The following is a 47598-nucleotide window of genomic DNA, read 5'->3' on the forward strand; positions in this document are numbered from 1 at the left end:
AGCACCGCCAGCGCCTGTTCGTGGTCCAGTTCCCCGGGAAAGGCCACATCGGCGCTGGTGGTATAGCAGTGGCGGCAGCGCAGGTTGCAGCGGCGCGTCAGGTTCCAGATCACCACCGGGCGCATGGGGCCCGACCGGCGGCGCACGGGCGTGGGCGCCACCAGTTCGCGCATGTACTGCGTCAGACGGAACATCGTTCAGCCCCCTTCGGCAAGGCGCATCCCGGTCTTTTTCAGGATGCGCGTGGAATAGAGGATGTCATGGCCCCGGCAGGCATCGCCCAACAGCGTCAGGATCGCGGCGCGCTTGTCCTCGACCTCTGCCCGGCTGGCGCCGTGGATCATGGCGAACAGGTTGTAAGGCCAGGCGGGCGGGCGGCGCGGGCGCAGATAGCAATGGCTGACGAAGGGCAGCGCGCCGACCTGCGGGCCGACCATCCCCGTGCGGTCGTCGGCCACGTCCCAGACGCTCATCCCGTTCGCCACCATCCCGAGCGCATAGTGGTTGGGCGCCAGCGCGATGCGGCGGATCACGCCCGCCGCCTGCATCCGCGCCATCCGTTCCATCACCTCCGCCTCGGTCAGGTCGAGCCAGCGTCCGACCACCGCAAAGGGCCGCGCCGTCAGCGGCAGCCCGCCCGCGGTGGCCTGAAGGATGCGCCGGTCGGTGGCGTCGATGGTCATGCCTCTACCCGGAAGCCGATGAAGAATTCCCGTTCCTTGGGGAAAAGATGGACGGTCAGGCCCGTCTCTTCCTCGATCCGCGCGGCGGTTCTTGCGATGTCGGCGGGCCGTTCGCAGGCCAGCACGAACCACATGTTCAGCCGGTGGTCGCGTTCATAATTGTGCGCGACCTGGGGATGGGCATTGACCAAAGTCACGGTGGCCTCCAGCCGGTCGGGCGGCACTTCCATCGCGCAGAGGCAGAAGGCCCCGCCAAGGGCGGCGGCGTCGATGAAGGGGCCGAAACGGGTGATGGCGCCGATTTCGCGCAGGCGGGCGATGCGGGCGATGATGTCGTCCTCGGTCATCGCCAGTTCGGCGGCAAGCGCGGCAAAGGGCGCGGGGGTGATGGCGATGCCGTCCTGAAGCCGGTTGATGATCGTCCGGTCGGCGGCGTCCAGCGCATCGGGGGCAAGGATCTGTCGCATCAGGCGGCCCTTTCGATCTGCGCACCCGACTGCTTGAAACAGCGGGTGGAAAAGAGAACCCGGTGGGGCACCCCACGCAGCACCGGCAGGCGGGTGGCCCCGGCCAGCACGGCCAGCGCCGCGTCCCGGTCGCGGGCGTGGATCATGGAATAAAGCCGCCAGGGCCAGACCCCCGGCACGGGGCGGCGTTCATAGGCGAGCGTGACGCCGGGCAGCGCGGCCAGCGCCCGGCCGGCGGGTTCGATCCGGTCGGCGGGCGGATCCCAGACCACCATCGCATTGGCGGTGAAGCCGAGCGCGCGGTGCCGCACGATCACCCCCAACCGGGTGATGACCCCCGCCGCCGCCAGCGCGCCGATACGGTCGCGCAGCGCCGGTTCTTCCCGCCCCAGCCGGGCGGCCAGCGCGGCAAACGGCGCGGGCGTCAGGTCGAGCCCCTGCGACAGCGCATGCAGCAGCGCCCGGTCGCCCGGATCGGGCGTCACCGCCACCGGGGCGCGGGGGGCGGGCATCGCCTGCGCCCCGCCGGTCAGGCGAAAGCCTAGGTCGATGTTGAACGCGCGCACCAGCCACAGATCCAGCACCGTCAGCCCGCTCGCCGTGCGGATGCGGTCCAGTGCTGCGGCCAGTTCTGCGGTATCGGCGGCGGTGGCGACGAACCACAGGTTCCAGTCGGTCTCGCGCAGGTAGGAATGGTTCACCCCCGGTTCCGCCCCCACGATCGCCGCGACCTCTGCCACCCGCGCCTCGGGCACCGCCATCGCTGCGAGGGTGGAGGCCCCGGCGGTATTGGGCTGCACCGTCGCCCCCACCCGCGCGACCTTGCCCGCCGCGTGCAGGCGGGCCAGCCGGTCGATCACCGCGCCCTCGGCCAGCCCGAGGGCCGCGCCCAGAACGGCGAAGGGGCGTTCGACCAGCGGGAAATCGCGCTGGAAATCGTCCAGCAGCCGCAGGTCGATGGGGTCGAGCGTCTCCATGACCTAAAGCCCCGTCCGGTGCGCGCGCGCGGTGAAGAAGATGCCGGATGGCGCGGCGGCCTCGATTTCCGCCACCTTTTCGCGGGTGCGGGTGTCGTAGATCAGCACCCGGTTGTCGTCGCGGCTGGATATCCAGACCTCTGCCCCGCGGGGGGCGAATTCCATGTGCAGCACCGCCTTGCCCGGGGTCAGGGTGGCGACGACCTGATGGCTGCGGCTGTCGACCACCTGCACGGTGTCGTTCAGCGGCGTGGCGAAGTTGACCCAGACATAGGGGCTGGCGGGTTGGGCGATGATGAACACCGGCTGGCCGTGCACGGGGGTGGCGGCCACCTGTTCGCGGCTGGCGCTGTCCACCCACAGCACCTCGTGCCGCCCCACGGCGGGCAGGGCGAACTGGCCCTGGGTGAAGGCCCAGCCTTGCAGGTGGGGCATCTTGTAGACGGGCATGTCCTCGCCCGTCCTGCCGTAGTCGGTCAGGAACTTCTGCGGCGGTGCCCCGGGCGACCAGAGGTCATAGGCGGCCACGCCCTTTTCGCCGAACAGCCCCACCAGATAGGTATGCGCATCCTCGGCCAGCACCGCGTCGAAGGGGTTCGCGCCGGCGTTGCCGATCATCGTCACCACCGGGTCCGCCCCGGCGAAATCGCCCAGGAACACCTCGCCCGTGTCCCAGACCGCCCAGGCGAAACGGCGGCCGGGCAGGTCGACAAGGCCGATGGTCTTGCCCGCCGCCGGAATGTCGGCCAGCAGCGCCAGCGTGTCGGCGTCGAACACCTTGACCCCGCCGGGTTCGTAGTTCGACACCGCGACAAGGCGCCCGTCATCCGAAATCGCCCCGCCGATGGAATTGCCCGCCTGCACCGTGCGCGCGACGATGGCGCGGGTGGTCAGGTCCACCTTGGTCAGCCCGCCATCGCGGCCGAACACATAGGCGAAGCGTTCGTCCGGCGAATAGGTCAGCGTGGCATGCGACAGATCCCCCAGCCCCTCGATCCGCGCCAGCGCCGCGCGGTCGGAACGGTCCACCAGCAGCAGGCTGCCGCTGGCGCGTTCGACGACAAGGCCCAGATCGCCGGTCGCCACCACCTCTTGCGCCGGGGCGGCCAGCGGCAGGGTGGTCAGCAGCAGGGCGGCAAGCAACCGTTTCATCGGGTTTCCCTTTCCTTCAGCCACAGCGCGATCCAATGCGCCTCTTCCTCGGTCAGCATGGGGCGCCAGGGCGGCATGGCGGTGCCGGGGATGCCGTCGAGGATGATCAGCGCCAGTCCCTCGGGGTCGGCATGGTCCAGCGCCTCGGGCGTCAGCGGGCGGCCGAGGCCGCCCCGCATCGTCAGCCCGTGGCAGGACCCGCAGTCCTGCACCACCATATGTTCCAGCGCGGCGGCCCGTTCCGGCGCGATTTCCGCCCCCGCAGGGGCCAGCATCGCCAGCAGGGCCAGCAGGCTACGCATGGGCCGCCATCCCCCGGGGGGCCGCCGCCGCCGGATCGTATAGCCCCGCCACCCGGCCGATGATGAACAGCACCGGCGCCTCGGGTGCGGTCAGCACCATGTCGGCGCCGATGCGCGCCAGCGTCGAAGGCACCCGCATCTCGCGCGGGGTGGTGGCAGAGGCGACGGCCAGCACCGGCAGGTCGGCGGGCAGGCCATGCGCCATCAGTTCGGCGGCGATCCCGGCGATGGTCGCGGCGCCCATATAGACCACCAGCGTCGTCTGTTCGCAGGCGAGCGAGGCCCAGTCCAGATCCAGCGCCGCGTCCCTCGCCCGGTGGCCGGTGACATAGCGCACGCCGGTGGCCAGCCCCCGGTGGGTCAGCGGCACGCCCGCCGAACAGGCCGCCCCCTGCGCCGAGGTGATGCCGGGCACATAGTTGCAGGCGAGCCCCGCGGCGCGCAGGGCCGCCGCCTCTTCGCTGCCGCGGCCGAAGATCAGCGGGTCGCCCCCCTTCAGCCGCGCCACCGCCAGCCCCTGCCGGGCCAGCGACACCAGCAGCAGGTTGATGTCCTCCTGCGGGATCTTGTGGAATTTCGGCAGTTTGCCCACGTCGATGCGGGGCGTCGCCTCGGGCACAAGGGCCATGATCTCGGGGCTGACCAGCCGGTCGTGGACCACCACATCCGCCGCCCGGATCAGGCGCAGCGCGCGCAGGGTCAGAAGGTCGGGGTCGCCGGGGCCGGCCCCGATCAGGTGCACGATGCCGCCGGGGGTGATGTGGTCCAGGTCTTTCATGGCTGTCGTTCCCGACTGGCTGGGGGAAGGGGCGGGCAGGCGAGCCCGCCCGGGGGCCCCGCGACAGGCGCCGCGGGGCCGGGGAAGGATCAGTAGATGTCCTTTTGCGTGTTCATCACGTTGAACTTGCCCGTGGGCGTGATCAGCCGGGGGTCCTTGATGACGTGTTTCAGTTCCAGCGTCTTGTCGTCGACGATGACGATGGCGCTTTCCTTGTCCTTGGCGTTCCAGACGCTGAACCAGACCTCGGTGCCCTGCTTGTTGAACTCGGGCTGCACCACGCGCGGCTGACCTTCGGCGATGCCGGCCCATTCGCCGATCGGCAGGGTGGCGAATTCCGGGTCCGCGTCGGGGTCGCCGCCCATGCCGGCGATGTCGAACACCGCCACGCTGGCAGAGATTTCGGCATCCGGGTTCAGCGTCGCATCGACATAGAGGTTCTGCGAGTTCGGGTGCGTCTTGATGAACAGCGACCCGCCGCCGAGGGCATAGAAGCTGTCCACGATCTTCCACGCATGATCCGGGTGGCCCTCGGGGTCGGTGCCGATCAGCGCCACCGATTCATCGCCAAGGTGCGAGGTCGCCCAGACCGGCCCGTAGACCGGGTGGGTGAAGTTCGCGCCCCGGCCCGGGTGCGGCGTCTGCCCGCCGGTGTCGATCAGCGCCGTCAGCTTGGACTCCTTGGTGTCCACCACCGCGATCTTGTTGCGCGCGTTCGCGGCCACAAGGAAATAGCGGTGCGTGCTGTCGAGGCCGCCGTCATGCAGGAAGCGTTCGGATTCGATTTCCGTCGTCTTGAGGTTCTTCAGGTCGGAATAGTCGACCATCAGGATCTTGCCGGTTTCCTTCACGTTGACGATGAATTCCGGCTTGTAGTGCGACGACAGGATCGAGGCGACGCGCGGTTCCGGGTGGTAGGTCTGTTCGTCGTAGACCATGCCCCGGGTGGACACGATCTTGAGCGGTTCGAGCGTGTCGCCGTCCATGATCACGTATTGCGGCGGCCAGTAGGCGCCGGCGATGGCGTATTTGTCCTCGAACCCCTCGAATTTGGAGGTCTCGACCGACCGCGCCTCGATCCCGATCTTGATCGAGGCGACGGTTTCGGGGTTTTCCATCCACAGGTCGATCATGTTCACAAGGCCGTCGCGGCCGATCACCAGCAGATAGCGGCCGGAGGCCGAAATGCGGCTGATATGCACCGCATAGCCGGTGTCGATCACCGCGCGGATTTCATAGGTGCCGCCGTCGATCAGGGCGATCTGGCCCGCGTCGCGCAGCGTGACCGACATCAGGTTGTCGATGTCGATATCGTTCATCTTCTGCGTCGGACGATCCTCGGGCGGGATCACGACGGTCCAGCTGGCCTGCATTTCCGGCATGCCCCATTCGGGCGGCTGCGGCGGGTCGAGCAGGACATAGCGGGCCATCAGGTCCACGTCCTCTTCGGTCAGTTCGCCCGAGGTGCCCCAGTTCGGCATCCCGGCGGGCGAACCGTAGGTGATGAAGCTTTGCACATAGTCGAAGCCCGCCTCGCGCATGAGGTCGGGGGTCAGCGCCTTGCCGGTCGCGCCCTTGCGCAGCACGCCGTGGCAACCGGCGCAACGCTGGAAATAGATCTCCGTGCCGCGCTGGAACTCTTCCTGCGTCATCACCGGGTCGCCGGGTTTGCGGCCCGGGATCTCGACCTGGATCTCTGCCAGCGTGGTCATCGACGGCTCGTAGGCCGCGGCGGGGCCGTCGGCGTGATCCTTGGGCTTGTCTTGTGCGTAAAGCGGCGCGGCCATCAGCCCTAAGGCGAGTGCGGCGCTGCCCCACAGAAGCGTCCTGGCTCTGTCGGCTCGGCGGGTCATGGAGGTTCTCCGTTCAGCGGGTGAGGCTGGGTGCACGTTTCCGTGAGCGGGCGGGAAAGAGCTTTGACTTTCGTTAAGGTGGTCATCCTGCCGCAGGCGCAGGGTGGCGCCACCATGCGTCGCCTCTTGCTTTTCCTCGCCCTGCTGATCGCGTTCTGTGCCGCGGGCCTGCCCCTGCGGGCGGCCGATGCCCCCACGCCCGAACAGGCCGCGCGCCTGACCGGCACGGAGGGGCCGGCGCAGTTGCGCCGCATCCCCCAGGGCGTGCCGGGGTGGGCGGTGCTGGCGGACGGGCGCGTCGCCGGCCATATCGGGTCCACCTGGGAAATCGCGGGGTCGGTGGGCTATTCGGGGCATCCGCTGGATGTGCTGGTGGCGCTGTCGCCGCAGGGCGTCATCGCCGGGGCCGAACTGGTGCGGCACAGCGAACCCGTGCTGACACTGGGGATTTCGGATGCCGATATCGCCGCCTATGTCGCGGGCTTCGCCGGGATGGATCTGACCGGCCCGCCCGGCGAGGGGCCCCCGGGGCCGGATGTGATCAGCCGCGCGACCGTATCCACCGGCGTGATCCGCGACGGCATCCTGCGCACGGCCCGCACGCTGGCCATCGGGCGCGGGCTGGTGCCGGGCGGGGCCATCGACCGGCTGACCTTTGCCCCCGCCGACTGGGCGGGGCTGGTCGGTGCCGGTGCGCTGGCCGAACTGCGGGTGACGATGGCGGATGCGGCGGTGGCGCTGGCCGGGGCCAAGGTGCCGGTGGACCCCGGGCCGGGGGATTTCCTGCACCTCTGGGCCGGGGTGATCGACCCGCCCGCCATCGGCCAGAACCTTCTGGGCCAGCAGGAATTCACCCGTGCCCTTGGCGCGCTGGCCCCGGGCGAGGCGGCGCTGGTGGTGATTTCCGCCGGGTTGCAGTCGCATCGCGGGACCGACTGGCGAAAGACCGGCCGGTTCGCGCGGCTGGCGGTGGTGCAGGGCGACACGCGCTGGCAGCCGGGGGCGGACAGCTATCGCATGATCCGCCGCCTCGCCCCCGCCGACGCGCCCGCGGTCAAGGAAATCAGCCTGTTCGCCCTGCCCCCCGCCATCGACCCCACGCAGCCCTTCACGCTGGAAATCCGCGCCGCCCGGCCCGCCGCGACGGGGGGCGAGGTGGCGATGGTGATGGCCCTGCCGGTCGCGCTGCCGGCCGCCTATGTGCTGCAACCCGAACACCCCGCGCCGTTGTGGCGCAGCGTGTGGCGGGAAAAGCGGCTGCATGCGGTGGCGACGGGCGCGATGCTGGCGGTGCTGACGCTGATCCTGTTCGCGCAGGAATGGATCACCCGCCGCCCCCGCCTGTGGCGGCGCGGGCGGATCGCGTTTCTTGGGGCCAGTTTCCTGATCCTCGGCATGGGTCTGAACGGGCAGTTGTCGGTGGTGCAGGTGGCGGCCTTCGTCCATTCGCTGCTGACGGGCTTTCGCTGGGAGGTGTTCCTGATCGAGCCCGTGGTCTTTCTGCTGTGGTCCTTCGTCGCGCTCGGCCTGCTGTTCTGGGGGCGGGGGGTCTATTGCGGCTGGCTCTGCCCCTTCGGGGCGTTGCAGGAACTGCTGAACAACGCCGCCCAACGGATGGGCATCCGCCAGATCGCGGTGCCGCAGGCGGTGCATGAACGGCTGTGGGTGATCAAGTACACGCTGTTCGTCGCCATCATCGCGCTGTCCTTCCATTCGATGCGCGATGCGCTGCTGCTGGCAGAGGCGGAGCCGTTCAAGACCGCGATTTCCATGCGCTTCGTCCGCGCCTGGCCGTTTTTGCTGTTCGTGGCGGCGATCCTTGGCGCGGGGCTGTTCGTGGAACGGTTCTATTGCCGCTACCTCTGCCCCCTCGGTGCGGGACTGGCGATCCCGGCCAAGCTGAAGATCTTCGACTGGCTCAAGCGCCGCCCCCAATGCGGGCGCGAATGCCGGCTGTGCGAGACGAAATGCACCGTCGGCGCCATCGACGCCATCGGGCGGATCAACCCCAACGAATGCGTGCTGTGCATGCGCTGTCAGGTGATCATGAACGATGCCGCGCAATGCCCGATCCTGAAACGCCGCGCGCGTAGCGAGGGGGCCACGCCATGAACCGCCGCCGTTTCCTGACCATCACCGCCGCCGCCCTTGCCGCCCCCCGCGGGGCCATGGCGGCCCGGTGGCAGGGCCGCGCCTTCGGCACCGCCGTCGCCTTGCGGCTGGATGGCGCGGACCCGTCGCGCGCGGCGCTGACCTTTGCGCGCGTGGCGGCGGAACTGGCGCGGGTCGAGGGGCTGTTCAGCCTGCACCGCGAGTCGGCCCTGACGCGGCTGAACCGCGACGGGCGGCTGGCCGGGCCGCCGGATGCGCTGCGGGACATTCTGTCGCTGGCGGTGCGGGTGCATGCGGCCACCGGGGGCGCGTTCGACCCGACGGTGCAGCCGCTGTGGCTGGCCACCGCCATGGGCGGGGATACCGGGGCCGCCCGGGCCGCCGTGGGACTGGACAGGGTGCAGGCGGACGACGCGGAAATCCGGCTGGGCCGGGGCCAGCAACTGACATTCAACGGCATTGCGCAGGGCTGGGCGGCGGACCGGATCGCGGCGCTGCTGGCGGCCGAAGGCTATGGCAACGCGCTGATCGACTTGGGCGAAATCGCCACCACCGGCCCCCGGGCGGACGGGCGGCCGTGGCGGGCGGGGATCGCGGGGCCGGACGGAGAGGCGCTCGGAAAGGCCCTGCTGGCGGGGCGGGCGCTTGCCACCTCATCCCCCCGCGGCACGCTGATCGGGGCGGGGGCGCCGCATATCCTTGGCCCGCAGGGGCAGGCGGTGCGGTGGCGCACGGCCAGCGTCAGCGCCGACCGCGCCGCGCTGGCCGATGCGCTGTCCACCGCCTTTTGCCTGATGGACCGGACCGCGATCGACGCGGCGCTGGCGGCCTTTCCCGGTGCGGCGCTGGCGGCGCTGGCCTGAATTTACCCGCCGGGTCGTTGACTTTTGTTAAGGCCCACCCGACCGTGACCGCCCAAAAGGAGAGGGACTGAAACAGCTTTGGGAAGGACCCCTCGCCATGCGCGAAGTCATGACCAAGAGCATGGCCCGGAATATCTTCTACGGCGGGTCACTGTTCTTCATCCTCATCTTCGTGGGTCTGACGGCCCATTCGCATTTCTACATCACCCGCACCTCGACCGATGTGGCGACGCTGACCGAAAGCGTGGCGAAGGGCAAAGGGCTGTGGGAAAAGCACGCCTGCATCAACTGCCATACGCTGTTGGGCGAGGGTGCCTATTTCGCGCCCGAACTGGCCAACGTGATGACCCGCTGGGGGGTGGACCCGGGCGACCACGAGGGCGCCTTCGACTCGCTCAAGGCCTGGATGGACGCCATGCCGACGGGCATCGAGGGCCGCCGCCAGATGCCGAACTTCGGGCTGACCGATGCGGAGTACCGCGAACTTGCCGATTTCCTGCTGTGGACGAACACGATCCGCGCGCAGGACTGGCCGCCGAACGACGCCGGCTGAGGAGATAACCCCATGAAATACCAATCGCAGAAAATCGCGCTGGCCTATTTCATCGTCGCCATGGCGCTGTTCGCGGTGCAGGTGACGATGGGCCTGTTGCTGGGCTGGATCTATGTCGCGCCCAACTTCCTGTCGGAAATCCTGCCGTTCAACGTGGGCCGGATGCTGCATACCAACAGCCTGATCGTCTGGCTTCTGCTGGGCTTCTTCGGCGCCGCCTATTACCTGATCCCCGAGGAATCGGAACGCGAGATCCATTCGACGAAACTCGCCTGGCTGCAACTGGCGATCTTCGTCATCGGCACCGCCGGGGTGGTGGTGACGTATCTCTTCAACCTCTTTCAGGGCAACTTCCTGCTGGGGGCCGAGGGGCGCGAGTTCATCGAACAGCCCAAATGGGTCAAGGTCGGCATCGTCGTGGCCGCGCTGATCTTCCTTTACAACATCAGCATGACCGTTCTGGCGGGCAAGAAGACGGCGATCACCAACATCCTGCTGTTGGGCCTGTGGGGGTTGGCGCTGCTGTTCCTCTTTGCCTTCTACAACCCGGAAAACCTGGCGCTCGACAAGATGTACTGGTGGTACATCGTCCATCTGTGGGTCGAGGGCACGTGGGAACTGGTCATGGCCTCGATCCTCGCCTTCCTGATGCTCAAGCTGACGGGGGTGGACCGCGAGGTGGTGGAAAAATGGCTCTATGTCATCGCCGCGCTGGCGCTGTTTTCCGGCATCCTGGGCACCGGGCACCATTACTTCTGGATCGGCACCCCGGGGTACTGGCAGTGGATCGGGTCCATCTTCTCGTCCTTCGAGGTGGCGCCGTTCTTCGCCATGATGGCCTTCGCCTTCGTCATGGTCTGGAAGGGCCGCCGCGACCACCCGAACAAGGCCGCGCTGTTGTGGAGCCTCGGCTGCGCGGTGCTGGCGTTCTTTGGCGCGGGGGTCTGGGGGTTCCTGCACACGCTGCACGGGGTGAACTACTATACCCACGGCACGCAGATCACCGCCGCGCACGGGCACCTCGCCTTCTACGGCGCCTATGTCTGTCTCAACCTGGCGATCATCACCTATGCGCTGCCGCATCTTCTGGGCCGCGATCCCTATAACCAGGTGCTCAACATGGGCTCGTTCTGGCTGATGTCGGGCGGCGTGGTGTTCATGACCTTCACGCTGACCTTCGCGGGCACGGTGCAGACGCACCTGCAACGGGTGAACGGCGAATACTTCATGGGCGTGCAGGACCAGCTGTGGATCTTCTACGCCATGCGCTTCGGGGCGGGCGTGGCGGTGGTGCTGGGGGCGGTGCTGTTCATCTATGCCGTCCTCGTGCCGCGGCGCGAGATCGTGACCCCCGGCCCGCTGGAACAGGGCCGTATCGAGCGCGATCCCGACCACATGGCGGCGGAGTGATGATGATGGACGGAACCCGGATGGGGGCGGCGGACGCCCCCTTCTACCTGCCCCAGGGCGACGAGGTCGCGGTGTTCGAGGCCGCCGCCGCCCGCCGCCTGCCGGTGCTGCTGAAGGGCCCCACCGGCTGCGGCAAGACCCGCTTCGTCGCCCATATGGCGGCGCGGCTGGGGCGGCCGCTTTACACCGTCGCCTGCCATGACGATCTGGCGGCGGCGGACCTGATCGGCCGCTGGCTGCTGAAGGGGGGCGAAACGGTCTGGGTCGACGGCCCGCTGACCCGCGCGGTGCGCGAAGGCGCGATCTGTTATCTGGACGAGGTGGTCGAGGCCCGCAAGGACGTGACCGTCGTCCTGCACCCCCTGACCGACGACCGGCGCATCCTGCCCATCGACCGCACCGGCGAGGAACTGGAGGCGCATCCAGACTTCCTTCTGGTCGCCTCCTACAACCCGGGCTACCAGAACATCCTCAAGACGCTGAAACCCTCTACCCGGCAGCGGTTCGTGGGGCTGGAATTCGGCTTCCCGCGGCCCGAACACGAAATCCCCGTGGTCGCGCGCGAAAGCGGGCTGGCAGAGGACCGCGTGGCGCCGCTGGTGCGGCTGGCGGGCAAGCTGCGCGCGATGAAGGGGCAGGATCTGGAAGAGGGCGTCTCGACCCGCCTCGTCGTCTATTGCGCGGCGCTGATCGCGGGCGGCATGCCCGTGGAACGCGCCATCCGCGCGGCGATGATCGAGCCGCTGACCGACGATGCGGATGTGAAGGCCGGGCTCCGCGATCTTGTGACCGCCGTTTTCGGGTGAGGCCGGCCATGTCACGGATCGCATTCGAGCCATGGGAACCCGAAGAAACCATCGGGAAACTGTGGCACGCCTATGCCAGCCGTCTGGACGCTGATCCCGTCCACGATGGAGCCCGTGTTCACCTGTCGCAGGTGGGCGGACGGCTGGCAGTCCTGTTCCGGGGTCTCGGCGGCGATGGCGCCGTCGAGATCAAGCCGGTGGCAGAGGAAACCGCGCACCACCGGCTGTCGCTGCTGCGCCGCCTGGGCACCTGGCGCGAAAGCGTGCCAAGGGCGAGCTTCGACGGCGCGACCCTGCGCCTGCCGGAAGTGCTGGCCGTGTTCCCGGCGGCACCGGCGAATGCGGCGCTGTATCTGTGGCTGGCGGCTGCGGCTGCGGGGCTGCGGGGCCTGCCGGTGCGCGAAGAGGCCGCCGACCCCTTGCAGGCCGATCTGGCCGCGATCGAGACCGCGAAGGCCATGACCGAGGCCGCGTTGCAGGTCGCCCCCGGCTTCCGCGCCCTTCACGCCGACCTGTGCGCCGCCACGCTGGCGCTGCGCCGTACCCCGCCCCTGCCGCCGGCAGAAGCGGCGGTAGAGGCCCGCGTGCGCCATGCGTTGGGGCAGGACATCGCCCTGCCGCCCCTGCCTGCGCGCGCGCCGCGCGGGTATCGCCCGTTCCGGCCCGTGGCGCTGTGGCCCGACCTGCGCGCGCTGGCGCGGTCGGAAACGACGGCGGTCGAAACCCGGGCCACCGACGGTCCGCCCGAACAATCCGACGACGAACGCACCGCGCGCCGCGCGCGCCGCCGCAAGGCCGATCAGGCAGACCGGAAAGACAGCCTCATCCTGCACAAGTTCGAGGCCATCCTGTCGATGACCGAATTCCTCAACCTCAACCGCCGGGTCGAGGACGACGACGAGGATACCGCCAGAAAGGCCGCCGACGATCAGGAGGAAATCGGCCTCGCGCAGATTTCCAAGGCCCCCGCCACCCGCCTGAAACTGCATCTCGACCTCGCCCCCGAGGACGTGGACCGGGAAGCATTGTCAGGCATCGTCACCTATCCCGAATGGGATGTCCGCACCAACGCTTACCTGCCCGCGCATGCCCGTGTTCTCCATTCACGGGCAGAGGGGGTGGAGGGTGCGGCATCCCCGTTTCGGGACGATCCGCGCGCCGCCGCACGTATCCGCGCCGTCCGACGCCAGTTCGAGGCCTTGCGTCCCAGCCTCGTCTCGAGCCCTGGCCACCCGGACGGCGACGAACTGGATACGGAACGGGCGGTGCGCGCGCGGGTCGATCTTTATGCCAGCGGCGAAGGGACGGATCGGGTCTGGCGCCAGACCCGCCCCGAACGCCGCGACCTTGCGGTGTCGATCCTTCTGGACGTCTCGCGCAGCACCGAAAGCGCCATCCCCGGCCACGGCCACGAAGGCCGCAGCGTCATCGACATCGAACGCGAGGCGCTGGCGGCGCTGGCATGGGGGCTCGACGCCTGCGGCGACGCCTTTTCCATCCACGCCTTTTCCTCGCTGCGGCGCCAGCGCGTATTCGTGCAAGAGGTGAAGAGCTTCGCCGAACCGATGGGCGCGGCGACCGAGGCCCGCATCGCCGCGCTGAAGCCTGGGCATTACACCCGGCTCGGCGCCGCGATCCGGCATGTGTCGGCGGGCCTGTCGCAAGAGGCGCGGCGGCGGCGGTTGCTGCTGGTCATCACCGACGGCAAGCCCAACGATCTGGACCATTACGAGGGCCGCCACGGCATCGAGGACAGCCGCATGGCGGTGATGGAGGCGCGCCGTGCGGGCCATGCCGTGTTCGGCATCACCGTGGACCGCGACGGGAAATCGTGGTTTCCCCGCCTGTTCGGGCAGGGCGCCTTCGCGGTGATCCCCCACCCCGAGAAACTGACGCAGGCCCTGCCCGCGATCTATCGCCAACTGGTGATCGGATGAACGGGAACGCGCCTTCGGCCGAACGCCCCTCGGCGCTGGATGCGCTGCCGGGCGATCTGATGATGTGGGTCCTGATCGTGTCGGAACTGGCCGTGTTCGGGGCGGGATTGCTGGCCTTCATGGCGGTGCGGCTGACCGACCCGGCGGGGTTTGCAGAGGCGCAGGCGCATCTGAGCCCGCTGAAGGCAGGGATCAACACCATCGTCCTCGTCACCTCGGGCTGGTTCGCCGCCCTCGGCCTGCGCGCGGTGGAGGCGGGGCAGGTCGGGCGGATGCGGGGGCTGCTGGCGCTGGCCTCGGTTCTGGGCGTGGTGTTTCTGGTGCTGAAGGGGCAGGAATATGCCGCGCTCTGGTCCGCGGGGATCGGGTTTGAAACCCATGCCTTCTTCACCTTCCACATCCTGCTGACCGGGTTCCATGCCGCCCATGTGCTGGCCGGGATCGTGGTGCTGGCGCTGGTCGGGGCGCTGGCCACGCCGCAGGCGGTGGAAACCGGGGCGGCCTTCTGGCACATGGTCGATGTGGTCTGGGTGCTGCTGTTTCCGGTGGTTTATCTGCTATGACCCTGACGCGCGCATGGATCCTGCTTGTGGCCCTGTCGGCGCTGACCACCCTCGCCGCGGCGGGGCTGGGCGGGCGGTGGCTGGCGCTGGCGGTGCTGCCCTTGGCCTGGGCCAAGGCGCAACTGATCCTGAACCGATACCTGCAACTGTCGCAGGCCCCCGCCATCGCGCGGGGTTTCGCGCTGGTTCTGGCGCTGTTCATGGCGCTGATGCTGGGGCTGGCGCTGGCCGCGGGGGGCTGACCCCGCCCGGGCGGATCAGCGCGTCCAGGCCATCGCCGGGTCTTCCTCGACATAGGTGCGCAGCACCGCGATATCCTCGATCTGGGCGAGGTTCTGGCGGACGGTGACGCCCTGTTCCTTGAGCCGCGCGAAGGCACGGCTGAGGCTTTCGGGCTTCATCCCCAGGCGGCCCGCGATCAGCACCTTGTCGTAGGGCAGCGTCACCTTGCACGCCCCGCTGTCGCAATCGGCCAGTTCCAGCAGGAATTCCGCCACCCGCTGCGCGCCGGTCTGGGCCTTGAGCTGTTCCACCTGCGTCACCAGGCTGTGCAGGTGGACGAAGGTGGCCGACAGGATGGCGATGGCCACTTCGGGGTTGTCGCGGATCCGGCGCAGAAGGCTGTCGGCCTCGATGCGGATCAGGGTGCAGTCGGTGACGGCCTCGGCGGCGACGGGGTAGGTGTCGTTGCGGAAGGCCACCGCCTCGCCGAAAGAGGCGCCCTTGGTGAACACGCCCACCACCGCCTCCGCCCCGCTCGGCGCGATGCGGTAGAGCTTCACCCAGCCTTCGGCGACGATATAGATCGCGCGGGCGCGTTCGTCCTGTAGGAAGATGGTGGCGCCGCGCGGAAACTGGCGCACATGGGCCTCGTCCAGCACGGCGCGGGCGACGGCATCGGGCGCCGCCGACAGCAGGATGGAGCTTCGGGCAAGCGCGGCATATTCGGCTTTCATCGTGGCCATGTTCCTCTGCAACCCCGTCCGCCGCGCCGGAAAGGACCGGCGCGTGGCCCGCGCCGCTTTTCTGTAATCCGTCGCGCGCGGGTTGACCATCCTCGGCACGGTTGCAGGGGAAAAAGGCCGGACCTGTGGCCGGGGTGTGCCGGCACGGGAAACGGGCCCGGCGCCTTGCCGCGCCGGGCCCGCGGCCGCCGCCGCGGGGCGGTCAGCCCGCCGGGCGGTTCGGGATCGTCACGGGGGCGTCGGGATCCGGGTCGGGCAGCGGGTCACCGACATCGGGGATGTTGGGAATGTCGGGCGGCTGCCGCCCCGGTTCGGGATCCTGAACCGGCAGGTCGGGCGGATCCTGCGGCACGTCCGGGCCCGCGGGCGGGTCGGGATCGACGGGCAGTCGGGGGTCTTTTCCTCCGTTCGGCATGGCGGTTCCTCCGTCTTGCAGCAGCTGTCCTGCAACAGGCCAACCGCCCCGGCGCCGGCTTTGTTCCCCCTCTTCGCCGGGCGGGGGCGGGAACAACGCCGGATCCTGCCGGTTGGGTTCGCATCGGCAAACCGGCAGGAACAGGAGGAACCGATGACGAAGGCCCGTTTTTCCGTGGCAACGGCGGTTCTTGCCCTGCTGCCCGCCGGCGCCCCGGCGCAGGAGGCCGCGGCGATGAAGATCCCGCCGGCCGTTTGCGCCGGCCTGATCGCGGCGCCCTCCGGGCCGCCGGTGCGGGCCGGCCTGCACGAGGTGACGCTGGTCCTGCCCGCGCCGTCCTGCGCCATACCGCAGGTCCGCCCGGTGGCGGCGAAGGCCCTGCCTGCCCCCCGGCCCCGGCCCGCGCCCTGGCGCGCCGGCCCGATGTGATTGCGCCCGCCGGGTCGCCCCGGCCGACCCCGGCGGGCAAGGTGACGACCCGTCCACTTCAACCCATGGAGGCAACGATGCCCGTGACCACCCGACTCTACGACACCTATGACGCCGCCGCAGATGCGGTCGACCGGATCGAGGCGCTCGGCCTCGACGGGGTGGACGCCTCGATCCTCGGCGGGGACAGCCTTCGCGACGGCCGTGTTTCCATCGACCCGGTGACGGGCACGCCGGTCTATCCGCCGGAAGGCGAACCGGGCGGGGCGACGGCGGCGGGGGCCACCGTGGGCGCGGCGCTTGGCGGCGGCGCGGGGCTGCTGGCCGGTCTGGGGCTGATCGCGGTGCCGGGGATCGGCCCGCTGGTCGCCACCGGCTGGCTGATCACCGCGCTGACCGGCGCGGCGGGCGGGGCGCTGGCGGGGGCCACCGTGGGCGCCATCGCCGATGTCGGCATCGCCGAAGAGGACGCCGCCCTTTACGGCGAAGCCTTCCGGCGCGGCGGCGTGGCCGTGAGCGTGCGTTTCCCCGACGCCTTCCGCGCCGCGGTGGAAGATACGCTCGCCACCACCCCGGCCCGCCCGCCGGCCGATCTGCGCCGTGCCTATGAGGCCGAGGGCTGGCGGGGCTAGGAAGACGGGGAGTTCGATCACGCCCATCCAAGGGTGGATCAACCCTATGTCACCGCCGGGCCGGGCGGGATCAGGAAACGCACTGCGTTTCCCCCGCCCGTTCGCGCGACAGTTTCGTGAAAGACGGAGATGCCGGGAACACCGGATAGGCCAGCGCCTGCCCCGGCGGGCGAGAAGCGCCCGCCGGGGCAGCGGCATCGTCATCCCATGGCGAAGGCACGCGCCTTCGCCAGACAAATGGAAGAGCCAGATACCGCTCTGACCTAATCCTCGTCCTCGACCTGTTCCGGCAGGCCCTCGTGCGAGGTGGAGGCGAGATCCTCCAGTTCCTTTTCCGTCATGCTGTCGTACATGTCCCGGGCGGCGCCGAACAATTCGCCGCGCGGGGTCTCGCCCCGCTTGGCGGACAGCGCGGCGCCGGCGGCTTTTTGCTGGGCCTTCGATTTCGCAGGCATGGGGTTTCTCCTTTCCTCAGGATTCGTCGATGTCCGGCGGTCCGGTCTCGCCGTTCCGCGCCAGCCGGCGCGACACGCGGCGCAGCAGCCACAGCACCACCACCGTCAGCACCGTGGCCATGATCGCCAGCGGCAGAAGGCCGCTGCCGCAGGCCAGCCCGATCGCGCCGGCCATCCACATCCCCGCCCCGGTGGTCAGCCCCGTGACCCTGCCGCCCGAGGTGATGATCGACCCGGCGGCCAGAAAGGCGACGCCGGCGGTCACGGCCTCGATCAGCCGCAGCGGATCGGTCGAGATCTGCCCGGGCGCGCCGGTGGTGCCGGCGATGATCTCGGCGGTGATGACGGTGAACAGGCAGGCGGCCATCGACACCACCATATGGGTGCGCAGGCCCGCGGCATTGGCATGGATTTCCCGTTCTATCCCGATGGCGGCGCCCAGAACGGCGGCGAACAGCAGCCGCAACAGCGCGGCCCCGGCGGTGACCGCCTTGAAAGGATCCTCGAATTCTGCCGCGACAAGCGACATCACGCTGGCGTCCATGGCGGTCCTCTGGCGGGCGGTATCCTGCCGGGCGGCCCCGGCGCAGGAACAACCGGCCCCCGGGGCGGTTGTTCCCTCGAAAATGCCGCAGCCATCCGGCGGCGGCGCTTTCGACCGCAACCCTTTGGGCACGGCCCGAACGCAGGAGGAGCGAATGGACCACAGCAGACACACCCCCCTGACCCGTCAGGAACTGAACGAGGCCGTGCTGAACGGCGCCCCCGTCTATGGCGTGGACGATGAAAAGATCGGCACCATTTCCCATGTGCACGGGGTGGGCGCGGTCACGGATGTCGTCGTCGATGTCGGCGGGTTCCTGGGCATCGGATCGAAGCCGGTCCTGGTCAGCGTGGATCAACTGAACCTGATGCGGGACGAGAACGGCAAGGTGCACGGGGTCACGTCCTGGACCAAGGACCAGCTGAAGGAACTGCCCGAACACCGGCACTGAACGGCAGCGCCGCGACACCCCCACGGGCGGCCCGGAAACCCCGGGCCGCCCGTTCGCCTTTGCGCCTCTGCCATGCGCGCGCGCGCCGGGGCCGACAAAACAAAAAGGGGCGCCCGCGAAGGGCGCCCAAGAGGTTGCGAGGGAGAGTCTGACGGAAATGTCCGCACGCGGACAGCCAGTACGAGGTGAACAGCCGGCGGCGGCGGTTGTTCCCGAGGGCCGGATTTTTCCCGCGGCAGGGGCGGCGGCGCGGGGGAAGGCGGGAAACCGCCATCCCGCCGACGGGCGGACGGGGGCGCAACTTCGCCGGGAACATCCGCCGCCGCCCGTGGTTGCTGGGGGACATCTCGCAATGATGCGGATGCCAGAATGTCTGAAGCCGAGGAGGACAGGACATGGCCGACCAGAACAAGGACCGCAACCAGCAGCAACAGCAGCAGGGCCAGCAGGGTCAGCAGAAAGACCAGCAGAAGGGCCAGCAGCAGCAACAGCAGGGGACGCAGAACCCCGGCCAGCGCGGCGGTCAGCAGCAACAGCAGGACCGGAACCGCGAAGCGGGCCGTGACCAGCAGATGGACCAGAACGGCGCGCAGAACCGCGATCGCGACCAGCAGCGGTAGCACTGGTGGCGCGGGGTCCCGCGCGCCCGGGCGGCGTACCCGGCCGGTCCTCCGGCGGGCCGGGTACGCCGCCCACGACATGGCGGGCCACCCCCACCCAGAACCACGACAATCAGGAGAAGATCATGCCGAGGTATTCCAACATGCCCGAAAGGGACGAACGCGGCCGTTTCATGAGCGATGACGACCATCGCGGCGGGCGTTCGTCCTACGACGACCGCTCGGGGCGCGAGCGCGACGACCGGGGCCGCTTCATGAGCGACGACGACCGCCGCGGCAGCAGCCGGTCCTCGGGCCGCTACGACGACGACCGCCGCAGCGGCCGTTCGTCCTACGACGACCGTTCGGGGCGCGAACGCGACGACCGCGGCCGTTTCATGAGCGACGACGACCACCGCGGCGGCCGGTCCTCGGGCCGCTATGATGACGACGACCGCCGGTCTTCGTCCTCGCGCCGCTACGACGACGACGGCTATTCGCGCGACCACGGGCAAGGCGGCTGGTTCGGCGATCCCGAAGGCCATTCCGAGGCGTCGCGCCGGGGATGGGAACATCGCCGCGACGATGACGACCGGTCCTATCGCAGCCGTTCCTCGGGCCGCTACGACGATGACCGCCGGTCCTCGCGCGGGTACGACGACGACCGGCGTTCGTCCTCGTCGCGCCGCGACGACGACGACTATTCGCGCGACCGTGGCCAGAGCGGCTGGTTCGGCGATTCGCGGGGCCATTCGGAGGCCGCGCGGCTCGGCTGGGAACACCGCCGGGACGATGACGACGACCGCTACGGGCGCCGCCGCCGCTGACCGGGAAATGTAGGGGGGCCAAGGGTCCCCCTGTTCCCGTGCCCCGATTTTGCCCCCACGGGGTGCACTTGCCGATCCCTTCCTCCCGCCCCGCCAACCCCCCGGTTGGCGGGGTTTTGCTGATTTCCCCGCGCCGCTTTCCGATTCTGCTTGCGTCCATGGCGGGGCGAGTCATGGTGGCTGTGCTGATATTTCCAGGCCCGCCGTGCATGATCCGGCCGGCCTGATGTTGTGTGACGGTTTCCTGTGCCTGCCGCGCCTTGCGGCCCTTCCTGCGCAATCTTCCGCCCCCCCGCGGAAGACGGACCCTAGCCGAAACAACAGGAGGACAAGATGAACCGCCTTGCCAAAGATGCGCCGAACGGTGCGGATCCCTATGCCGCCCTCGCCGCCGCCGATGCCGAGGGCATGCTGCTCGCACGGCAGAGCCTGCGGATCCTGGTGCTCGAGGACGACCGCCTGCTGGCGCGGCATCTGTGCGAGGACATCCGGCGCGCGGGGGACACCGTTCTGGGCCCTTTCGGCACGCTGGATGATGCGATCCAGCTCGACCTGCATGCCGATGCCGCGATCCTGGACATCCGTGTGGGGCGCGAGCTGTCGTATCCGCTGGCAGAACGGCTGAGCCGCCGCAGCCTGCCGCTGCTGTTCTATACCGGGCTCTGCCCCGAGGCGCTGCCGCCCCATCTGCGCCATATCAGCCTTCACCCGAAACCCTGCGCCACCGCCGAACTGCTGGCCGACCTGCATTGGCAAAGCCGCCGCCGCGCCTCGGCCGCCATGGTTCTGGCGTTGCTGCCGCGGCTGCGGGTGCGGGCGCGCGAATTACTGCACGATCCCCGTTCGGCCGACCGGCTGGTCGAGGCGACGCTGGCCGCCGCGATCCCCGAGGCCGCGCAATGCCCGGCGAACGGGCTGGCGGACTGGCTCCATTGGCGGCTGGAACGCGAATATTACCTGCGCGGGCGCGACCACATGATCTGATCCGGCGCCGGGCCCGAGGGCGGGAACAAACCCTGCCCCCGCCTGTTCAAGCGAGGACCCGGGCGATCCACCGCCCGGATCTGTCGCCACAGAGGAGGCCCAGATGGCAGATCAACGCTATACCCGGAACTGGAACGAGGATGAACGCGACTACGGCCCCGGGCGGGGCGGTGCGCGCATGCGTGGCGAGCGCGCCGACGCCTACCGGCAGCGCGACTACGACGATTTCCGCGAACGCGATGACTATGACATGCGCGGCGGGCGCGACGAATCGCGCGGGCGCGGCCCGAGCCTGCGGCAGCCGGAACGGCCGTGGGAGGACGACCGCGACATGCGGTCGCGCGATCGTGAATGGCAGCAGGACGAAGGCCATGCCTACGGCTTCGTCCGCCACGAACAGGGCCGCGGCGCCCGGGACGAGCGCGAGGACGGCGGACGCGGCTGGTCGTCGGGCGGCGAACGGGGCCGGTACGGCGAAGGCGACCGCGGGCGGGGCGACCGCATGTGGTCCGGCGGCGGCGCCGGGATGTCGGGGCGGCGCAACGAGATGGGCGGCCAGATGGGCGGACAGCAGCGCGGCTTCGGCGGCGACTGGGGCCAGGGCCAGGGCGGTCAGGGTCAACAGCGGTCCGGCGCCACGGGCATTCCCGGGCAGGGCCCCCAGATGACCGGCGCCGGCCTGCGCGGCAAGGGGCCCAAGGGTTACAGCCGCGGCGACGACCGCATCCGCGAGGACGTGTGCGACCGGCTGAGCGATGACGACGATGTCGACGCCTCGAACATCTCGGTCCGCGTCTCGAACGGCGAGGTGACGCTGGACGGCCATGTCGCCAGCCGGTGGGAAAAGCGCGCCGCCGAGGATTGCGTGGAACAATGTTCCGGCGTCAAGCATGTGCAGAACAACCTGCGCGTGAAGGAAGCCAGCAGCAGCAACGACGCCGGTTCCGACGAGGGCGCCAGCGCCAGCGGCGGGCAGGGTGGCGCGGGCCAGCAGAACCAGCAGGCCAACAAGGCCCGCAAGGATACCTGACCGACCCCCGATCCCGGCGATGCGGCCCGCGCCACCGCGGGCCGCAACCACATCGGGGACGCAGGAGACTTTCCCGTTCGTCGAATTCATGATACACGGGAAAAAGCGCCGCATGCGTTCGCCTGCGAAGAAACAACCGGCTTCGGCCTTCTGGAAGCATGCCATGTTCAGAAACGAGACCCCTCCGCCCTCGGGTGAGCATATCGGGACGGACCCGCGCGAAGCCGAGTCCCTCTCGGCGGCCACGGCGCAACTGGTGCAGGCCGTCGCGGCCGAGCCCTTGCCCCCGCGGTTGCGCGAACTGGCCTTGGCCCTGGGCGAGGCGCTGGACCGCCAGCGCGCCGCGACCGGGGGGGCTGGCGGACCTTCCGGCAAGTACTGACCGACCGCACAGGCCCGGCGCCTTCCGATACCCCGTGGCCCCGCCACGGGGTGGCCGTCCTGTGTCGGGGTCGGCCGGATCGGGGGAGGTGCCGGATGTCGAACCACCAGGACGCGCCGGACACCACCAGGGACATCCTCGATCTGATACCGACGCTGCGGCTGATGGCGCGCGGCCTCGTGCGCGGGGGCGACGGGGCGGACGATCTGGTGCAGGAAACGCTGCTACGGGCGCTGGCGCATGTCGGGGGCTTCACACCGGGCACGGACCTGCGGGCCTGGCTGTTCACCATCATGCGCAATGTCTTTCGCGCGCAGGGCCGCCGCCGGGCCAGCGAATGGCGCGGCCGGACCGAAGGCCCGCCGCCGGCGGCGGTTTTCCTGCCGGTGCATGACGACCGCATCATCTGCGCAAGGCTGATGCAGGCGATCGGCCATCTGCCGATGCCCTACCGCGAGGCGCTGGTGCTGGTGGCGCTGATGGATCAGAGCTATGCCGACGCGGCCCGGGTCTGCAACTGCCCCATCGGCACGATCAAAAGCCGCATCAGCCGCGCCCGGGCGATGATTCTGGCGGAAATGGGCGCGGCCTCGTTCGCGGAATTGATGGCGCCGCCGCGCTGACGGGTCAGACGGCGCGGGGGGCGATGGGGCGGGCGGCGATGGCGCCGAGGCCGAGCCCCGCGCCGAGCAACAGGAACCCCGCGATCACGGCGGGCCAGGGCAGCACCAGATGCCAGCCGGGCGACAGCATGCGCGGCAGGATGCCGTAATCCACCACCAGCGCCACCACGCCGGTGACAAGCCCGGCGACGAACAGCGCCGCGGGGGCATAAAGCGGCCAGACCCGCAGCGCCAGCATCAGCACGCAGGCCCAGAACAGGCTTGCCACCACATGGGTGACAAGCCCCATCAGCGTGGGTCCGGCCATCCAGCCGCCCCGGGCGGCCTCTGCCGTGCCGAACAGCCAGTGGCTGGTGGCATTGAGCGGCGCCAGGAACGACCCCGACACCGCCACCGACATCAGCCCCAGTCCTGCGGCGGCCAGCACGGCGGCCCAGATCCCCGCGCTGGCCGCCGCTGCGATCCAGTCGGAAAACCGCATGGCGCTAGTCCCCGTCCGGGGTCGTCGGCGCACCCGGCGTCGGGGCGACGCCTTCGGGCGTGGCGCCCGGCGGGGCGATGATCACGCCCGGCTGCGGCGTGCCGGTCTGTGCGCCCGGTTGCGGCGTGGCCGGGGGAATCGCGGATTGCGGCGGGGCTGCCGGCACCTCGGGCACGGTGGCCTCGGGCTGCGGCGGGGGATCGGACTGTTCCACCTCTTCGAACAGCCAGTAGACGATCACCAGAACCGCCAGCAGGGTGACGGCGGCCATGCCGGCCAGCGGGGCCCAGTGACGCCGGCGCTGCTTTTCCAGATTGGTCTGTGGCGCGGACATGGGAACCTCCTTTCCACGGGATACCGTGGGGGAAACCCTTGCAGGGCGGGGATTGTTCCGGCCGGCGGGGCGGGGCCGTCAGATCAGCGGTTTTCCGCCCGTCACCGCCAGCGTGGCGCCCGAGACATAGCTCGACATCGGTTCGGCCAGCATGACGAAGGCCGAGGCGAGTTCCACCGGCTGCGCGGGGCGCTTCATCGGATAGTCCTCGCCGAATTTCGCCACCTTGTCGGGCGGAAAGCTGGCCGGGATCAGCGGCGTCCAGACCGGCCCGGGGGCGACGCAGTTCACGCGGATGCCCTCGTCGGCCAGCAACTGCGCCAGCCAGCCGGTGAAGTTCTGGACCGCGCCCTTGGTGGTGGCATAGGCCAGCAGGCCGGGGTTCGGCATGTCGGCATTGATCGAGGCGGTGTTGATGATCGCGCTGCCCGGCGCCATGTGGGGCACGGCGGCGCGGGCAAGGTAGAACATCGCGTGGATGTTGATGGCGAAGGTGCGTTGCCATTCCTCGTCGGTGATCTGGTCGAGGCTGTCGAACATGTCCTGATGGGCGGCGTTGTTGACCAGGATGTCGATGCGGCCGAGTTCCTCCACCACCTGCGCCACGATGGTGCGGCAATGGCCGGGGTCGGAAATGTCGCCGGGCAGCAGCAGGCAGCGCCGCCCCGCGGCCTCTACCTGCCGGGCGGTGTCGCGGGCGTCGTCGGTTTCCTTCAGGAAGGCGATGGCGACATCCGCCCCCTCGCGCGCATAGGCGATGGAGACCGCCCGCCCGATGCCGCTGTCGCCGCCCGTGACCAGCGCCACCATCCCGTCGAGCCGCCCCGCCCCGCGCCACGACGCCTCGCCATGGTCGGGCCGGGGATCCATGCGCTGGAAGCTGCCGGGCAGGTCCTGTTCCTGTTCGGGGAAGGGGGGCTTGGGGTAATCGGGGTGCTTGGGTCCGGGCATCGGCTGTCCTCCATTGGTCTGGCCCCGGAACCCCGGGGCCGGCCGAATGTTCCCGCCCGCCTATTCGCCCGCGGTCTCGCCCAGTTTTTCGCGCAGGGCGGCGCGGGCGCGGTTCACGCGGCTTTTGATCGTGCCGATGTCGCAGCCAAGGACCTCTGCCGCATGCAGATAGCTTTCGCCCAGAACACTCACGAGGATGATCGTCTCGCGGTAGTGCACCGGCAACTGTTTCAGCGCCTGTTCCAGTTCCAGCCGCCGCAGGTGCCAAAGCTGCGTATCGGCCATCTCTGCGGGGATCGAGGATACGCAATCCGCCTCGCCGGTGCGTTCGCGGCTGCGCTTGGCCCAGTTGGAATAGAACTTGTTGCGCATGATGGTGAACAGCCAGGCGCGCAGGTTGGTGCCGCTTTCGTAAAGGCGGATGTTCTCGATCGCGCGCAGCAGGGTTTCCTGCACAAGGTCGTCGGCCTCCACCGCATCCTTGCAGAGCGAGCGGGCAAAGACCCGCAGGGCGGGAATATAGGCAACGATGTCGTCGCCGGTTTCCCCCGCGGGCCGGGGGCGCTTTTTCGGGCGGGGGGCTTCGGATACTGCCGGCCGTGACAGGTGGGCCGCCGTGGCCCAACCACTTTTCGTATGGGCGCGCCCGGGTGTCGCGACCGTCGAACAATCCGTCATGGTCTATCTCCCTTTCCCCTTCCGGTGCCGCCCCCCGCCTGCCCGGTGGGCGGCAGGGCAGGGGGCGGCAGGTCGGGGTGTTTATTCGCCTTCAGGTCGGGGTGTTTATTCGCCTTCGATCATGCCCATTAAAATGCATGGCGGGGATGTTTGTTCCTCTCTTTTCTGTCCGGACCGCCGTTTCCGGCGGGCATTCGCGCAACAGCGGCGAAGAATCGCCAAGCCTTCGGGAACACGGCCCGCCCGCGCCGGTTCCTCGGGATCGGGGCAGAAGAGGAGGGCGGAACATGCCGACAGCGGATCCGGGCGGGACGGGGCCGGGCGCCGGTTTCGGGCCCGGGGTGGTGCATCTGTGCATCGACATGCAGCGCCTGTTCGGCCCGGACAGTCCCTGGACGCTGCCCTGGATGGGGCGGATCCTGTCTGCGGCGGTGCGGCTGGCGGAACACGACCCCGCGCGGACGGTGTTCACCCGCTTCATCCCGCCGCGCCGGGCCGAGGACGCCGGGGGCACCTGGCGGCCCTATTTCGAGAAATGGCCCGAGGTGACGCGCGAACATATGGATGACGACCTGTTGCGGCTGGTGCCCGCGCTGGAACGGTTCGCGCCGCCCGCGCGGGTGCTGGACAAGCCGGTCTATTCGCCCTGGCACGGCGGGGGGCTCGACCGGCTGCTGGAGGGGCGGGGGATCCATACGGTGATCCTGTCGGGCGGGGAAACCGACATCTGCGTGCTGGCGGCGGTGTTCGGGGCGGTGGACCGCGGTTATCGCGTCATCCTGGCGTCCGACGCGCTGTGCAGCGCGTTCGACGCCACCCATGACGCGGCGATGCGGATCTATCGCCGCCGCCTGACGGTGCAGGTAGAGGTGCTTTCCGTGGCCGACATCCTCGCCCGGGGGGCCGCTGCGGGCGGCGGGGAACAAACCGCGCCGGGCCGGGTTCCCCCCCGGCAAGCACCATCCCCCGGGGCGAAGCCGTAAAGACGGAAGCCATGAAAAAAACGGGGGCCCACGACGATCCTTTCCGCACCCTTCCGGGGCAGTGCCCCCTGCGGGGTCGGGAAACCGCGGACGAGGGGACCGGCCGTGCCGGTTCCCCTGCCCATCAGGCGGCGGTGGAGCCCGCCTGATCCCGGCCGCGCCCGCCCACTCCCTGCCGGCGCGCGTCGGTTGGACGGTTCCGCCCGGGCGGAGCCGTCCTTTTCATATCCCCGGGGCGCCGGGGGGCAGGGGCGGGCCCCGCGCCCATTCCTGCCCGTTGGTCCGGCGTTACCTGCGGGGCCTTCTGCGGGGACAATCGCAGACAGAAAACAAAGGGCGCTGCCGCGCCCGCCCGGTCGCGAAGATGCGGGGCGGCAGGCGGGCCCGGGGTGGCGGGCAACCCCTTCCGTTCCCGCCGGCGGAAACAAATCCGGTCCGAAACGGTTGGGATGACATCGCAGATCCCGCGATTGCCAAAGGAGGAGACACGACGATGCAGAAACTTGCAACGACCACCGCCCTGGCGCTGGTGTTTGCCGCATCGCTGGCTGTGGCGCAGACCACCCCGCCCGCGACCACCATGCCGCCGCCGCCGGCCGACCTGGTCGTGCCCGAGGGGTTCGAACAGCAGGCGACCCCGGTGACGGCCGAGGATCTGCTTGGCGCCACGATCTACGACAGCACCGGCGAATCCATCGGCGAGGTGCATGACCTGGTGTTCGCGCCCCCGGCGGCGGACAGCGCGCCCTCGACCACGATGCCCTCGACCGGCGGCACGATGGGAACCACGGGCAGCACGTCGACCGACAGCACGACGGGGACCACCGGGACCACGGGCACCACCGGCACGACGACGACCGACGGCACGTCCGGCACCGGCACGACCGGTAGCACGTCCACCGACAGCACCACATCCGGCACCGGCAGCACGTCCACCGACGGCACCTCGGGCAGCATGAGCGGCAGTTCGACGGACAGCACGACGGATAGCACGACGGGCACCACCACCAGCCCCTCCACCGGCGCCGACAGCACCACCGGGACGACGGGCACCACCGGGACGACCACGGACGGGACGAGCACGGGCGCGACCACCGGGACGACCGGCACCACCACGCCGCCGGCCGGCAGCACCGCCGCACCCGCGACGGGCACCACCGGGCAGACCGAAGTGATCTCGCATGCCATTCTCGACATCGGCGGGTTCCTCGGCATGGGCGAACACCGCATCGCGGTGCCGGTTTCGGATATGTTCATCTTCCGCTCGGATACCGAACTTCGCGTCTATCTGCCCTGGACGCGCGAACAGCTGAAGGCACTGCCGGCCTATGACGCGGACGACCCCGCGACCTTGGGCCGCTCGCTGTCCACGCCGTAAGGGCACCAAGGCCAGCCGCCATGGGGCCGACCTTCCGGTCGGCCCTTTTCCATGCGGCGCGCGGGGGAAACCCCGCCTGCCTTTCACCGTGATCCAGATATCCCCGCCGGAGGCCGCCGCCCTTTCCACCCGGAACCCGGGGCGGGCAGGGCGCCCGTAGGTCGGGCTTCGCCCCGATCCGGCCGGTGTTCAGTCCGCCTGGATCCAGGTGGCGTCGAGCGGCGCGGTCACGCGGCAGACCAGCCCGCCGGGGTGGAATTCCAGCACCACCTCGCCGGCGATCTCTGCCGTCATCACTTCTTCGATCAGGATCGTCCCGAACCCCTTGCGCGAGGGTGCGTCGGCGCTCGGGGCGCCGGTTTCCGTCCATATGAGGTCGAACCGGCCGTTTTCCAGCGTCCACGACACGGCGACCCGCCCCCCGGGCATGGCCAGCGCGCCGTATTTGACCGCGTTGGTCGCCAGTTCGTGCAGCCCCAGAGCGAAGGTCAGCGCCGCCCGCGCCGACAGGAGCATCTTCGGCCCCGATATGTCGAACCGTTCGGGGTAATAGGGGCTGACGACCTCGGTGATCAGGGCCGAAAGCTCTGCCCCGTCGCGGTGGTCGCGGGTGATCAGGTCCTGCGCGCGCGACAGCGAATAGAGCCGGGCGTCGAACACCTCTGCATCCGGGCTGCGGCTGTTCAGGAAGGTCTGCCGCGCGATGGCATGCACCGTGGCGAGGATGTTCTTCACCCGGTGCTTCATCTCTGCGATCAGGATCTGCTGCAACCGTTCGGCGGTCTTGCGCATGGTGATGTCGCGCGCGATCTTGGACGCGCCGACGATGCGGCCGTGTTCGTCGAAGATGGGCGAGACGGTCAGCGACACCTCGATCTGCCGGCCGCTCTTGTGCAGGCGGACGGTTTCGTGCGGTTCGACCCGCCGGCCGGCGCGGATCTGGGCGATGATCGAGGGTTCCTCGTCCGTGCGGTCGAAGGGCACCAGCATCGTCACCGACCGGCCGAGCGCCTCCGGCGCGGAATAGCCGTAAAGCCGTTCGGCGCCGCTGTTCCAGCTGGTGATGCGCATGTCCAGGTCGGTGCTGAGGATGGCGTCGTCGGACGAGGCGATGATGGCGGCCAGCCGCCGCTCCTGCGCCTCTGCCCGCCGGCGTTCGGTGATGTCGGCGATGATGGTGCAGATCTGCGTCAGGCGCCCGGTGGCGTCGAACACCCCGCCGATGGACCCCGCGACCCAGACCGGGGTGCCGTCCTTGCGCAGCAGCCGCTCCTCCATGTTGAAATTGGCGCAGTCGTGGGTCAGGCTCTCGCGCTGTAGCTGGCTCGCCGCGCGGTCGAGCGGGTGGAGCAGTTCCTCGAACCGCCGGCCCCGCAGTTCGTCCTGGGTATAGCCGGTGATCTCGCAGAAGCAGTCGTTGACCATGATCAGCCGGCCATCCGGTGCGCCGACCGCGATGCCGGTATTGGCCTGTTCGAACAGCATGCGCAGGCGTTGTTCGCCCTCGCGCAGGTCCTGTTCGGCGCGGATGCGGGCGGTGGTTTCCGACACGATGCACAGCACCGCGTGGATCACGCCGTCGCGGTCGCGCACCGGGGAATAGGAGATGTCGAAATAGACCGTCTCGGGATAACCGTGCCGTTCGATGCGGAAGGGCCGGTCGCGGGCGGAAACGGTTTCGCCGGTGGTCAGCACCTGTTGCAGCAGGGGGGCGAGGTCGGCCCAGAGTTCGGTCCAGTAGTCCCGTGCCGGCTGGCCGAGTGCATGGGGATGCTTGTTGCCGATGCAGGACGCATAGGCGTCGTTGTACAGCGCGACGAATTGCGGCCCCACGAACATGACGATCTGGGCATGCGAATCGAGCATGAGGCCGACGGCAATGTGCAGGCAGTCGGGCCAACTGTCAACCACGCCGAGCGGCGTGGAGGCCCAGTCGAAAGCACGGATCCGAGCCTTCATGTCCAAGACGCCACTCCCTCAAGCCCGCCCCGGCAACGGCGGCATCCTAGCCGAGGCATGGCCGCAGTCAACGTGGCTGATGGGGAACGAGAAAATTTCCCTCGCGGCATGCGGCGCCCGTGTGGGCAACTGCCGCAGGGCGGGCGGGACCCGGCGCTGTCGTCTGGCCGGTGAAAGCCTTCGCCTTCGCCATGGCGGGGCCGGACTTGTCGTCCCGGCGGGGGGGAAGCACCGGCCAGCGCCTGCCTTGGGCGGGCGCTGGCCGGGCCGTTTTCGACGTCGCACTCTTTAACCGCACCGCCGCCCGGCCAGACCGGCGGTGGATGCCGATCTGCCCCGGGGGCCCCTTCCGCCCCGAAAGGAGCGGAAGGGAAAGGATGGTCACGCCAGATCGAAGCGGTCGGCGTTCATCATCTTGGTCCAGGCGGCCACGAAGTCCTGCACGAACTTCTCGCGGTTGTCGTCCTGGGCGTAGACCTCTGCATAGGCGCGCAGGATCGAGTTCGAGCCGAACACCAGGTCCACCCGCGTCGCCGTCCACTTCACCGCGCCGGTTTTGCGGTCGCGGATCTCGTAGAGGTTGTTGCCGAGCGGGTTCCAGGTGTTGCCCATGTCGGTCAGGTTGACGAAGAAGTCGGTCGTCAGCGCGCCTTCGCGGTCGGTGAACACGCCGTGCTTGGTGCCGCCGTGGTTGGTGCCGAGAACCCGCAGGCCGCCGATCAGGGCGGTCATTTCGGGTGCGGTCAGGCCCATCAGCTGCGTGCGGTCGAGCAGCAGTTCCTCGGGGCTGACCACGTAGTCCTTCTTCAGCCAGTTGCGATAGCCATCGGCCAGCGGTTCCAGCACACCGAAGGAGTCGGCATTGGTCTGTTCGGCGGTGGCATCGCCGCGGCCCGGTGCGAAGGGCACGGTGATGTCGAAGCCCGCGGCTTTCGCCGCCTGTTCGATGCCGTGGTTCCCGGCCAGCACGATCACATCGGCCAGCGACACCCCGGTTTCCGCCGCGATCGGTTCCAGCACCGACAGCACGCGGGCCAGACGGACGGGCTCGTTGCCTTCCCAGTCCTTCTGCGGGGCCAGACGGATGCGCGCGCCGTTCGCGCCGCCGCGGAAGTCGGACTGGCGGAAGGTGCGGGCGCTGTCCCAGGCGGTCGTCACCATGTCGGACAGCGACAGGCCGCTGGCCGCGATCCGGGCCTTCACCGCCGCGACGTCATAGCCGGTGCGGCCGGCGGGGATCGGGTCTTGCCAGATCAGGTCCTCGGCCGGGACGTCGGGGCCGAGATAGCGCGATTTCGGGCCCATATCGCGGTGCAGCAGCTTGAACCACGCCCGCGCGAACACCTCGGAGAAATAGGCCGGATCCTGATGGAACCGTTCCGAGATCTTGCGATAGGCCGGATCGAAGCGCATCGCCATGTCGGCGTCGGTCATCATCGGCATGCAGCGGATCGACGGATCCTCGACATCCGCGGGCATGTCCTCTTCGGCGATGCCGATCGGGTGCCAGATCCAGGCGCCGGCGGGCGATTTCTGCAACCACCAGTCGTACTTGAACAGCAGGTCGAAATAGCCGTTGTCCCATTTCGTGGGATGCGCGGTCCAAGCGCCCTCGATCCCCGAGGTGACGGTGTTGCGGCCGATGCCGCGGCTGGTGTGGTTGTTCCAGCCCAGGCCCTGTTCCTCGACCCCCGCGCCTTCGGGCGATGCGCCCAGAAGGCCGGCATCGCCGTTGCCGTGGGCCTTGCCGATGGTGTGGCCGCCCGCGGTCAGCGCCACGGTTTCCTCGTCGTCCATGCCCATGCGGGCGAAGGTTTCACGCACCTGCGCCGCGGTCTTGAGCGGATCGGGCTTGCCGTTCACGCCTTCGGGGTTGACGTAGATCAGGCCCATCTGCACCGCGGCGAGCGGGTTTTCCATCGTCGAGGGATCCTCGACATCGCCATAGCGGTTGTCGGACGGCGCCAGCCATTCCTTTTCGGCGCCCCAGTAGATGTCCTTTTCGGGATGCCAGATATCCTCGCGCCCGAAGCCGAAGCCGAAGGTTTTCAGCCCCACGGATTCATAGGCGACGGTGCCGGCCAGCACGATCAGGTCGGCCCAGCTGATCCGGTTGCCGTATTTCTTCTTGATCGGCCACAGCAGGCGGCGGGCCTTGTCGAGGTTGCCGTTGTCGGGCCAGCTGTTCAGGGGTGCGAAACGCTGGTTGCCGGTATTGGCGCCGCCGCGGCCGTCGGCCTCGCGGTAGGTGCCCGCGGCATGCCAGGCCATGCGCACCATCAGGCCCGCATAGGTGCCCCAGTCCGCCGGCCACCAGTCCTGGCTGTCGGTCATTAGGGCCTTCAGATCGGCCTTCAGCGCGTCGAAGTCGAGCTTCTGCACCTCGGCGCGGTAGTTGAAGCCCTTGAGCGGGTTGGACTTGCTGTCGTGCTGGTGCAGGATGTCGAGGTTGAGCGCGTTCGGCCACCAGTCCATCACGCTGGTTTCCGTTCTGGTGTTCGCGCCGTGCATGACCGGGCATTTGCCGGTCGGCGTCAGATCGTTCCCATCCATACTCTTCCTCCGGGTCTGGCTTTTTCGCTTGAGCGGCGGCAGCCTGCGGGACGGGCGTGAAGATCCCGTTAAATCCGCAGGCTGCCTTGCCGGGTGCGCACAGCGATAGCACAGCGGATTCATAAATAGAATTTGCATTTTCTAATCACAGTTATATGGAAAACTTATCATCATCGCCGGGGCGGGCCGGTCCCGCTGATCCGCCGGCCCATCGCTGCGGCGGGGGGTGGTATAGGTTCGGCCTTGGTCCAGCCGCCTTGGCCGGGTGGTGGCGGTCATGTGACACTCCGCCCCGGAACAGGAGGGCGGCACATGATCAGGGGGAACGGCCTCGACGGCAGGGTCGCCATCGTCACCGGCGCCACGGGCGGCATCGGGCGGGGGGTCGCGCTGGCGCTGGCCGCGCGCGGGGCGCGCGTGGTCGTCAACGGGCGCAACGCCGAAAAGGGCGCCGCGGTGGTGGCGGAAATCGAGGCTTTGGGCGCAAGCGCTGCCTTCGTCGCCGGGGATGTGCGCGAGAAGGCCGACATGGAACATGTCGTGGCCGAGGGCGCGCGGCTGTTCGGCGGCATCGACATCGTGGTGCCGAACGCGGGCGGCAGCGACGAGGACGCGCGCAACCCGGCCGTGCGCGGCCCCTTCGCCGGTATCGACCTGGAGAAGGTCACACAGTTCATCGCCGCCGCCCACAGGGGCAAGCTGACCGTGGTGCAGGCCGCCATCCCCCATATGCGCCGGCGCGGCGGCGGGGCGGTGGTGTTCGTCACCTCGGAAGGCGGGCGTACGGCGACGCCGGGGCAGACGGCGATCGCGTCGTTTTCCGGCGGGCTGGTGATGGCGGCCAAGGTGCTGTCCAAGGAACTGGCGCGCGAGAAGATCCGCGTGAACTGCGTCTGCGTCACGCTGGTGCGCGACTCGCCGTCCTGGGATGCGGCCTTCGTGCGCGAGGGCGCGGTGTCGGACCATCACCGCAGGCAGTATGAAAAGATCATCGCGTCGAGTCCCCTCGGCGTCGCCGCGCCGCCGGATATCGGCAATGTCGTGGCCTTCCTCGCCTCCGACGATTCGCATTACCTGACCGGCGCGGTGCTGAGCCCCACCGGCGGGCTGACGCTGCACTGAGGGGCCCATGTCGCAAGGCAACGAATCCGCCCGCGCGCTGCAACTGCTGGCCGAGGTCTCGCCCGATTTCGTGCGGCTGACCGAGGAAATGCTGTTCGGCCAGATCTGGGAACGCCCCGGCCTGTCGGCCCGCGACCGCAGCCTGATCACCTGCGCCGCGCTGGTGGCCGGGGGGCGGACGGAACAGATGGCCTCGCATTTCCCGCGTGCGGTCCGCAATGGCGTGACGCGCGAGGAACTGGTTGAAATGATTGTGCATCTGGCGTTCTATGCCGGCTGGCCGAATGCGGTATCGGCGCTGATGCGCGTGCGCGAACATCTGGATGCGCCGGAGGGAGGCCAGGCCGGGGGCTAGCGGCGGCATCGCAAGAGCGGCATTGCCAAGCTACATCGTATGGAAATACGATCGTATCGGCTGTGTTCCTCTGGCGATGCGAAAGGTCCTGACATGTCCGAATTCCGGCTGCCCGAAGGAGAGGTCGACGACAGGCTCTACCTGCAATCGGTGGCGCGCGCGCTGGATGTGCTGGAAAGCTTCGGCCCCGGCCGCAGCCAGATGTCGCTGAGCGAGATCGCCCAGGCCGTCGGCGCGAACAAGAGCGCGATCCAGCGCACGGTGCAGACGCTCCAGGCCCGCAACTATCTGCGCCGGGGGGACCAGCGGGGCTATATGCTGGGGTCGCGGGTGCTGGACCTGACGTTCGAATACCTGCGCAACCATCCCTATGTCATCCGCGTCACCCCGGTGATGGCCGAACTGCGCCGCAACGTGGGCGAACGGATCGACTTCAGCATCTTCGATTACACCACCATCATCTATGCCGTGCGCATGCAGTCCAAGCGCGAGACGCTGAACGCCTCGCTGGTGGGGCGGCGGCTGATGAGCTTCGGCACCTCGGGCGGACGGGCCTGTCTGTCGCTGCTGCCGGACGAGGTGGTGATGGACATCCTCGAACGCAGCCCGCGGCAGAAGTTCACCCCGCATACGGTGACGGAAATCCCCGAACTGATGGACCGCATCCGGCAGGCGCGCGAGGATCGCTATGCGCTGGCGATCAGCGAATACCTGACGGGCGAGATCGTCATCGGCGCGGCGATCCGGGGGCCGAACGGCTTTCCGGTCGGCGCGATCCATATCGCCGGGATGCATTCGGAACTGTCGGTGGATCACATGCGCGCCCATGTCGCGCCGCTGCTGCTGGAAGCCGTGCGCGCGGTCGAGCTGTCGCACGGCTGACGCCCGGATCTGACCCGACCCCCGGCCCGGGCCGTCATCGGCGGCGCCCGGGCCCTTGGCATTCGGCGTCGCGGGTCGCCCAAACCATGGGCGAAAGCGTGCCGGGGGGCGTGCGAGGCACTTTTTACTTGCACCGAACTTGCCCTATCTGCTTACCTATGCAAATCAACCAACCCAAACAACAATACAGTCGTATCGAATATCGAAACACGGAGGCTTCCATGAAGATCACGCGCCGCGCAACCCTGGGCATGATGGCCGCGCTTGCCGCCCCGTCCATCCTCAGGGCCCAATCCGCCGGGGTGCAGCACGTCGGGGTGATGCTGCCGTTTTCCGGCATCGCCTCGGTCGAGGGGTTGCAGACCATCAAGGGGATCGAACTCGCGGTCGAGGAATTCAACGCCTCGGGCCGCTATCCCAAGACCATCGAGATCCTGCGCGAGGATGATGAATCGAACGCCTCCAAGGGTGTCGCCGCGGTGCGCAAGCTGATCGAGAACCACGAGGTTCCGTTCATCGTCGGTACCTATGCCTCTGCCGTGGCGCTGGCCGCGACCCGTGTGGCGCGGGAATACAAGGTGCCGATGCTGACCGGCGGGTCCACCGGCGCGGCCGTGACCGAGGACAACCCGCCCGGCGATCCGTGGTTCTTCCGCGCCTTCCCGGATTCGAACGATCAGGGCGAACATACCGCGCAGGACATCATCCGCGTGCTGGGCAAGAAGAAGATCGCCATCATGCACGACCGCACGCCCTATGGCACCTCGCTGGCCGAACAGGTGCAGCGCGTGGTGGCCGCCGAACCGGGCGGCGAGATCGTGTTCGTCGACAACTATGCCACCGGCGAGCAGGACTTCTTCCCCGTGCTGACCCGCCTGCGCCAGATCGCGCCCGAGGCGGTCTATATCGGCGGCTGGGCGGCGGATGGCGCGATGATGGTGCGTCAGGCGCGCGAGGTCGGGCTGGACACGCAGTTCGTGGGTTCGGGGTCCATGATCACCGACGACTTCATCCGCCTTGCGGGCCCGGCGTCCGAGGGCTTTGCCGTCGCCACGCTCTATGAACCCGGCACCACCAACCCGCACGGCAAGGCTTACGGCGAACGCCATCTGGCGCGGTGGGGCGAGAACGGCAACACCATGACGGGGCTCGGCTACGATTCCATGTCCATCGGGCTCGAGGCGATGGCGCGCGTGGGCGAACCGGACAGCGCGAAGATCCAGCAGATGATCTACAAGGGCATGGCCGATTTCCCGATCGTCACCGGCCCGGGCGAGCAATACGCGAAGTTCACCGAAAAGGGCGGCGTGCTGTACCGCATGATGATGTCGCGCGTGGTGAACGGCAAACGCGAGATCATCGCGGGCTGAGCCCGCGCGGCAGAACCGGAAGCAAGGGGGTAACGTGGACCTGTTCCTGCAATATCTGGCGAACGGGGTTGTCATCGGCAGCTCCTACGTTCTGGTCGCCGTGGGGCTGACGCTGATCTTCGGTATCCTCGGCGTGGTGAACTTCGCGCATGGCGAGTTCTACATGCTGGGGGGTTATATCGGGGTGACGGCGGTCACGATCATGGGGCTGCCCTTGCTGGCAGCCCTTCCGCTGGTCATCGCCTCTGCGGTGGTGATCGGCTATCTGGCCGAACGGCTGCTGCACAAGGCGCTGAAGGATTCGGACCCGACGAATTCCATCATCGCCTCGTTCGGTCTGGCGGTGGCGATCCAGAATGCGGTGCTGATCACGCTGGGTCCGCAGGCGCAGATGGCGAATATCGACGTGTCGGCGCTGAACCTGTCGGTCGGGTCGGTCTACCTGCCGGGCAACCGGGTTCTGGTGCCCATCGTGACGGCGCTGCTGATCGCGGGGCTTTACGCGGTGCTGCATTTCACCTGGACGGGGCGCAGCCTGCGGGCGATGGCGCAGCACGGGATGGTGGCGCGGCTGTGCGGCGTGCGGGTGGAACGGGTGGCGATCGTCACCTTCATCGCGGCGGCGGCGCTGGCGGGCACGGCGGGGATGCTGATGTCCTCGGTCTATTCGGTGCATCCGATGGCGGGCAACATGGTCGTGCTCAAGGCCTTCACGGTGGTGATCCTCGGCGGCATGGGCAATATCGGCGGCGCGGCGGCGGCGGGGCTGATCCTCGGCATCACGGAAACGATGACGGCCGCCTATCTGGCCAATGCGATGCGCGACATCGTGGGCTTCGTCATCGTGATCCTGGTGCTGCTGTTCCTGCCGAACGGCCTGTTCGGAAAGGCCTACGACCGGTCATGAAACCACAACATCTTCTTCTTGCGGCGCTTGCCGTCGCGGTGATGGCCTTCGCGCCGCAGGTCTTTGGCGGCTACGGGGTCAACATCCTGGTGCTGGTGCTGCTGAACACCGCGGTGGTGTCGGGGCTGAACCTCGTCACCGGCTATGCGGGGCTGTTTTCCTTTGCGCAGGCGGCCTTCTATGCCATCGGCGCCTATACGGCGGCGATCATGGTGCGTGATCTGGGCACCGGGTTCTGGGTCAACCTGCCGGCGGCGATGGCGGTGACGGGGGTGTTCGGCGCGTTGCTGGCGCTGCCCGCGCTGCGGCTGAGCGGGCATTTCCTCGCCATCGTCACCATCGCCTTCCAGACCATCGTCTATCTGGTGCTGTCGCAATGGAACGGCTTCACCGGCGGGCAGAGCGGGCTGTCGATCCTGGAGCCCGCGCATTTCTTCGGCATCCGGCTGTTCCGCATCCAGCACTATTACTACCTCGCGCTTGCGCTGTGCGTGCTGGTGCTGGTGGTCGTGGCCTTCCTGATCCATTCGCGTCTGGGGCGCGAATGGATGGCGATCCGCGATGACGAGACGCTGGCGCGCGCCGTGGGCATTCCGACGACGCGGGCCAAGCTGACGGCCTTTGCCGCGGCTTCGGCCATCGCGGGGGCGGCGGGGGCCGTCTATGGCTACATGATGCGCGGGGTGACGCCGGACGATTTCACCATCTGGCTGTCGGCGTCCTTCGTGGCGATGATGATCGTGGGGGGCAAGGGCACGTTCCTCGGCCCGATCCTCGGCGCCGCGCTCTTGACCATCGCGCCGGAAATGCTGGGGGAATACGCGCAGTACAAGATGTTCTTCTACGGCATCGTGCTGGTCGTCGCCGCCACCATCCTGCCCGGGGGCCTGATGGGCCTGTGGCGCCGCCTGCGGGGGAGCGAGCAATGAGCGACCTGATACTCGACGCCCGCGGGATCGTGCGCCGGTTCGGCGGCGTGGTGGCGGTGGATGGCGCCGACCTGTCCGTCCGCAAGGGCGAGATCGCCGGCCTGATCGGGCCGAACGGGTCGGGCAAGTCCACCATGGTGAACCTCGTCACCGGGGAACTTGCCCCCCATGCCGGCAGCTTCACCTTCGACGGGCAGGACATCACCCGGCTCGGCCCCGGCGAACGCACCCGGCGGGGCATGGCGCGCAGTTTCCAGATGCTGCGGCTGTTCCGGTCGCTGTCGGTCGAGGACAACCTCGTGCTGGCCAGCCATTTCCGCATGCAGACCGGCACGCTGGCCAATGTCCTGCGCAGCCCCGCCGCGATGGCAGAGGAACGCGCCCTGCGCGCCCGGGCGCGCGAGTTGCTGGGCTGGTTCGACCTTGCCGATTTCGCCGGCCGCCCCGTCAGCGCCATGTCCATCGGCCAGCAGCGCATGGTGGAACTGGCGCGCGGGATCCTCGCGCAACCGCGGCTCTTCGTGCTGGACGAACCGGCGGCGGGGCTGTCGCCCGTCAACGTCGACCGGCTGATCGCCATCATCCGGCGCATGCGCGACGAATTCGGGATGAGCATCCTTCTGGTCGAACACGACATGCGCGTGGTGCGCGAGTTGTGCGATCAGGTCACGGTGCTGGACGCGGGCCGCGTGATCGCCGCAGGCGTGCCCGAGGCGGTGGTCAACGACCTCGCCGTTGTCGAAGCCTATATCGGGTCGGGATGGAAGCGCCGTGCTAAAGCTTGAAAACATCGTCGCCGGCTATGGCAAGAACCGCATCCTGCACGGCTTCAGCCTGCATGTGCCCAAGGGCGGGCTGGTCGCGCTTCTGGGCGGTAACGGCACCGGCAAGTCCACCACGCTGAAGGCCATCGTCGGTCTGGTCACGCCGCAGGAGGGCCGGATCGTCTTTGACGGCGCCGACATGGCCCGCGTTCCGGCAGAGGCGCGCGCGGGCATGGGCATGTCGCTGGTGCCGCAGGGCAAAGAGGTGTTCGGCGGCATGTCGGTCGAGGAAAACATCCTCATGGGCGCCTATCACCGCCGCGCCGACAAGGCGGGCATCGCGCAGGATCTGGAACAGGTCTATGCCCGCTTCCCCCGCCTGCGCGAACGCCGCAAGGTGGCCGCCGCCATGCTGTCGGGGGGCGAACGGCAGATGCTGTCGATTTCCCGCTCGCTGCTGTCGCGGCCCAAGCTTCTGTTGCTGGACGAACCTTCCGCCGCGCTGGCGCCCAAGGTGGTCGAGGAAATCGCCGATGCCATCGTGGCGCTGCGGGCGGACGGGCTGAGCCTGCTGCTGGTGGAACAGAACGTGGGCATGGCGCTGGACGTGGCCGATTACATCTATGTCATCCGCGCGGGCCGGGTGGCCTATGAGCGCCCGGTGGGCGACGAAGGCGTGGGTATGGACGAGCTGCGCCAGTTCTATCTCGGGGGGCACGACCATGGATAATGCCGGTTTCCACGGCAAGACGGTGCTGATCACCGGCGCGGGCGGGGCCCTGGGGCGCGCCACCGCGCAGGCGCTGGCCGAACGGGGCGCCGATCTGGTGCTGGCCGATGTCAGCCCGGCGGCGCTGGATACGGTGCTGGCCCTGTGTCCGGGGGCCAAGGGGATGGCGGTCGATGTGACCGACCCGGCCGCGCTGGAACGGCTGGCCGCCTTTGCCCGCGACGCCTTTGGCCGGCCGGTGGAGAAGCTGGTGGCGGCGGCGGGGGTTCTGGGCCCGATGAAGCCGCTGATCGAGGTCGACGAGGATGAATTCGACCGCACGTTCGACATCAACCTGCGCGCGCTGTGGCGGCTGTCGAAGTTGATCATCCCGCAGATGCGGGACATCGGGCGCGGCTCGGTCGTGTTGTTTTCCTCGACCGCCGGGTTGCAGGCGTCGAAGGTGCTGTCGCTTTATTCCGTGACCAAGGGCGCGGTGACGATGCTGACGCGCAACCTTGCGCTGAACCACGCGGCCGAAGGCATCCGCGTCAACTGCGTCTGCCCCGGCACCATCGCGGGGCCCATGGCAGAGGCGAACGTGGCCTTCGCCGAGGGGGCAGAGGCGCAGGACAAGCGGCGGGCGGAAATCGTCGCCGCCCATCCCATGGCGCGCATGGGCCTGCCCGCAGAGGTCGCCGCGGCGGTGGTGTTCCTGCTGGACGATGCCGCGGGTTTCACCACCGGCACCGCGCTGCCCGTCGATGGAGGCCGCCTTGCCTGACCGTTTCACCGCAAAGACCGCCCTTGTGACCGGTGGCGCGCGCGGCATCGGGGCCGCCACCGCCGAACGGCTGGCGGCAGAGGGCGCGCGGGTGCTGCTGGTCGATCTGCTGCCCGAGGTGGCAGAGACGGCGGCGGCCCTTGGCCAGCCGTCGCTGGCCGTGGATCTGGCGGCGGCGGATGCACCGGCGCGGGTGCTGGCGGCGTTGCGGGCGGCGGATATGCTGCCGCTCGACATCCTCGTGAACAATGCCGGGATCGGCGGGTCGAAACCGCTGGCCGACAGCGACGATGCGCTGCTCTATCGCCTGATCGACGTGAACCTGCGCGCGGTCATCAGCCTGACCCGCGATCTGGTGCCGCATCTGCGCCAGCCGGGCGGACGAATCGTGAACCTGAGTTCGATCTTCGGGCTGACGGGCTATCCCGGCACCGTGGGTTATGCGGTGGCCAAGGCGGGCATCGCCCAGTTCACGCGCCAGCAGGCGGGCGAACTGGGCCCGCGCGGGATCACCGTCAACGCCATCGCGCCGGGTGTGGTGGTGACGCCGATGACCGAAACGCGGCTGAAAGACCCGGTGTATCAACGGCTTCAGGTCGCCCCGATCCCGCTGGAACGGGTGTCGCAGCCCCATGAACAGGCCGCCGTCATCGCCTTTCTGGCCTCCGACGATGCCGGCTACGTTTCCGGCGCCGTCATCCCGGTCGATGGCGGCTATACCGCCGCGCGCCACAGCCGCGCCGAACCCCTGCCCGCCAAGGAGGACTGACGCCCATGTTCGACAATTCCGTCAAATGGCCCAACGGCGCCCGCTGCGCCGTGATGCTGACCTTCGACTTCGACGCCGAAACGCTCTGGACTTCGCGCAACGAGGCGAACTGGACCCGCCCCGGCATCCTCAGCCAGGGCCGGTACGGCGCCAAGGTGGGCGTGCCCAAGATCCTCGACACGCTGGACGAGGCCGGGGTTCCCGCCACCTTCTTCATCCCCGGCTGGACGGTGGAAAACCATTCCGCCCGGTGCGAGGCGGTGCTGAAGGCGGGCCACGAGGTCGCGCACCATTCCTATTCGCACAGATGGGTGTCCGACGATCCGGCGGCGGAGGTCGAGGAATTCGAAAAGGGGCTGGAGGCGTTCAAGACCGTCCTCGGCGTGCGCCCGCGCGGCTACCGTTCGCCCGCGGGCGAGGTCAGCGCCGGGCTGTTCAAGCTGCTGGCAGAGCACAATATGCTCTACAATTCCTCGCTGATGGACGATGTGATGCCCTACCGGCACCGCTTCAACGACGGCGCGGCCGGGCCGGTGGAACTGCCGTGGCACTGGTCGCTGGACGATGCGCCCTATGCGCTGTTCGCCGTCGCCAATCCCCGGCCGATCTTCACCAACGAACATATGTTCAAGGTCTGGACGGATGAATTCCGCGAGATCTACCGGTGGGGCGGGCTGTTCAACATCATCTTCCATCCGCAGATCACCGGGCGCCCCTCGCGCATCGCCCTGCTGCGCGAACTGATCGCCTTCATCAAGACCTTCCCCGACGTGTGGTTCGCCACCGGCACCGACGTGGCCGAAGCTTGGATCGCCGCCGGGGAACCCGAGGCGCGCTGATCCCACCGGCGCGCTGACACTGCAGGACATCGACACAGCACCCGCCCGGGCGGGCGGGGCAGGCTTTGCCCTGCGACAGCAAGAGTTTGGAATATCCAGATGAAAGACATTCTGCCGACCGACGAAACCCTGACCATCCCCGGTCTGCGCCAGGGGGCCGAAATCCTGATCGACCGGTGGGGCATTCCGCACCTGCGCGCGGGGTCCAAGCTGGACGGGTTCTTCGTGCAGGGGTTCAACGCGGCGCGGGACCGGCTGTGGCAGATGGACCTGTGGCGCAAGCGGGGTCTGGGGCGGCTGGCGGCCTCTTTCGGCCCGGGGTATCTGGAACAGGACATCGCGGCGCGGGCGTTCCTGTATCGCGGCGATCTGGATGCGGAATACCGCGCCTATGCCGACGATATGGAGGAAATCTGCACCGCCTTCACCGCCGGCATCAACGCCTGGATCGACCTTTGCGCCCGCGAACCCCGCCGCCTGCCCGAGGAATTCGCGCGCACCGGATCGCAGCCCGAAAAATGGCGCCCCGAGGATGTGGTGCGCATCCGCAGCCATGCGCTGACCCGCAACGCGCTGTCGGAAATCCTGCGCTGCGTGATCCTGGCCGAGGCGACGCCGGAGGCCGACCTGCTGCGCAAGAACATCGAGCCCGCGCATGTGCCGACGAATGCCGGCGCGCTCGACCCCGCCGATGTGCCGCTGGCGGTGCTGGATGTGTTCAAGCTGGCCACCGCCGCCGTCAGTTTCGAATCCGACCGGCTGGCCGCCAAGCGGGACGAGGCCGCGAAATGGCGCAAGGTCAATGCGCTGACAGAGGTCGTCGCGGATGCCGACTGGACGGGGTCGAACAACTGGGCCGTTGCGGGCAGCCGCACCGCCACCGGCCGCCCGGTGATCGCGGGCGATCCCCACCGGCTGCATTCTGTTCCGGCGCTGCGCTATCTGGTGCATCTGAAAACGCCCGATTTCAACGTGATCGGCACGGGCGAGCCCGTCGCGCCGGGCCTTGCCATGGGCCACAACGGCACCTGCGCCTTCACCGCGACCATCTTCGGGTCGGATCAGGAAGACATCCACGTCTACGAGACGAACCCCGACAACCCGCGCGAATACCGTTTCGGCGGCGGGTGGGAGGCGATGGAGGCCATCCCCGAAACCTTCGAGATCAAGGGCCATCCGCCCGAGGTGCACGAACTGCTGTTCACCCGCCATGGCCCCCTGCTGCTGGCCGAACCCGACCGCAACCGCGCCTTCGCGCTGCGGTCGGTCTGGTGGCTGCCGGGCACCTGCGCCTATCTGGCGGGGATTTCGTCCATGCGTTCGAAAACGCTCGACGATTACCGCGCCGCCATCGCGCGGTTCGGGGCGCCGGCGCTGAACCATGTCTATGCCGATACCGCGGGCAACATCGCCTGGCTGCCCTATGGCTTCACCCCCGTCCGCCCGAACTGGGACGGGCTGATGCCGGTGCCGGGGGACGGGCGGTTCGAATGGCAGGGCATCCTGCCGCTGGAGGACATGCCGCAACTGACCAACCCCGGCCGCGGCTTCGTCGCCTCTGCGAACGAGGCGAACGTGCCCGCCGACTGGACGCATGACACCGCGCAGATCGGCTACGAGTGGCTGGAGAAAAGCCGCGCGCTGCGCATCTTCGACGTGCTGTCGGGGGCGCAGGGCCATAGCGTCGCGGACAGTTGCGCGTTGCAGGCGGACCCCTGGTCGCGGCCCGGCGCGCGGTTGCAGGCGCTGGTGCGCGCGGCGGGGCTGGCGGGTGACGCCGGGGCGGGTGCGGCGGCGCGGTTGCTGCTCGACTGGGACTGCATGCTGGATGTGGGCTCGGCCGGGGGGCTGTTGCAGGAATGGTGGCTGCACAAGCGCATCAAGCCCGCGCTGTTCGACCTTTTCGTTGCGCGCGATGATCTGCGCGGCCTGATGTATCCCGGCGATGTGGAAGGCATGCTGACCGCGCTGGAAAACCCCGGGGCCGCGTTCGGGGCCGACCCGGCGGCGGGGCGCGACGCGCTGCTGCGGGAAACGCTGGTGGGGGCGGTCGCGGATCTGTCGGCCCGTTTCGGCGCCGATATGGCGGCGTGGAAATGGGGCGACCTGCACCATGCCTATTTCGAACATCCCCTCAGCCGCGCGCTGCCCGGCGACTGGGCCGCGAAGGCCGATGTCGGCCCCGCGCCCAAGCCCGGTTCGGCCTCGACCGTCATGCATGCGGCCTATCGCGAGACGGATTTCCGCGTGATCAACGGCGCGTCCGTCCGGTTCGTGCTGGATGTGGGCGCGTGGGACAATTCGGTATGCATCAACGCCCCCGGCCAGTCGGGCGACCCGCGCAGCCCCTATTACGCGAATCTCTTCGACAAGTGGTCGCGCGGCGAATACGTGCCTTTCCTCTATTCCGATGCGGCGGTCGACAAGGTTGTCGCCCATCGCATCACCCTGTTGCCGGAGACTGCCTGATGAGCACCCTTTTCACCCCCGTCGAGATCGGCCCGCTGACGCTGCCCAACCGTCTGGTCGTGGCGCCCATGGCGCAATACAGCGCGGACGAGGGCGCGCATGGCCCCTGGCACCGGGCGCATCTGGGGATGCTGGCCAATTCCGGCGCCGGGCTGGTGATGATCGAGATGACCTCGCCTTCCTACGCCGGGCGCTGCACGCATGGCGACTGTTCGCTGCACGACGACCGGACCGAAGCCGCGCTGGCCGAAACCGTGGCGCTGATGCGCGCGGTGGGCGGGGCGAAGGTGGGCATCCAGATCGGCCATGGCGGGCGCAAGGCGTCCACGCATCCGTCATGGAAGGGCTTTGCGCCGCTGGCGCCCGGGGAAGGGGCGTATGAGACCATCGCGCCCTCGCCGCTGCCGTTCGGCGCAGCACCCGCCCCGCGCGAGATGACGCCCGCCGATATCCGCGCGCTGATCGACGACCATGCCGCGGCGGCGGCGCGGGCGGTGCGCGCGGGGGTGGACCTGATAGAGATCCACGGCGCGCATGGCTATCTGCTGCACCAGTTCCATTCCCCCGTCACCAACCGCCGCGGCGATGCCTATGGCGGCACGGCCGAAAACCGCATGCGCCTGCTGCTGGAGGTGTTCGACGCCACCCGCGCCGCCGCCCCCGGCATCGCGGTAGGCATGCGCATCACCGCCTCGGACTGGATCGAGGGCGGGCTGACCCCCGACGATGCGGTGGCGCTGGCAAAGGCGCTGGCGGCACGGGGCTGCGATTATGTCGATGTGACCTCGGGCGGGATCGACCCGGCGCAGAAGATCACCGTGGGCCCGATGTACCAGGTGGATTTCGCCGCCGCCGTGAAGGCCGCGACCGGCATGCCGGTGCGCGCCGTGGGCCTGATCGCCACCCCGGAACAGGCCGAAGGCATCGTCGCCGGAGGCAAGGCCGACATGGTGGCGCTGGCGCGCGCCTTTCTGGCCAGCCCCCGGTGGGGCTGGTGGGCGGCCTATCGCCTTGGCGCCACCCCCATGGTGCCGCTTCAGGCCCAACGCGCGGCGCATCCGGCCTGGGCGGGCTGGGGCATGATGGACCCGGCCCTGTCCGCCTGACTGTTCGCCCGACAAACCAAGCGAGGTGCGAAATGACGCTTCAGAGCAGCACGAAGGTTCCCGTTCCGGGCAATATCCCCGTGGTCGCCATCGACCCCTATGACGACGCCACGCTGGAAAGCCCCTATGCCATGCACGACATCGTGCGCCGTGCCGGCCCGGTGGCGTTCATGGAAAAGTACGGCGTCTATGTCATGGGGCGGTATCACGACATGCTGCCCGCGCTGAAGGACTGGCAGCGGTTTTCCTCCACCTCGGGGTCCGGCATCGCCGACATCCGTTCGCCCGACGCCTGGCGCGCGGCCAGCCCCATCGTCGAGGTCGATCCGCCCGACCACACGAAGGTGCGCCTTGCGCTGCAACGGATCCTGACGCCGCAGGTGATCCGCGAATGGCGCGAGGCGTTCCGCCCCCGGGCCGAAAGCCTGGTGGACGAACTGGTCGATACGGGCACCATCGACGCGGTGGGCGATCTGGCCGAAACCTTCGTGTCCGACGTGTTCCCCCGCGCCATCGGCTGGGCCGACAGCCCGGGACGGCGGGAAAAGCTGTTCCTTCTGGGCGCGCTCAACTTCGACGGGCAGGGGCCGCGCAATGCGCGTTTCCTGGCGACAGAGGCCGCGGCGGCGCAGATCATGGACTGGAACAACGCGCAGATGAAGCGCGAGGCGCTGTTGCCCGACGGCTTCGGCGTCAGGATCTACGAGGCCGCCGACCGGGGCGAGATCGACCCCGAGATTGCGCCCCTGCTGATCCGGTCGTTCCTGCGCGGGGGGCTCGACACCACCTCGGCCACGATCTCTGCCGCGGTGCATTATCTGGCCAATGCGCCCGACCAGTATGCCGCCCTGCGCGAAAACCCCGCCAAGGTCCGCACCGCGCTGGACGAGGCGATGCGGCTGGAAACCCCGATCCAGACCGTGTGCCGCCTGACGACGGAGGATGTGGATTTCGGCGGCGGCATCGTGGTGCCGGCGGACAACAAGATCATCATGCTTCTGGGTGCCGCCAACCGCGACCCGGCGGAATGGGAAAACCCCGACCGCTTCGACCTGACGCGCCAGACGATGGGGCATCTGGCGCTCGGCAGCGGGGTGCATATGTGCATCGGCCAGATGATCGCCCGGATGGAGGGCGAGTTGATGCTGCAATCGCTGATCGCCCGGGTGCGGACGATCACGCCCGAGGGGCCCACGGCGCAGCGGCTGAACAACAACCTGCGCAGTTTCGCCTCGGTCCCGGTGTCGCTGCGGTCGTAGGGGGCGTTGTCCCCGCCGGCGCCGGGACAATGCCGGGGCAAGCCCCGGCCTACGGACGCAGCGTATCTTGACCCGCCGCTCTGGCTGGCGAAGGCGCGTGCCTTCGCCACCTCCTGCCGGTGCCATTATCCCGGCCGGGGGCCCAAAGCCCCGGCCAGCGCCCGCCCCGGCGGGCGCTTCTCGCCCGCCGGGGCGGGCGCTGGCCTATCCTGGTTTCCTGACATCACCGTCTTCGGTGGAAAGGTCGTGCCACGGGCGGGGGAAACGCAGTGCGTTTCCTCTTCCCGCCCGACCAGACCGCAGGGGTGTATGCCGACCCGCCCTAACCCGGCGCCGTCATCAGCGGCGCCAGCCGGTCCGCCACCTCGGCGGGGTCGAGGCCGTGGCTCGCCCCCGTCGCATGGCTCAGCCATGCGCCGTCCGCCGCCAGCCGCGCGATGGCAAGGGGGGTGGCGGCATCGGTATCGGCATGCCGCGCCAGCCGCGCCGACAGCCAGCCCGCCCATTGCGCCGCCAGCGCCGGTTCCGTCATCAGCGCGACCGACAGCGCCGACCAGGGCGTGCCGCAGCCGAAGCTTTCGCTGTTCAGCATGGTGATCACATAGGCGCGGGTGAACCGGCCCCAGGGCTGCGGGTCGGCCGCGATCAGCGCGTCGATTTCCGCGTCGATGCGGTCCAGAAGATGGGCGACCACGCCTTCGACCAGCGCCTGTTTGCTGGGGAAATGGTGGAAGAGGCCCCCCTTCGACACCCCCGCCGCCCCGGCCACCGCCTGCACCGTCAGAGCGCCGAGGCCATCCTCTACGCCGATCCGGATCGCCATGTCGATCAGCCGCTGGCGCAGGGCGTCGGGTTGCTTGCGCGTCATCGGCTAGTGCCCGGTGCTGCGGGAAAACACGTTCATCACCACCACCCCGGCGACGATCAGCCCGATGCCCGCCATCGCGCCCGCGTCCAGCGTCTGGCGAAAGACGAAAAGGCCCACCAGCGCCGTCAGGATGATGCCGATCCCCGACCAGATCGCATAGGCGACCCCAAGCGGGATGACCCGCAGCACCTGCGCCAGAAAGAAGAACGACAGCGCATAGAAAAGCAGCACGGCGAGCGAGGGCCAAGGCTCTGTTGCACAAATCGGCTGCTGATCGGACTTCCCCTTTCCCCGGACAGATTTATCCTGCGACCTCTGTGATGGGCGTGCCGAGCGCGGTGAAGCCGTTGAGCACGG

Annotated in this window: 53 protein-coding genes (1 of these 53 only partly in view); 33 read left to right on the plus strand and 20 right to left on the minus strand. The window is 68.9% G+C overall.

The features are described 5' to 3' along the window. From nirJ to RGD00_RS12990, 8 genes are all read right to left on the minus strand, one after another. A protein-coding gene (nirJ, locus tag RGD00_RS12955; RefSeq protein WP_310457757.1) for a heme d1 biosynthesis radical SAM protein NirJ crosses the window boundary here: on the minus strand, positions 1 to 194 show its 5' portion. 1015 nt of this gene lie to the left of the window's left edge; 194 of the gene's 1209 nt are visible here — the first part of the coding sequence; the start codon lies at positions 192 to 194; its stop codon lies beyond the left edge, outside the window. A gap of 3 nt (positions 195 to 197) precedes the next feature. Beyond that, positions 198 to 683 (minus strand): siroheme decarboxylase subunit beta, encoded by a 486-nt coding sequence (gene ahbB, locus RGD00_RS12960; RefSeq protein ID WP_310457758.1) that lies wholly within the window; start codon positions 681 to 683, stop codon positions 198 to 200. After that, positions 680 to 1150: an Lrp/AsnC family transcriptional regulator gene (locus tag RGD00_RS12965; protein ID WP_310457759.1), complete on the minus strand. Its 471-nt coding sequence runs from the start codon at positions 1148 to 1150 to the stop codon at positions 680 to 682. The genes ahbB (RGD00_RS12960) and RGD00_RS12965 overlap by 4 nt, the downstream gene beginning before the upstream one ends. Further along, positions 1150 to 2127, minus strand: coding sequence for a siroheme decarboxylase subunit beta (gene ahbB / locus RGD00_RS12970; protein ID WP_310457760.1), 978 nt, complete (start codon positions 2125 to 2127; stop codon positions 1150 to 1152). The genes RGD00_RS12965 and ahbB (RGD00_RS12970) overlap by 1 nt, the downstream gene beginning before the upstream one ends. A 3-nt stretch (positions 2128 to 2130) precedes the next feature. Next, a complete protein-coding gene (locus RGD00_RS12975) occupies positions 2131 to 3279 on the minus strand; it encodes a cytochrome D1 domain-containing protein (RefSeq protein WP_310457762.1) in 1149 nt (382 codons plus the stop codon). Next, complete coding sequence (locus RGD00_RS12980; protein WP_310457763.1) at positions 3276 to 3581, minus strand: c-type cytochrome; 306 nt, start codon at positions 3579 to 3581, stop codon at positions 3276 to 3278. Before RGD00_RS12980 ends, RGD00_RS12975 begins: the two co-directional genes overlap by 4 nt. Then, positions 3574 to 4359: a uroporphyrinogen-III C-methyltransferase gene (cobA, locus tag RGD00_RS12985; RefSeq protein WP_310457764.1), complete on the minus strand. Its 786-nt coding sequence runs from the start codon at positions 4357 to 4359 to the stop codon at positions 3574 to 3576. Before cobA ends, RGD00_RS12980 begins: the two co-directional genes overlap by 8 nt. 89 nt (positions 4360 to 4448) lie before the next feature. Continuing rightward, positions 4449 to 6212, minus strand: a complete 1764-nt coding sequence (locus tag RGD00_RS12990) for a cytochrome D1 domain-containing protein (RefSeq protein WP_310457765.1) — start codon at positions 6210 to 6212, stop codon at positions 4449 to 4451. Positions 6213 to 6275: 63 nt separating this feature from the next. On the opposite strand from RGD00_RS12990, the gene RGD00_RS12995 reads away from it, so the two are divergent. From RGD00_RS12995 to RGD00_RS13030, 8 genes are all read left to right on the plus strand, one after another. Next, positions 6276 to 8324 (plus strand): 4Fe-4S binding protein, encoded by a 2049-nt coding sequence (locus RGD00_RS12995; protein ID WP_310457766.1) that lies wholly within the window; start codon positions 6276 to 6278, stop codon positions 8322 to 8324. Continuing rightward, positions 8321 to 9187, plus strand: a complete 867-nt coding sequence (locus RGD00_RS13000) for an FAD:protein FMN transferase (protein WP_310457767.1) — start codon at positions 8321 to 8323, stop codon at positions 9185 to 9187. The genes RGD00_RS12995 and RGD00_RS13000 overlap by 4 nt, the downstream gene beginning before the upstream one ends. Positions 9188 to 9284: 97 nt before the next feature. After that, on the plus strand, positions 9285 to 9740 hold the full coding sequence (locus RGD00_RS13005) for a c-type cytochrome (RefSeq protein WP_310457768.1): 456 nt from the start codon (positions 9285 to 9287) through the stop codon (positions 9738 to 9740). Positions 9741 to 9752: 12 nt separating this feature from the next. Next, on the plus strand, positions 9753 to 11150 hold the full coding sequence (locus tag RGD00_RS13010; RefSeq protein WP_310457769.1) for a cbb3-type cytochrome c oxidase subunit I: 1398 nt from the start codon (positions 9753 to 9755) through the stop codon (positions 11148 to 11150). A 5-nt stretch (positions 11151 to 11155) separates the two neighbouring features. Beyond that, positions 11156 to 11956 (plus strand): CbbQ/NirQ/NorQ/GpvN family protein, encoded by an 801-nt coding sequence (locus RGD00_RS13015; RefSeq protein ID WP_310457809.1) that lies wholly within the window; start codon positions 11156 to 11158, stop codon positions 11954 to 11956. An 8-nt stretch (positions 11957 to 11964) separates the two neighbouring features. Beyond that, entirely contained in the window at positions 11965 to 13893 is a 1929-nt protein-coding gene (locus RGD00_RS13020) for a nitric oxide reductase activation protein NorD (RefSeq protein ID WP_310457770.1), read from the plus strand. Beyond that, positions 13890 to 14456, plus strand: a complete 567-nt coding sequence (locus RGD00_RS13025) for a cytochrome c oxidase subunit 3 (protein WP_310457771.1) — start codon at positions 13890 to 13892, stop codon at positions 14454 to 14456. Before RGD00_RS13020 ends, RGD00_RS13025 begins: the two co-directional genes overlap by 4 nt. Then, on the plus strand, positions 14453 to 14698 hold the full coding sequence (locus tag RGD00_RS13030) for a cytochrome C oxidase subunit IV family protein (RefSeq protein WP_310457772.1): 246 nt from the start codon (positions 14453 to 14455) through the stop codon (positions 14696 to 14698). The genes RGD00_RS13025 and RGD00_RS13030 overlap by 4 nt, the downstream gene beginning before the upstream one ends. A 15-nt stretch (positions 14699 to 14713) precedes the next feature. Here the strand turns inward: RGD00_RS13030 and RGD00_RS13035 are convergent, their stop codons facing one another. Continuing rightward, positions 14714 to 15412, minus strand: coding sequence for a Crp/Fnr family transcriptional regulator (locus RGD00_RS13035; RefSeq protein ID WP_310457810.1), 699 nt, complete (start codon positions 15410 to 15412; stop codon positions 14714 to 14716). Between the two features lie 211 nt (positions 15413 to 15623). Further along, positions 15624 to 15836, minus strand: a complete 213-nt coding sequence (locus RGD00_RS13040; RefSeq protein WP_310457773.1) for a hypothetical protein — start codon at positions 15834 to 15836, stop codon at positions 15624 to 15626. A 153-nt stretch (positions 15837 to 15989) separates the two neighbouring features. Between RGD00_RS13040 and RGD00_RS13045 the strand changes: the two genes are divergently transcribed. Then, positions 15990 to 16265, plus strand: a complete 276-nt coding sequence (locus RGD00_RS13045) for a hypothetical protein (RefSeq protein WP_310457774.1) — start codon at positions 15990 to 15992, stop codon at positions 16263 to 16265. Between the two features lie 77 nt (positions 16266 to 16342). After that, a complete protein-coding gene (locus tag RGD00_RS13050) occupies positions 16343 to 16897 on the plus strand; it encodes a hypothetical protein (RefSeq protein WP_310457775.1) in 555 nt (184 codons plus the stop codon). Positions 16898 to 17160: 263 nt separating this feature from the next. On the opposite strand, the gene RGD00_RS13055 is transcribed toward RGD00_RS13050, so the two are convergent. Then, positions 17161 to 17352: a DUF3008 family protein gene (locus tag RGD00_RS13055; protein ID WP_310457776.1), complete on the minus strand. Its 192-nt coding sequence runs from the start codon at positions 17350 to 17352 to the stop codon at positions 17161 to 17163. A 16-nt stretch (positions 17353 to 17368) separates the two neighbouring features. After that, entirely contained in the window at positions 17369 to 17896 is a 528-nt protein-coding gene (locus RGD00_RS13060) for an MgtC/SapB family protein (RefSeq protein ID WP_310457777.1), read from the minus strand. 154 nt (positions 17897 to 18050) lie between these two features. On the opposite strand from RGD00_RS13060, the gene RGD00_RS13065 reads away from it, so the two are divergent. The 7 genes from RGD00_RS13065 to RGD00_RS13095 all read left to right on the plus strand — a co-directional run bounded on the left by RGD00_RS13065 (position 18051) and on the right by RGD00_RS13095 (position 22792). Then, the gene (locus RGD00_RS13065; protein ID WP_310457779.1) at positions 18051 to 18347 is read left to right on the plus strand and encodes a PRC-barrel domain-containing protein; all 297 of its coding nucleotides are present in this window, start codon (positions 18051 to 18053) and stop codon (positions 18345 to 18347) included. A gap of 395 nt (positions 18348 to 18742) precedes the next feature. Next, on the plus strand, positions 18743 to 18967 hold the full coding sequence (locus RGD00_RS13070; RefSeq protein WP_310457780.1) for a hypothetical protein: 225 nt from the start codon (positions 18743 to 18745) through the stop codon (positions 18965 to 18967). A gap of 125 nt (positions 18968 to 19092) precedes the next feature. Further along, complete coding sequence (locus RGD00_RS13075; RefSeq protein WP_310457781.1) at positions 19093 to 19773, plus strand: hypothetical protein; 681 nt, start codon at positions 19093 to 19095, stop codon at positions 19771 to 19773. Between the two features lie 333 nt (positions 19774 to 20106). Next, positions 20107 to 20757 (plus strand): response regulator, encoded by a 651-nt coding sequence (locus tag RGD00_RS13080; RefSeq protein ID WP_310457782.1) that lies wholly within the window; start codon positions 20107 to 20109, stop codon positions 20755 to 20757. 103 nt (positions 20758 to 20860) lie between these two features. Then, positions 20861 to 21787, plus strand: coding sequence for a BON domain-containing protein (locus tag RGD00_RS13085; RefSeq protein WP_310457783.1), 927 nt, complete (start codon positions 20861 to 20863; stop codon positions 21785 to 21787). Between the two features lie 163 nt (positions 21788 to 21950). After that, positions 21951 to 22169, plus strand: a complete 219-nt coding sequence (locus RGD00_RS13090; RefSeq protein ID WP_310457784.1) for a hypothetical protein — start codon at positions 21951 to 21953, stop codon at positions 22167 to 22169. A 95-nt stretch (positions 22170 to 22264) separates the two neighbouring features. Next, positions 22265 to 22792 (plus strand): sigma-70 family RNA polymerase sigma factor, encoded by a 528-nt coding sequence (locus RGD00_RS13095; protein WP_310457785.1) that lies wholly within the window; start codon positions 22265 to 22267, stop codon positions 22790 to 22792. Positions 22793 to 22796: 4 nt separating this feature from the next. On the opposite strand, the gene RGD00_RS13100 is transcribed toward RGD00_RS13095, so the two are convergent. The 4 genes from RGD00_RS13100 to RGD00_RS13115 form a co-directional block, all read right to left on the minus strand. After that, complete coding sequence (locus RGD00_RS13100; RefSeq protein WP_310457786.1) at positions 22797 to 23273, minus strand: hypothetical protein; 477 nt, start codon at positions 23271 to 23273, stop codon at positions 22797 to 22799. Between the two features lie 4 nt (positions 23274 to 23277). Further along, entirely contained in the window at positions 23278 to 23607 is a 330-nt protein-coding gene (locus RGD00_RS13105; protein WP_310457787.1) for a hypothetical protein, read from the minus strand. 78 nt (positions 23608 to 23685) lie between these two features. Next, positions 23686 to 24558: an SDR family oxidoreductase gene (locus tag RGD00_RS13110; protein WP_310457788.1), complete on the minus strand. Its 873-nt coding sequence runs from the start codon at positions 24556 to 24558 to the stop codon at positions 23686 to 23688. 60 nt (positions 24559 to 24618) lie between these two features. Continuing rightward, positions 24619 to 25236 (minus strand): sigma-70 family RNA polymerase sigma factor, encoded by a 618-nt coding sequence (locus tag RGD00_RS13115; protein ID WP_310457789.1) that lies wholly within the window; start codon positions 25234 to 25236, stop codon positions 24619 to 24621. A 287-nt stretch (positions 25237 to 25523) separates the two neighbouring features. Between RGD00_RS13115 and RGD00_RS13120 the strand changes: the two genes are divergently transcribed. Continuing rightward, positions 25524 to 26219, plus strand: a complete 696-nt coding sequence (locus tag RGD00_RS13120; protein WP_310457790.1) for a cysteine hydrolase family protein — start codon at positions 25524 to 25526, stop codon at positions 26217 to 26219. Positions 26220 to 26712: 493 nt separating this feature from the next. Further along, a complete protein-coding gene (locus RGD00_RS13125) occupies positions 26713 to 27597 on the plus strand; it encodes a PRC-barrel domain-containing protein (RefSeq protein WP_310457791.1) in 885 nt (294 codons plus the stop codon). Positions 27598 to 27786: 189 nt separating this feature from the next. Here RGD00_RS13125 and RGD00_RS13130 read toward each other — a convergent pair whose 3' ends face one another. Further along, complete coding sequence (locus RGD00_RS13130; RefSeq protein WP_310457811.1) at positions 27787 to 29556, minus strand: PAS domain S-box protein; 1770 nt, start codon at positions 29554 to 29556, stop codon at positions 27787 to 27789. Between the two features lie 381 nt (positions 29557 to 29937). Continuing rightward, complete coding sequence (gene katG, locus RGD00_RS13135; RefSeq protein ID WP_310457792.1) at positions 29938 to 32109, minus strand: catalase/peroxidase HPI; 2172 nt, start codon at positions 32107 to 32109, stop codon at positions 29938 to 29940. A 312-nt stretch (positions 32110 to 32421) separates the two neighbouring features. Here katG and RGD00_RS13140 point away from each other — a divergent pair, with 312 nt between their 5' ends. From RGD00_RS13140 to RGD00_RS13205, 14 genes are all read left to right on the plus strand, one after another. Beyond that, entirely contained in the window at positions 32422 to 33231 is an 810-nt protein-coding gene (locus RGD00_RS13140; protein ID WP_310457793.1) for an SDR family NAD(P)-dependent oxidoreductase, read from the plus strand. Between the two features lie 7 nt (positions 33232 to 33238). After that, a complete protein-coding gene (locus tag RGD00_RS13145; protein ID WP_310457794.1) occupies positions 33239 to 33586 on the plus strand; it encodes a carboxymuconolactone decarboxylase family protein in 348 nt (115 codons plus the stop codon). Between the two features lie 93 nt (positions 33587 to 33679). Beyond that, positions 33680 to 34468 (plus strand): IclR family transcriptional regulator, encoded by a 789-nt coding sequence (locus RGD00_RS13150; protein WP_310457795.1) that lies wholly within the window; start codon positions 33680 to 33682, stop codon positions 34466 to 34468. A 221-nt stretch (positions 34469 to 34689) separates the two neighbouring features. Beyond that, positions 34690 to 35838 carry a branched-chain amino acid ABC transporter substrate-binding protein gene (locus RGD00_RS13155; protein WP_310457796.1) on the plus strand — a complete coding sequence of 383 codons (1149 nt, stop codon included), beginning with the start codon at positions 34690 to 34692 and terminating at the stop codon, positions 35836 to 35838. 34 nt (positions 35839 to 35872) lie between these two features. Beyond that, the gene (locus RGD00_RS13160; protein WP_310457797.1) at positions 35873 to 36745 is read left to right on the plus strand and encodes a branched-chain amino acid ABC transporter permease; all 873 of its coding nucleotides are present in this window, start codon (positions 35873 to 35875) and stop codon (positions 36743 to 36745) included. Further along, complete coding sequence (locus RGD00_RS13165) at positions 36742 to 37674, plus strand: branched-chain amino acid ABC transporter permease (RefSeq protein ID WP_310457798.1); 933 nt, start codon at positions 36742 to 36744, stop codon at positions 37672 to 37674. Before RGD00_RS13160 ends, RGD00_RS13165 begins: the two co-directional genes overlap by 4 nt. Further along, the gene (locus RGD00_RS13170; RefSeq protein WP_310457799.1) at positions 37671 to 38459 is read left to right on the plus strand and encodes an ABC transporter ATP-binding protein; all 789 of its coding nucleotides are present in this window, start codon (positions 37671 to 37673) and stop codon (positions 38457 to 38459) included. Before RGD00_RS13165 ends, RGD00_RS13170 begins: the two co-directional genes overlap by 4 nt. Then, positions 38446 to 39168: an ABC transporter ATP-binding protein gene (locus RGD00_RS13175; protein WP_310457800.1), complete on the plus strand. Its 723-nt coding sequence runs from the start codon at positions 38446 to 38448 to the stop codon at positions 39166 to 39168. The genes RGD00_RS13170 and RGD00_RS13175 overlap by 14 nt, the downstream gene beginning before the upstream one ends. Continuing rightward, a complete protein-coding gene (locus RGD00_RS13180) occupies positions 39161 to 39931 on the plus strand; it encodes an SDR family NAD(P)-dependent oxidoreductase (RefSeq protein ID WP_310457801.1) in 771 nt (256 codons plus the stop codon). Before RGD00_RS13175 ends, RGD00_RS13180 begins: the two co-directional genes overlap by 8 nt. Continuing rightward, the gene (locus tag RGD00_RS13185) at positions 39924 to 40700 is read left to right on the plus strand and encodes an SDR family NAD(P)-dependent oxidoreductase (RefSeq protein WP_310457802.1); all 777 of its coding nucleotides are present in this window, start codon (positions 39924 to 39926) and stop codon (positions 40698 to 40700) included. The genes RGD00_RS13180 and RGD00_RS13185 overlap by 8 nt, the downstream gene beginning before the upstream one ends. A gap of 5 nt (positions 40701 to 40705) precedes the next feature. Further along, a complete protein-coding gene (locus RGD00_RS13190) occupies positions 40706 to 41539 on the plus strand; it encodes a polysaccharide deacetylase family protein (protein WP_310457803.1) in 834 nt (277 codons plus the stop codon). Between the two features lie 99 nt (positions 41540 to 41638). Next, entirely contained in the window at positions 41639 to 44008 is a 2370-nt protein-coding gene (locus tag RGD00_RS13195) for a penicillin acylase family protein (protein ID WP_310457804.1), read from the plus strand. After that, the gene (locus RGD00_RS13200; RefSeq protein ID WP_310457805.1) at positions 44008 to 45114 is read left to right on the plus strand and encodes an oxidoreductase; all 1107 of its coding nucleotides are present in this window, start codon (positions 44008 to 44010) and stop codon (positions 45112 to 45114) included. Before RGD00_RS13195 ends, RGD00_RS13200 begins: the two co-directional genes overlap by 1 nt. 32 nt (positions 45115 to 45146) lie before the next feature. Beyond that, positions 45147 to 46373, plus strand: a complete 1227-nt coding sequence (locus tag RGD00_RS13205; protein WP_310457806.1) for a cytochrome P450 — start codon at positions 45147 to 45149, stop codon at positions 46371 to 46373. Between the two features lie 322 nt (positions 46374 to 46695). Here the strand turns inward: RGD00_RS13205 and RGD00_RS13210 are convergent, their stop codons facing one another. Continuing rightward, positions 46696 to 47241, minus strand: a complete 546-nt coding sequence (locus RGD00_RS13210) for a TetR/AcrR family transcriptional regulator (RefSeq protein ID WP_310457807.1) — start codon at positions 47239 to 47241, stop codon at positions 46696 to 46698. Positions 47242 to 47244: 3 nt separating this feature from the next. Further along, the gene (locus RGD00_RS13215; protein ID WP_310457812.1) at positions 47245 to 47505 is read right to left on the minus strand and encodes a DMT family transporter; all 261 of its coding nucleotides are present in this window, start codon (positions 47503 to 47505) and stop codon (positions 47245 to 47247) included. Positions 47506 to 47598 lie beyond the last annotated feature (93 nt).

It is taken from the genome of Ruixingdingia sedimenti (assembly GCF_031432425.1).
GTDB classification, from domain to species: domain Bacteria; phylum Pseudomonadota; class Alphaproteobacteria; order Rhodobacterales; family Rhodobacteraceae; genus Ruixingdingia; species Ruixingdingia sedimenti.

Coding starts and splice junctions, on each gene's coding strand:
- RGD00_RS12990 (WP_310457765.1), bottom strand. CDS start 6,212: ATGACCCGCCGAGCCGACAGAGCCAGGACGCTTCTGTGGGGCAGCGCC.
- RGD00_RS13020 (WP_310457770.1), top strand. CDS start 11,965: ATGTCACGGATCGCATTCGAGCCATGGGAACCCGAAGAAACCATCGGG.
- RGD00_RS13090 (WP_310457784.1), top strand. CDS start 21,951: ATGTTCAGAAACGAGACCCCTCCGCCCTCGGGTGAGCATATCGGGACG.
- RGD00_RS13145 (WP_310457794.1), top strand. CDS start 33,239: ATGTCGCAAGGCAACGAATCCGCCCGCGCGCTGCAACTGCTGGCCGAG.
- RGD00_RS13130 (WP_310457811.1), bottom strand. CDS start 29,556: ATGAAGGCTCGGATCCGTGCTTTCGACTGGGCCTCCACGCCGCTCGGC.
- RGD00_RS13150 (WP_310457795.1), top strand. CDS start 33,680: ATGTCCGAATTCCGGCTGCCCGAAGGAGAGGTCGACGACAGGCTCTAC.
- RGD00_RS13190 (WP_310457803.1), top strand. CDS start 40,706: ATGTTCGACAATTCCGTCAAATGGCCCAACGGCGCCCGCTGCGCCGTG.
- RGD00_RS13155 (WP_310457796.1), top strand. CDS start 34,690: ATGAAGATCACGCGCCGCGCAACCCTGGGCATGATGGCCGCGCTTGCC.
- RGD00_RS13055 (WP_310457776.1), bottom strand. CDS start 17,352: ATGCCTGCGAAATCGAAGGCCCAGCAAAAAGCCGCCGGCGCCGCGCTG.
- RGD00_RS13015 (WP_310457809.1), top strand. CDS start 11,156: ATGGACGGAACCCGGATGGGGGCGGCGGACGCCCCCTTCTACCTGCCC.
- cobA (WP_310457764.1), bottom strand. CDS start 4,359: ATGAAAGACCTGGACCACATCACCCCCGGCGGCATCGTGCACCTGATC.
- RGD00_RS13030 (WP_310457772.1), top strand. CDS start 14,453: ATGACCCTGACGCGCGCATGGATCCTGCTTGTGGCCCTGTCGGCGCTG.
- RGD00_RS13200 (WP_310457805.1), top strand. CDS start 44,008: ATGAGCACCCTTTTCACCCCCGTCGAGATCGGCCCGCTGACGCTGCCC.
- RGD00_RS13195 (WP_310457804.1), top strand. CDS start 41,639: ATGAAAGACATTCTGCCGACCGACGAAACCCTGACCATCCCCGGTCTG.
- RGD00_RS13110 (WP_310457788.1), bottom strand. CDS start 24,558: ATGCCCGGACCCAAGCACCCCGATTACCCCAAGCCCCCCTTCCCCGAA.
- RGD00_RS13120 (WP_310457790.1), top strand. CDS start 25,524: ATGCCGACAGCGGATCCGGGCGGGACGGGGCCGGGCGCCGGTTTCGGG.
- RGD00_RS13115 (WP_310457789.1), bottom strand. CDS start 25,236: ATGACGGATTGTTCGACGGTCGCGACACCCGGGCGCGCCCATACGAAA.
- RGD00_RS13205 (WP_310457806.1), top strand. CDS start 45,147: ATGACGCTTCAGAGCAGCACGAAGGTTCCCGTTCCGGGCAATATCCCC.
- ahbB (WP_310457760.1), bottom strand. CDS start 2,127: ATGGAGACGCTCGACCCCATCGACCTGCGGCTGCTGGACGATTTCCAG.
- ahbB (WP_310457758.1), bottom strand. CDS start 683: ATGACCATCGACGCCACCGACCGGCGCATCCTTCAGGCCACCGCGGGC.
- RGD00_RS13095 (WP_310457785.1), top strand. CDS start 22,265: ATGTCGAACCACCAGGACGCGCCGGACACCACCAGGGACATCCTCGAT.
- RGD00_RS13075 (WP_310457781.1), top strand. CDS start 19,093: ATGCCGAGGTATTCCAACATGCCCGAAAGGGACGAACGCGGCCGTTTC.
- RGD00_RS13180 (WP_310457801.1), top strand. CDS start 39,161: ATGGATAATGCCGGTTTCCACGGCAAGACGGTGCTGATCACCGGCGCG.
- RGD00_RS13005 (WP_310457768.1), top strand. CDS start 9,285: ATGCGCGAAGTCATGACCAAGAGCATGGCCCGGAATATCTTCTACGGC.
- RGD00_RS13100 (WP_310457786.1), bottom strand. CDS start 23,273: ATGCGGTTTTCCGACTGGATCGCAGCGGCGGCCAGCGCGGGGATCTGG.
- RGD00_RS13070 (WP_310457780.1), top strand. CDS start 18,743: ATGGCCGACCAGAACAAGGACCGCAACCAGCAGCAACAGCAGCAGGGC.
- RGD00_RS13140 (WP_310457793.1), top strand. CDS start 32,422: ATGATCAGGGGGAACGGCCTCGACGGCAGGGTCGCCATCGTCACCGGC.
- RGD00_RS13060 (WP_310457777.1), bottom strand. CDS start 17,896: ATGGACGCCAGCGTGATGTCGCTTGTCGCGGCAGAATTCGAGGATCCT.
- RGD00_RS13125 (WP_310457791.1), top strand. CDS start 26,713: ATGCAGAAACTTGCAACGACCACCGCCCTGGCGCTGGTGTTTGCCGCA.
- RGD00_RS13040 (WP_310457773.1), bottom strand. CDS start 15,836: ATGCCGAACGGAGGAAAAGACCCCCGACTGCCCGTCGATCCCGACCCG.
- RGD00_RS12980 (WP_310457763.1), bottom strand. CDS start 3,581: ATGCGTAGCCTGCTGGCCCTGCTGGCGATGCTGGCCCCTGCGGGGGCG.
- RGD00_RS13045 (WP_310457774.1), top strand. CDS start 15,990: ATGACGAAGGCCCGTTTTTCCGTGGCAACGGCGGTTCTTGCCCTGCTG.
- RGD00_RS13065 (WP_310457779.1), top strand. CDS start 18,051: ATGGACCACAGCAGACACACCCCCCTGACCCGTCAGGAACTGAACGAG.
- RGD00_RS13085 (WP_310457783.1), top strand. CDS start 20,861: ATGGCAGATCAACGCTATACCCGGAACTGGAACGAGGATGAACGCGAC.
- RGD00_RS13035 (WP_310457810.1), bottom strand. CDS start 15,412: ATGAAAGCCGAATATGCCGCGCTTGCCCGAAGCTCCATCCTGCTGTCG.
- RGD00_RS13050 (WP_310457775.1), top strand. CDS start 16,343: ATGCCCGTGACCACCCGACTCTACGACACCTATGACGCCGCCGCAGAT.
- katG (WP_310457792.1), bottom strand. CDS start 32,109: ATGGATGGGAACGATCTGACGCCGACCGGCAAATGCCCGGTCATGCAC.
- RGD00_RS13210 (WP_310457807.1), bottom strand. CDS start 47,241: ATGACGCGCAAGCAACCCGACGCCCTGCGCCAGCGGCTGATCGACATG.
- RGD00_RS13000 (WP_310457767.1), top strand. CDS start 8,321: ATGAACCGCCGCCGTTTCCTGACCATCACCGCCGCCGCCCTTGCCGCC.
- RGD00_RS13165 (WP_310457798.1), top strand. CDS start 36,742: ATGAAACCACAACATCTTCTTCTTGCGGCGCTTGCCGTCGCGGTGATG.
- RGD00_RS13080 (WP_310457782.1), top strand. CDS start 20,107: ATGAACCGCCTTGCCAAAGATGCGCCGAACGGTGCGGATCCCTATGCC.
- RGD00_RS12975 (WP_310457762.1), bottom strand. CDS start 3,279: ATGAAACGGTTGCTTGCCGCCCTGCTGCTGACCACCCTGCCGCTGGCC.
- RGD00_RS13010 (WP_310457769.1), top strand. CDS start 9,753: ATGAAATACCAATCGCAGAAAATCGCGCTGGCCTATTTCATCGTCGCC.
- RGD00_RS13105 (WP_310457787.1), bottom strand. CDS start 23,607: ATGTCCGCGCCACAGACCAATCTGGAAAAGCAGCGCCGGCGTCACTGG.
- RGD00_RS13025 (WP_310457771.1), top strand. CDS start 13,890: ATGAACGGGAACGCGCCTTCGGCCGAACGCCCCTCGGCGCTGGATGCG.
- RGD00_RS13170 (WP_310457799.1), top strand. CDS start 37,671: ATGAGCGACCTGATACTCGACGCCCGCGGGATCGTGCGCCGGTTCGGC.
- RGD00_RS12965 (WP_310457759.1), bottom strand. CDS start 1,150: ATGCGACAGATCCTTGCCCCCGATGCGCTGGACGCCGCCGACCGGACG.